Genomic DNA, 56,913 nt, shown 5'->3' on the forward strand with positions numbered 1-56,913 from the left:
ACCCCGAGGGCGGCTCCCAACTGCCCTTGCGACAGCCCGCGCGCCGACCGCAGTTCTCTGACCCTGTTTCTCACCTGTAAAGCATGCTTGTCACCTTCGGATATGTCAAGCTCGCTTTACAGACGCCGCTTCGGGGGGCAGCGCCCTGGCGCACTCGGGCGGCCCGCGGGGGTGCCGCGGGCCGCGTGTCGGGTGGGTGGTCAGGGTGTCAGAACGTTTCGGGGCAGAGCCTGCGGGTGTGGTGGTCGCCGTGGAGGGTGGCGTCGACGCAGCCCCCGGGGAGCGAACCGTAGGGCTTGCTGCCGAAGTTGGCGGTGACGCGCAGCGTTCCGTTGCCGAAGACCGACTGTTGCACCGAACCGTCGGAGGTGACCCGCCGGAACCCGGTCATCGGCTCCGTCGCGGCGGCCTCGTGCAGCGGCGCGAAGTACCTTTGGAGCGCGGCGAGTTCCTTGCCCTGCGAGGTGAGCGTCGGCCCGTCGAGCACCAGGTTGAGCGGCGTGTCGTAGAGCACCGCCAGCAGCGCGCGGGTCTTCTCCAGGGCCGGGAACTTGGTGTACGACAGCTCCCAGCGGTCGAGGTTGACCTGGGAGTCGTGCAACGCGGTCTCGTAGAGCGGGATCCGGTAGGCCGGGTCGAACATGGCCCTGGTCAGGTCGGCGGAGAGGGCGACAGGCTTGAAGTAGACGGCCGGCGCTCCCTGCGGCGCGTACCCGCCGAAGACGGACTTGTCCTTCTCCAGCGACCACAGGCCGTCCGCGACCGGCGTCTCGGAGCCGTGGCTGAAGTCGATGACCGGGCTCGCCCAGCTGCCGGCGCTCTCCGAGCCCAGGACGAGCTTGTCCTTGCCGGACAGGGTGCCCATCCGGGCAAGCCGGTTCGCCTCGTCCTGCCGCTGGTTCATGGGGTGCGCGGTGCTGTGGTCGTCGTACAGCTCGCCGGCCGCGTCCACGTCGAGGAAGTAGCTGTCGGCGCCGTTGGCGGTCATCTGCCGCGTGCGCTGCGCGAGGAAGTGGTCCTTGGACTCGCTCTGGGCGAACGCCTGGGAGCTGAGGTAGCAGCCCCGGTCGTGGAATCCGGCGAGCACCGAGCCGTCCGCCTGGCGCACGCAGTAGTCCGGGTAGACCGGAGACGGCCACGCGGAGGTGCTCGCGTCCGCCGACGTCGGGTCCTGCCCGTTGGCCCAGGAGTCGTACGGACCGACCAGGTAGCCCGCCTTCTTCGCCGCGGCCACCGCGTCAGCGGTCATCGGGTCGCCGTCCGCGTCGTAGCCCAGCCACATGCGGGTGAACCCGAGCGACTGCATCTGCCGCACGCCCTGCGCGGTGCGCGCGGCGCCCCAGGTGTAGGCGTGGAAGGCGCCCAGCAGCCGGGCGACGTCCGGGTTGGCGGCGATCTTCTGCTTGAGGGTGACCACGCCGCCGTGCGAGGCCAGCCAGGAGCGGTAGTCCTGCGCGGGCGCGACGGGTGACGGGGGGGTGAGGGCGAAGGTGACGGTGTAGTGGGATGTGTCGGCGCGTGCGGAGAACGTGTGCACGCCGGTCGCGCGCAGCCGCTTGTCCACCGAGGTGAACCCCAGTTTCGTGCCCACCGGCTGCGGCACCAGGTAACTGACGCCCCGGTGGCCGAGGGTGTATCCCCACAGCGGCATGCTCATGTCCGCGGTCATGTCGTAGGTGTGGCCGGCCAGGCCGTCGGACGCCGTGTTCCACCAGTGGTCGGCGACCGGCACACCGAGTCCGTCGCCGATCGGCATCTGCACCTGCGAGGCGGACGCGTCGGTGCCGGTGACCGGCCAGGACAGCGTGGAGCCGTCCTTCGTGCCGTGCACGTCGACCTTCAGCCTGCCCTGCTCGGCGCCGGCCGTGACGCTCAGGCCGACGGCGGGATACGTCCAGTGGGCGGAGCCGTCGTGCACCGACACCGGCCCCGGTGTGCCGAGCGACCCCGCCGCCGGGGCGGAGAGCGTGAGTCCGCCAGAGCCCGCGGTCCGCGCGCCCACGGCCAGCGAGTCCACCCGGACCTGCGCCGTGCCGCCGTCGACCGGCACGTCCACGGTGCCGTCGTGCACCCGTACCGAGGAGGCGGGTGAGCCGGAGGCGGTGGACCACAGCACTCCGGACAGCGTCACCGCTCCCACACCGACCAGTGCCACCGCCGCCGCGCGCCGACGACGCGAACGGACCGCGCGATGGGAACGCCTCGTGTTCATGGATGTCATGCCGGACGAGCCTGCCGACCCGTTCTAAGAGACATGTGAGAGGTCGGGCGTAACGCTGAGAAGTCGCGTGTAACGCCGAGAGGTCGCGCGTAGCGCTGACAGGTCGCGCGGACCGCTTCGCTCCGGCGTCGCCCTACGCGGTTCCTTCCGGGAAACCGGAGTCGTCCGCGTCCCCGGGGGCCGCGAAGGGGGACGTGGTCGTGGACAGCCGCAGCCGGAACAGCGCGCCCGCGCCCGCACCCGCCGGCCCGGCCTGGTCGCCGTCGGCTCCATCGCCACAGGCTCCGTCGTCGTGCGGTGGCGTCTCGGCGGTGAGTTCGGCGCCGTGCGCGAGGGCGATCTGGCGGGCCATGGCGAGGCCCAGGCCCGAGCCCGGCAGGGCGCGCGCGGCACTGGCCCGGTAGAAGCGGTCGAAGACATGGCGCAGGTCGGCGGGCGCGATCCCGGGTCCGTGGTCGCGCACCACCACGTCGAGGCTGTCGGGCGCCTGGGCGGGCACCCGCACCGCCACCTCCACACGGCCGCCCGGCGGGCTGAACTTGGCCGCGTTGTCGAGCAGGTTGCCCAGCAGCCGCGCCAGGCGCGCGGGCACACCGAGCACCGTCATGGCGGCCGCGTCGGCGGCGACCCCCAGCCGGAAGTCGACAGCGGGCCAGTGATCGCGTGCGGCGTCCACACACTGACGCGCCAACGCGGCCGGCGCGACCCGTTCCACCAACGGCCGCGGCTCCTCGTCCCGGGCCAACTCGACCAGGTCCGAGACCAGTTGCCCCACTTCCCGCACCTGCCGGTCCAGCGCGGCGGACGCCCGGTCCCGCTGGGCGGGGGTGAGCCGGTCGGCCCTGGCCAGCAGTTCGGCGTTGGTGCGCAACGCGGTCAGCGGGGTGCGCAGTTCGTGCGAGGCGTCGGCGACCAGGCGACGCTGGGCGGTCACGGAAGCGTCCAGCTCGGCCAGCATGGTGGTGAAGGCCCCGCCCAGCCGGGTCACCTCGTCCCGCCGTCCCGCGTTGCCCGGCGGCAGTTCGACCCGGTGGCGGGCGTCCCGGGTGGCGGCGATGCGCTCCACCACGCCGGTCAGCGCCGCCACCGGTGACAGTCCGGCACGCGCGGCACCGTATCCGAGCAGGCCCGCGAGCACCACGCCCACGCCGCCGACGGCGGCCATCAGCTCCCCGGCCTGCCGCGTCGCGTCATGCACACCGTCGGACCGTACGGCGACCTGGAGCGCGGTGCGGTGCCCCGCGGGGGTGGTGAGCATACGGGCGGGTCTGCCCCTCAACGTGATGTCCGTCCAGCCGGCCGGGGAACGGCCCGCCGCCACGGCGCGGGTCTCGCCGGTCACCGGCAGCAGGTACGGCTTCGACGGATCGCGCGCCGGGTCCGCCGGCACCACCTGGGCGCAGGCCGGAGCCGCGAGCCAGTCGCACTCCCCCTCCACCACCTGCGGGGCCGGATCGCCCTGCCGGACGATCTGGTGCGCCTGGCGAATCAGTTGCAGGTCGAGCTGCCGGGTGAGTTCGTAGCGCACGACGAAGAAAGCGGCCGCGCAGGCGCCCAGCAACACGACGGCCACGGTCGCCGACGTGATCCACGCCAGCCGGGTGCGCAGCGGCATGCGGGACCGAGCCCGTGTGGCGCGGTCCGCCCGTGCTGCGCGCGTGCGGCTCATCGGGGCAGGTCCAGACGGTAGCCGACGCCGTGCACGGTGTGCAGCAGGCGCGGTTCGCCATCGGACTCCAGCTTCCTGCGCAGGTAACCGACGTACACCGCCAGGGAGTTGGAGGACGTCCCGACGTCCGCGCCCCACACCCGGTCCACCATCACCTCGCGGGTCAGCACCCGTCCGGGGTGCCGCATCAGCAGCTCCAGCAGGGCCGATTCGGTACGCGTGAACTCCAGCGGACGCCCGCCCCGCTCGCCGGTGCGCGTCGACGGGTCCATCCGCAGGTCCGCGAAGACCAGTTCCTCCCGGGCCCCGTCCGGCCGGTCCGACGACCTGCGCAGCAGCGCCCGCACCCGGGCCAGCAGTTCGTCCAGCGCGAAGGGCTTGACCAGGTAGTCGTCCGCACCGGCGTCCAGCCCGTCCACCCGGTCCCGCACCGAGTCCAGCGCGGTGAGCACCAGCACCGGCGTGCGGTCACCCAGGGCGCGCAGCCTCCGGCAGACCGCCAGCCCGTCCAGGACCGGCATGAGCACGTCCAGGACGATGGCATCCGGCTGCCACGCGGCCAGCTCGGCGAGGGCGGCGTGCCCGTCGGCGGCGCCCCGGACCTCGTAGCCCTCGATGGTCAGTCCGTCCTCCACGGCCGCGCGGACGTCCGGGTCGTCGTCCACCACGAGGACGCGCGCGGGCCCGGGGTCGGCGGCGCGACCGGTGCGGCGGGCGGGCTCAGGCGCGGTTTGCGGAGCGTCTCGGTCCATCTCGTGCATCGCTCCACCGTCTCAGACGCGGGGCCGACGACGGCAATCCGGTGCGCCGTGGGTCGCCGGACCCAGGCCCCACGCCCGCGGTTGCGGGCTCCCGCGAGGGTGGGCGGGACGCCCGGAAGGGGCGAGCGGACCGCGAGAAACGAGCCGACCGGGAGGGAGCCGGCCGCGAGAGGCGGGCCGGCCGCCCTTGGTCAGGAACCCGCGCGCCGCAAGGCGTAGCGGACCGCGTCGGCGCGAGAGTGCAGGTCGGCCTTGGTGAACAGGTTGTTGATGTGGGTCTTCACCGTCGCCTCGCTGATCACCAGCCTCCGAGCGATCTCCGGATTGCGCAGCCCCTCGCCGATCAGGCCCAGGATCTCGCGTTCCCGCGCGGTCAGGGCGACGCGTTCCTCCTCGGGCGGCGCGGCCGGGGCGGGCCGGGTCGCCAGAGCGAGCAGGCGCCGCTGGACCTCCGGGGCCAGTACGGTCTGCCCCTCGGCGGCGGTGCGCACCGCCTGGAGGATCGTGCCCCGATCGGCATCCTTGGTCAGATAGCCGCTGGCGCCCGCGCGCAGCGCGGCGAGGATCGACTCGTCGTCGTCGAACGTCGTCAGCACGAGGACGGTGGTACCGGGCGCCGTGCGATGGATGCGTTCAGTCGCCTCCACTCCGCCCATGACCGGCATGTTGAGGTCCATGAGGATCACGTCGGGACGGTGGCGTTCCACGGCCTCCACCGCTTCGGCGCCGTCGCTCGCGGTGGCCACCACGGTGACGTCCTCGGCCAGTCCGAGCATGACCGCGAGCGCCTCGCGGACGGTCGCCTGGTCGTCGGCGACGGCGAGCGTGATCGTGCGGTCCTCGGTCATCGGGGCAGCTCCAGTTCCACGGTCCAGCCACCCTCCCGGGTCGGCTCGGCCCGGAGGGTGCCGCCCAGAAGGGCGGCGCGCTCGCGCAGGCCGACGAGCCCGACGCCGGTGCCGCCGGTCAGGTCGGCGCGCGGTTCCTCGGGCGGCGGGCCGTTGCGCACGGTCAGCGTAACGTGATCGGCGGTGAAGGCCAGCTGTATCTCGCGGGGTGCGCCCGGTGCGTACTTGGCGGCGTTGGTGAGCGCCTCCTGCGCCGTGCGGACCATCGTGTGGGTCAGGTCCGCGGCGACGGCGACGGGGTCACCGGTCAACGTGAACCCGACGGCGTTGTGCTCGGCGAGCCGCCGCAGGGTGTCGGGCAGCGGCAGCGTGTCCTCACGCAGGGCGTGCACGGCGCGCCGGGTCTCGTTGATGCTGTCGACGGCCAGCGCCCTGGCCCTGCGGACAGCCGCGACGGCGTCCTGTTCGCGCCCGCTGTCGCGCAGCGCGTCGGCCATGTCCAGTTGCAGCGCGATGCCGGACAGCGAGTGCCCGAGGACGTCGTGGATCTCCCGGGCGATACGGCCCCGTTCGATCAGCGCCGCCTCCCGCGCCTCTGAGGCGGTGGCGCGTTTGGCCTCCTCTGCGGCGAGTTGGGCGTTGCGCAGCGCGTCCCGGCGGTCCCGGTTGGACATCCCGACGTAGACGGGGAGTGCCACGGTCAGCGACACCCACCAGGCCCACTGCGGCGCGTCGGGAGCCAGCCTCAGGACGACCTGGGTGGCAGCGGTCGCGGCGAGCGCGCCCATGACCGCCACGCCGATGGCCGCCTTGCGCGAGGCGAGCAGCCCTCCGGCCGAGGCCGACGCCACGTACGGGAACAGCGCGGCCAGCGTGGTCTGGTGCGCGAGCGGCAGCAGCAGCGAGCCGCACAGCATGTAGACCGCCATCACCGCCACCCGCCGGCGCTCCGCCATCCGCGTCCACGGAACCACCGCGCCGAGCGCCGCGATCGAGGTGACGACGAAGAGCGGCAGCGCCACCGCCGGGTACAGGACGTGCCCGTGCGACCACTGCACGATGGTGACCGCGATCGCGACGGCCACCAGGAACGGCCGGATCAACTCGTCGTGGAAGCGGTGCGGGCCGGCATCCGGCCGCTGTTCCGTCGTGGCCATGGCGCTGGGTTCCGATCCTTATCGACGACGGTCGCGGCGAAGCGTACGGGACCGAGTGTTCCACTCGCCTGCCCAACGGCCTTCTTCCGGGCCGCCGGCGCGGCCGTTGATGTTGCGCTGCAGGGTGTCCAGGAACGGGGACATCCGGTGCGGCGCGCCGTCCTGGCCCTGGGTCCACATGACCCGGTGGTCGGCGCTCAGCGCACGGTAGAGCGCGACGGCGCCCTCGGCGAGTATGCCCAGCCCCAGAGTGAAGAGCAGGCTGTCGCCGACCGCGCCGGCGTCCTTGGAGTCGACCGCGCCGAGGATGAGGTTCGCGCCGAACTTGATCACCAGATTGAGCACCCACAGCGCGACCGTCGTCCCCGTGTAGCGGATGAAGGCGAGGCCGTCCCGCTGGGATATGCGCACGCTCCAGCCCCTCAACGCTCCGAGCGCGAGACTTGTCGCGGCGGTGGCGACGAGGAAGAGCAGTGAAATCGGTGACTTCACTTGTCCGCTCAGGTCGGAGAGCCCGATCACGGTCAGTACGGCCGGCAGTACCAGCATGCGTTTGGCCTGCGCGGGCTCCCCCATCAGTCGCCGCGCCAGCACATAGCCCACTCCTGCCACGACCAGTACGATTTCCACCGGCCCGCTCATCTCGGTTACCTCCGCTCGATGCGACATCTCGACACCATGGAAATTACGGGGAATTGGCGCCGGAGTCGTGCACCCAGCGCCGTATTCCGGGTGGAGATCGTTCTCCACCCGTGGGTGTAGCCCAGCCGCGCGACGACCGCTGCGACCTGCGGTGACACCCGGTTTCAGCCCAGGTGGAGCGAGTACGGGCAAGGTGGAGGGCCGAGTCGACGCAAGGGGCGGGGACCGGAGGAAGTTCAGGCCGGCATTCGGGGCACAGGTCGGGTGGAGACGCTTCTCCACCCGGATCTACGGCAGCCGCCGCATGACCGCATTCGGCGCCCGTCATAGCGTGAAGGGCGAATCACGGGGAAATCGACTCGGCCGGGCCGACCTGACGGCCGAGGAAGAGCGAACTCGCCTCTTCTGCCCCGGACATGGTTCACCTGCCGCGCACCTGCCATTCACTGATGGGGAGTCGCCACCATGCCATCGCATTCTCTTGGTTCCGGGAATTCCACCGGTTCGCAACCCGCGCCCGGAAAGCCGTCGGACGAAGAGCGGAAGACTCCGGTGCCGCGCGGCCTGATCACCATGTTCCTCTACGACATCGGTCTCCCGGTGGCCGCGTACTTCGTCGCCGAACTGCTCGGGGCGAGCAGCTACGCCGCCCTGCTCACCGGCACCGTCGCCTCCGGGCTGCGCATGATCTGGGTGGCGGTACGGCAGCGGAGGCTCGACCCGTTCGCCGTCTTCCTGCTCGTCGTCTTCGGCGCCGGGCTGGCGCTGAGCTTCATCACCGGGGACCCCCGGTTCGTCCTCGCCAAGGACTCCGCGATGTCGTGTGCCGCGGGCCTTGTCCTGGTGGGCAGTTGCGTCATCGGCCGTCCGCTCGCCTACTACGCCGCGCAGCGCGTCGCCCGTTCCGCGGGAGGGGCGCGCTTCGAGCAATTCCAGGCCGCCGCCAACACCGCCACGATGCGGGCTCGTTGGTACCGCACCTCGCTGGTGTGGGGCGTCGGCCTGCTGATCGACGCGGGTCTGCGCATCGCGGCCGTCTACCTGCTGCCGATCGGCGCCGCGGCCAACGTCTCCCAGATGCTCATGCTCGCCGTCTACGGCCTGCTGATGGGGTGGACCGTCCACTCGGCGAAGAAGGCGCGGCCCGCACGACACACGGAACCGGTCCGCGACGCCGACGCCGACGCCGACGCCGCGCGGTCCGTGGCCCATGGCCGCGTGCACGGCTGACGGCTGACGGCTCGGACGGCTCACGGCTCACGCCTGACTGGGCAGGACGGACAGAAAGCCGCCGGATGCCGCGTGGGGTGCGGCATCCGGCGGCGGTCACTTCACCGAGTCCGGGCGGCGTGGAGGGCCCGTGTCATCCGTTGACGTGGATGTGGCGGACGGAGACCCAGCCCTTCACGTAGGTGCGGTTGTCGGTGATCTGCGCCCACTGGTCGTTGCCGCACGCCGGGTTGTACTCGCCTTCGGTGGCCTGCCAGAAGGTGAGCCCGTCGCCCGGATTGCCCTCGCCGAGGGCCGGCGACCCGGTGTCCGAGTCGGTGTGGATGCGTACACCGGTGGCGGTGAAGTCACCACTCAGCGCCTGCGGCAGGGGCGCGCCAGCGGCCTGCGCGGAGGGGGCCGCGGCCACTCCGAGGCAGGCCACCAGGACAGTAGCGGCGAAGGCGGCGCCAAGAGGCTTCCTGGTCTTGGAGATCGTCACGGGCTGGCCTTTCTTCGAGCGCCGGCAGATGGGTATGTGGTCGAGCACGAAGACTGGATGCGGTCCGACCAGGTCCGGCGAGGCCCGTCCGGTCAACTCAGGTCCGGCGAAATCCAGTCCGGTCAGCTCAGGTCGGGACTGGTCTGGTCTGGTCAGGTGCACCGCGGCGAGCCGTCGATCGAGTTGGTGTGGTTCCTGACGTAGTAACTGGCCATCCAGCCCCACAGTTCGGCGCCGATCCTGACGCTGAGCCAGTACGGGTTGCCGCCGATCGTCTCGCCGGGCTGCTGGCAGGCGACGTAGACCGTGTCGGGTGTGCTTGTAGATGTTCGTCATCCACGAGCCGTTGGAGAGCTTGGACCACACGTCGTTCGTGTAGCCCTCGGCCGTGACCGTCTCAGCGTGCTCCTGGCAGACCACGCCGACCTGGGTGGGGCCGCTGAAGGTGTGCACCACGCTGGAGGTCGTCGACGGGGAGCTGTGGGTGCGCACGTCCGTTCCCCAGGTCTGGAAGACGCTGCCGCCGCCCGCCGGTGGCGGGGTCGGGTTGCCCGGGGTGGCGGCCAGCCGGATCGCTCCCGCGTAGTCCCCGCCGGTGCGGACCGCCGCCTGGCGGATGTGCGTACCGGACTCGTAGGCCTCGCCCATCTGTCCGGCGCCGATGTACATCGCGACGTGGCGGATGTAGCCGCTGCCCCAGAACATCAGGTCGCCGGGGAGCAGTGGCCCGTCCCCCTGGGCGGCGCTGAACCGCTGTACCGCCAGCGAGCTGTGGTACTGGTCACTGGCGGTGCCGTCCAGGATGTCGCGACCGGTGGCCTCGTAGTACGCGTAGCGGGTGAGCCCGGAGCAGTCGAAGCCGTAGCGGCTGCCGTCATCCTTGCTCGCCGGGTCGCTGCCGTCGTAGTAGCCGTATGTCGGACCGGGCGTGGCACCGTGCCCGCCGCCCCAGGTGTACCAGACGCCGATCTGCGAGCAGACGGCGCGTACGGCGGCCTGCGCGGCGGCCGACGCTCCGGGCGCCGGCACCCGCAGCCGCTGTCCGCGGGGCGCTCGGTTGCGGTGCCGCGCGGTGCGGCGTGTGCGGCGGACGGCACCGCCAGGGCCAGGGCGAACGCCGACAGCGCTGCCGCCGTCCCGGTCGCGAGCCGGCACGGGCTGACGAATCGGCGCGGGCTCACCAGCCGCCCCCGGCTCACACTCGGTCCCGGATTCGCGTGGCCCCGCAGGTTGTGGTGTCGCATGGACCCCCGTTGGTTGTGGTGGCGGCCACGACGTGCGACCGCCGAACGACGCGGTACGCGACCACGGAACGCGCCGCCCGAGACCGACCGGTTCCAACCGGCCCCCGACCGGTCGCGGCCGGGTCGCGGCCGAAACCAGGTTGTCGTGCGCCGCGCCGGACCCACAAGGAATTCGGCGATGACCGAAGGCCCCAGTTCGGCGCAGTGGTTGACGGCTGCCGGAGGGCGCGCCGGTCACAGCCGCGCGGGTCTGCCCTCCAGCAGGGCCCACCCCAGGCGGCTCAGGGAGTGGCGGACCGTGCCGCCGTCCCGGAAGCTGACCACGAGTTCGGCCTCGCGCAGGGTGCGCAGATGCTCGCTGACGTTGGGTTCCGAGGATCCGACCCGTCGCGCGACCTGGCCGGTCGTCAGCGTTCCGTCCGCGGTCGCCTCCAGGACCGCCGCGCGGGATCCCGTTCCCCCTCGGTCGCCGACCGGCGTGCCGTCACCCCCGCGGCAGGCCCCGTCCCGGTCTGTGCGTTTCCTATGAGGGTAAGGCAAACGTTGTCAAAGCCCGGCACACCAGCTCAGCCACCAGAGGGTGCGCCCGTCGCTTCCGGCCCTCCTGACCGCGCCTCGAAGGCCTTTGCCGCAGTCGGGCAATCATTCTCGAATTCACCCGATCGAGTTATGGATCGAACATGGCGGCGAGCGCATGGCCCGCGGCGTGCGGGGGAACGGAACCAACCGCTCACGCGAACCTCCGATGGATTGGACATCTCCACCCGTGCTGAAGAACACCACAGCCGTCGTCACCGGCGCCTCCAGCGGCATCGGTACCGCGGTCGCCGAGGCGCTCGCCGCGCAGGGCGCCACCGTCGCCCTCTTCGCCCGCCGCCGCGACCGGCTCACTGAACTGGCCGAGGCGATCAACGCCCGGGACGGCGGCCGCGCGTACCCGTACGAGGTGGACGTCACGGACGCCGACGCCGTGCGGGTCGCGATCGAGTCGGCGGCCGAGGCGCACGACGGCATCGGCATCCTGGTCAACAACGCGGGAAGCGGCACCTGGGCACCGGCCCTCGAAGCCGACCTCGCTGGCTGGCACAGCACGGTCGAGGTCAACCTGAACGGCGTCCTCAACACCACGCATGCCGCGCTGCCGCACCTGGACCGGGCCGCCTCCGGCGAACGCGGGGTGGCCGACGTCGTCACCATCAGTTCGGTGGCGGGACGCAGGGTCCCCACCCCGCAGAGCAACGTCTACGCGGCCACGAAGCACGCCGTGGGCGCGTTCACCGAAGCCCTGCGGCAGGAGCTCGCCGAACGCCACGTGCGCGCGGGGCTGGTGGAGCCCGGCATCGTGGTGACCGCGCTGACCACCAGCGGCCAGGAGTACGCACCCGACGCGCGCAACCCCACGGGGTACGGGCTGCTACGGCCCGAGGACGTGGCCACGGCCGTCGTCTTCATGGTGACCCGGCCCCGGCACGCGGCTGTCAACGAGATCCTGCTGCGCCCGACGGAGCAGGTCCGCTGAGGGCGTGGACCGCGGACCGGCCCTGGCCACAGGTGGCGCGACGCGGGTGCGAGGATGAGCCGTATGGGATCGCAGGACGGCTATCTGCTCGACAACCGGCAGCGTGAGGCGGGACGGCGTTTCGACGCGTTCGCCGAGCTGTTCGACCCGTGGACGTTCGCCCACCTCGACCGTCTCGGGCTCGGGGCCGGCTGGCGCTGCTGGGAGGTGGGCGCGGGCGGCTCGTCGGTGCCCGCCGGGCTCGCGGAACGGGTCGGGCCGACCGGGCGGGTCTGGGCGACGGACCTCGACACCTCGTGGCTGGCCGGTCTCGCGTCGGACATCACCGAGGTGCTGCGGCACGACGTGACCCGCGACGACCCTCCGGCCGCCGGCCTGGACCTGGTCCACGCCCGGCTCGTGCTGGTGCACCTGCCGGACCGGACGGAGGTGTTGCGACGGCTCGCCTCGGCGCTGCGGCCGGGCGGCTGGCTGGTCGTGGAGGACGCCGATCCCGCGCTGCAACCGCTGGCCTGCCCGGCGGGTGGCTCGGTCGCCGAGGAGCGGGCCGAGCGGATCCGCCGGGGCTTCCGGTCGCTGCTCGCGGAGCGGGGTGCGGACCTGGCGTTCGGCCGGTCCCTGCCGCGCCTGCTGCGTGGGGCGGGTCTGCGGGACGTCTCGGCCGAGGGCTACTTCCCGCTCACCTCGGCCGCCTGCCGGGAGCTGGAGGCGGCCACCGTACGGCAGGTGCGCGACCAGTTGACCGGCGCCGGGTCGGCCACGGACGCGGAGGTCGACGAGCATCTGGCGGCGCTGGCCGGAGAGGACCTCGACGTCACCACCGCGCCCCTGATCACCTGCTGGGGCCGCCGCGCCGAGGCGTGAGCCCAACGCCGTCGGCCCGCTCCCCCGCCATGGTGGGTGCGGGGAGAGCGGGCCGACGGTCGTCGTGCGGGTGTTGCGGGGACCGGACGACGTATCAGGCGACGTCGAACCGGTCGAGGTCCATGACCTTGGTCCAGGCGGCGACGAAGTCGCGCACGAACTTCTCCTTGGCGTCGTCGCTCGCGTACACCTCGGCGAGCGCCCGCAGTTCGGAGTTGGAGCCGAAGACCAGGTCGGCGCGGGTGCCGGTCCACACGACCGCGCCCGAGGAGTCGACGGCCTCGAAGGCGTTCGCGTCGCCCGCGACCGGACGCCACGTGGTGTCCAGGTCGAGGAGGTTGACGAAGAAGTCGTTCGTCAGGACCCCCGGCGTGGCGGTAAGGACGCCGGCCTTGGACTGCCCGGTGTTCGCGCCCAGCACGCGCAGGCCGCCGACCAGGACGGTCGTCTCCGGGGCGGACAGCGTGAGCAGGTTGGCACGGTCGATGAGCAGGTACTCGGCCGGCAGGCGGCTGCCCTTGCCCAGGTAGTTGCGGAAGCCGTCGGCGTTCGGCTCCAGCGCGGCGAACGACTCGGCGTCGGTGTGCTCCTCGGTCGCGTCGACGCGGCCCGGGGTGAACGGCACCTCGACGGCGTGCCCGGCGTCGCGGGCGGCCTTCTCGACCGCCGCGGTGCCGCCCAGCACGATCAGGTCGGCCAGCGAGACCTTGCGGGCACCGGTGTTGAACTCCCGCTGCACGCTCTCCAGCACGCTCAGGACCGAGGCGAGGCGCTCGGGGTCGTTCACCTCCCACGAGGACTGCGGTGCCAGGCGGATGCGGGCGCCGTTGGCGCCGCCGCGCTTGTCACTGCCGCGGAACGTGGAGGCGGAGGCCCAGGCGGTGAAGACCAGGTCGGAGACCGACAGCCCGGAGTCGAGCACCTTGGCCTTGAGGGCGGTGACGTCCTCGGCGGTCAGCGGCTCGCCCTCGGCCTGCGGCAGCGGGTCCTGCCACAGCAGGGTCTCGGCCGGCACCTCCGGGCCCAGGTACTGCGATTTGGGGCCCATGTCGCGGTGGGTCAGCTTGTACCAGGCGCGGGCGAAGGCGTCCGCGAACTCGTCGGGGTGCTCGTGGAAGCGGCGCGCGATCGGCTCGTAGACCGGGTCGAAGCGCAGGGCCAGGTCGGTGGTGAGCATCGACGGGGCGATCTTCTTGGTGGCGTCGTGGGCGTGCGGGACGGTGCCTTCGCCCGCGCCGTCCTTCGGCTTCCACTGGTGGGCGCCGGCCGGGCTCTTGGTCAGCTCCCACTCGTAGCCGAAGAGGTTGTCGAAGAAGCCGTTGCTCCACCGGGTCGGGGTGGAGGTCCAGGTCACCTCCAGGCCGGAGGTGATGGCGTCGGCGCCCTTGCCGGTGCCGAAGCTGCTGCGCCAGCCCAGGCCCTGCTCCTCCAGTCCGGCCGCCTCCGGGTCCGGGCCCACGTTGTCGGCGGGGCCGGCGCCGTGGGTCTTGCCGAAGGTGTGGCCACCGGCGATGAGGGCGACGGTCTCCTCGTCGTTCATCGCCATCCGGCGGAAGGTCTCGCGGATGTCGCGGGCGGCGGCGAGCGGGTCCGGGTTGCCGTTGGGGCCTTCGGGGTTGACGTAGATCAGGCCCATCTGCACGGCACCGAGCGGCTCTTCGAGCTCGCGGTCACCGGTGTAGCGCTCGTCGCCGAGCCAGGTGGTCTCCGGGCCCCAGTAGACGTCGTCCTCGGGCTCCCACACGTCCACGCGGCCGCCGCCGAAGCCGAACGTCTTCAGGCCCATCGTCTCCAGGGCGACGTTGCCCGCGAGGATCAGCAGGTCGGCCCAGGAGAGGTTCTGGCCGTACTTCTTCTTCACCGGCCACAGCAGGCGGCGGGCCTTGTCCAGGTTGACGTTGTCCGGCCAGCTGTTGAGCGGCGCGAAGCGCTGCTGACCGGCACCGGCGCCACCGCGGCCGTCGCTGATCCGGTACGTGCCGGCGCTGTGCCAGGCCATGCGGATGAGGAACGGGCCGTAGTTGCCGAAGTCGGCGGGCCACCAGTCCCGCGAGGTGGTGAGCGTCTCGGCGATGTCACGCTTGACGGCCGCGAGGTCGAGAGCGGCGAACGCCTCGGCGTAGTCGAAGTCCTCCCCGAGCGGGTTCGCCGCGGGCGGGTTCTTGGCGAGGATCTTCAGGTTCAGCCGCTCCGGCCACCACTGCCGGTTGCTGCCGCCCTGCGCCGGGTGCGGGGCTCGGGCGGTGTGCACGACCGGGCAACCGCCCTCGGTCTCCATCTTGGGGTCGGTGACGATGGCGTCGTGGTTTTCAGTCATGGGGAATCCTTCCGGACCGGGACGCGGATCGCCGGTGCCGATCGCGGGTGCTGGTGAAGGAGCTGAGTAGCGCGGACGGGCGCCGGACCCAGGCGGTGCGACCACGAGGTCTCCCGCGAGCGGCCGTACGGCCGCACTGAGCGTGGTGATCTCGTCACGTCATCACCTCCTGTCACAAGAAGGATCTCCCGTCCCTTGGCCCGTGCTGGAAACGATCCTACGATAGACACAGTCCAAGTCAAGAAGCGCATCAGACCTGCGACCGGCCGAGGCCGCTCCATCCGGCCACCGGGGCCCGCTCGCGCTACCCGAAGAGGTGAACCGGCATGAGCGACCTGCTGGAGCGACTGCGCGGCCGGGGATGGCGGATGACCGCGCAGCGCCGGGTCATCGCGCAGATCCTCGACGGCGACCACGTGCACCTGACCGCCGACGAGGTCCACACTCGCGCCGCCCGGCTGCTCCCCGAGATCTCCCGCGCGACGGTCTACAACACCCTGGGCGAACTGGTCGGCCTCGGCGAACTCGCGGAGGTCACCGTGGACGGCCGCGCGAAGCGCTACGACCCCAACGCCCGCCGCCCGCACCACCACCTGGTCTGCGCCCGCTGCGGAACCATCCGCGACGTCCACCCCACCGGCGACCCCCTCACCCGCCTCCCACCCGACCTGCGCTTCGGTTTCAGGGTCACCACGGCCGACATCGTCTACCGGGGCCTGTGCCCGGACTGCGCCGACGACACGCGGGCGTGAGCCGCCCCCGTCGCGAGGGGGCCGGCTCGCGCCCGCACGAGGTCACCTGCCCCAGGCGAACCGGTACGCGCGGTAGGTGTTCACCCCCGTCGGGAACTCCGCGTTGAACAGCAGCCTTCCGGTGCGGTCGAACTCCGAGACGTACGGCAGCGAGCCCCAGCCGACGACGAGGTCGCCGCTCGCCGTGGTCTGGGCGTTGCCCTGCGATGGGGCGCTGAGGCCTTCGGGCTGGTCCTCGCTGCGCACCAGGGTCGCCACATGGCGGCGGGTGTCGAGCCGCACGGTCACGACCCGGCTGTAGGGAAGCGACGCGACGGCACCGGAGCCGGTGTTGCCCGCCCCGGCCGACTCGTTGTCGAAGAAGGTGTACAGGCCGTTCCCGAGCGGCTGGGGGTCGTGCTGCCAAGCGAAGATGGTGCCGGAGTCGTTGAGCCGCTGGCCGGATGCCGCCCTCAGGGTGAACGAGCTTGCCTTGCCGCCGAGTTGCCACTCGACTCGGCCGGTACGCCGTGAGATCTCGTAGGTCGTCCAGGTGTTGCGGGCGTCGACGAGCAGGTCGCCGTCGGTGTCGACTTTGACGGCGTTGACGTGGAACCAGTCCCAGGCGCTGTCCGGGGAGGACGGCAGCGGCTGCTCGCTCTGCGCGTACGGCACGTGGTCGGCTGCGTCCCACTGGAAGAGCACCTTGCCGGTGCGGATGTCGACCTCCTGCACCACGCCGTCCAGCACCTTCTGGTGGGAGGAGCCGCCGATGGAGGTGAGGTCGGCGGTGCGCTGCTTGTAGGCGAGCAGGAGCGCGGTGTTCCACGGGGTGATCAGGAACTCGTGGCCGTCGGCGGTGTAGCCGTTGCCGGCGTGCACGGTGGCGATCTCGCGGTAGTGGTCGTCGTAGACATGGTCCACGCCCTGGGCGGCGCCGCCGAAGCCGGTCCCCTGCCACCAGGTCAGCACCGGCTTGCCGTGGTAGGTCTGCTCGCGGAAGTCGGATGCCTCCTGACCCGCGGGAACGGCGTGGGACCACACCACCTTTCGGCCGTCGGGGCTGAGGATCTCGACACCGGACGCGTAGCCGCCGGACGGCGTGTTCTCGTACGGCGCCACGAACAGGTCGCCCGCGCCGCGCGGAGCCGCGCCGCTCACGACGGACAGGGTCGGCACCCTTGGGCCGGTGGGTTCCGCGGCCGCCGCCAGGGCCGAGGGGAGGGTGAGGGCCATGGTGGCCGTCAGGGCCAGAATCCTGGCCGCTCGGGTCAGCGCGTAGCGCATGGGTGATCCGCCTTCGTGGGAAGTTCGTGGGAAGTTCACGGGAAGCGCGTGGGAACGGTCATCGCGCAGGGCACCGGCCGCGGGCCGACGCGCGGCGTCAACCGCCCACGCCGACAGCACACTTGGCCGTGGGCACGGCGAAGCGGCGGGCGATGGTGGAGGGAGAAGCGAGAGGAGACAGATCGTGCGGGCCGGCTCGGCCGGGGCGTGTCACGGCGTCATCGGACGCGGGTCACACGGGAGTACGGGCGCCGGTGCTCAGACGGCCCGACGACACAGGGCGCTGCTCACCCTCAGCAGATCCACGTGGCGTCGTGTGACACCCACGTGGGAGTGGCTTGCGGGGAGTGAGGCGACACGTTGCTGTGCGCGCATGCCCACTCCCTTCCCCGGCCGGTCCCGCGTACGCGCCGACGGGCGCGGTACGTGATCACCCTAGTGGGCCGCTTCGAGGGGGCACAAGGCTACTGATGGGTTCGCGCGCGCCGGGCCGCCGGGCGGCTCCGCGGGGTGGCGTCAGCGTGCGCCCTGCGGATGACACCGGGCGAACTCGTCGGCGAGGATGCCCATGATCACGACGTCGTGGTGGCGGCCGTCGACGAAGACCCGGTCTCGCAGGCGCCCTTCCTCGACGAAGCCCATCCGCCGCTGGAATGTCAACGACGCCTCGTTGTAGGCGAACACCCGCGCCTCGCACCTGTGGTAGCGGCGCTCGCCGAACATGTAGCGCAGCGACAGCACCACCGCCTCGGCCGCGTAGCCCTTGCGCCGGTGCTCGGCGTCGATCGTGACGCCGTACTCGAAGCAGCCCTCCCGCGGATCGGCGTGGTGGACGCCGACGGAGCCCACCGCCTCACGCGTGCCGATCTCCTCGATGACCAGCGGGAAGCAGTCGCCATCCGTCGTGGCCGCCGCCTGCTCCTTGGCCCGCTGGCGGTGGTCTTCGGCGGAGCGGGGCGGGTTCAGCACGTCGCCCAGGCGTTCCTCGTGCTCGGCGAAGCGCGCGAACGCCGCCCAGTCGTCCGGCTCGACGGCACGCAGCCGGACCCGTTCCCCCCCAGTAGGACACCATGCCTCATTCGATCAAGCCCGGCGTCGCGTGTCCACCCCGGGGTCGTCAACCCGCCCGCCTTCAGGGCGCCTTGGGCCGGCGGGGTCAGCTGCTGCGGGCGGCTCGGCGGCTTCGCAGGGCGTGTCGCAGGGCTTGCGGGACCGGGCCCGCGGCGTCGGTGAGTTCCTGAAGTCGCGCGCGGTGTTCGCGCCGGAGGCGGAAAGGCAGGACCGTGCGGAGCCTGCCGATGGCGGCCAGGACGACCAGTGCCGCCTCCTGCGGCTCGACCGTGCCGCCCGCTGCCTCCAGCGCCGCCAGCGCGCTCGCCCGCAAGGCGTCCGGCAGACCGGGGTCGGCGGGCATCGGGACGCGGACGGGGAAGAGCCCGAGCATGCGGCGTTCGGCCAGGTCGAGCACGCCGTCCTCGACGAGCCGGGCGCGCACCGTGCGGGCGAGGCCGTGGTGGCCGGTCTCCACCCAGCGGCGCCAAGGACGCGGCGCCGCCTTGGTGATCGCTTCCAGGGGATCCGCCAGCAGCGGGCTGAGGGACGCGGGGGCCGATCCGGTGGCGGCGGGGCGGCCACCTTCGTCCACGAGCAGGCGGCGCAGATGGAGATCGGCGAGCGCGGCGGCCCGCAGGATCACACCGAGGTCCGCCGCCTGCGCGGGGACCGCGTGGCCGGGGCGGATCGCGAGGAGGTAGAGGCGCTCGGGCAGGGTGTCGGGGAATCGCATGGTCTGGTCTCCTTGCCATCACACGCTGCGTATGTGTCCGCGGCTCGGCGGGATCGGGACCGCCGTCGGCGCCTCAGGGAATCCCGCGGCCGTCACGGGAGCCCGTCCGCTGGCGGGTCGTCTCCTGGTGGCGTGCCGTCCTCGGGTGCCGCGCGATCCTCGGGCGGCGCGGCCGTCTTCGTGGGGCGGCCGCGCCGGGGGATGCCGGCCGCGCCTGACGGCATCCGCCCGGCCTCCGCCAGGGCGCGGCGCAACAGGAACTCGATCTGGGCGTTGGTGCTGCGCAGTTCGTCACCCGCCCAACGCGCCAGCGCGTCGTGGACGGCCGGGTCGAGACGCAGCAGGATCTTCTTGCGTTCAGCGGGCAAGGGTCACCCTCACTGGTAGAGGGATCCGGAGTTGACGATGGGCTGGGCCCCCCGGTCCCCGCACAGCACCACCAGCAGGTTACTGACCATGGCCGCCTTGCGTTCCTCGTCCAGTTCGACCACGTCCTGCTCGGCGAGGCGGGCGAGCGCCAACTCGACCATGCCGACGGCCCCTTCGACGATCCGGCGCCGGGCCGCCACCACCGCCCCCGCCTGCTGGCGTTGCAGCATGACCTGCGCGATCTCGGGCGCGTACGACAGGCGTGTGATGCGGGACTCGACGATGCGCACGCCCGCGGCGGCGACCCGGGCGGAGATCTCCCGCGACAGCAGCCGGGTGATCTCCTCGCCGCTGTCGCGCAGCGAGGGGCGGTCCTCCTCGCGGGCGTCGTAGGGGAAGCTGTTGGCGATGTGCCGGACGGCGGTCTCCGACTGGATGGCGACGAACTTGCGGAAGTCGTCGACCTCGAAGACGGCCTGCGCCGTGTCCTCGACCTGCCAGACGACCACGGCGGCGATCTCGATCGGGTTGCCGTCGGCGTCGTTGACCTTGGCGGCCTCGGTCTCCAGGTTGCGGATCCGGGTGGAGACGGTGCGGCGGGTGGTGAACGGGTTGACCCAGGTCAGACCGGGCGTGCGCAGCGTGCCGCGGTAGCGGCCGAGCAGCTGCACGACGCGGGCCTCGCCGGGCGAGACGGCGGTCAGACCGCGGAAGGTGAGGAACGCGGCCACGATCAGCACCACGCCGAGCCAGACGAGCCCCGTGTCCACGACGGCGACCGCGATCCCGCCGGCGAGGAAGAGCAGGCCGACCGCCAGCATGAGCAGGCCGGGCGCGCCGGCGATGGGCCGCTCGGTGACGGAGGGCCCGGGCATGTCCGGCGCGGCGCCGGGGGCGGCGGCCGGGGACGGGGTGGGTTGGTGGGTCATGACGCTCTCCGCTCTGCTGTCGTGCCATGCGCTGTCCGCATGGCACGAATCTAGCAGAGTGATATCACTTTTTGCGAGAGCTCTTCGAGAGCTCTTTTCGGGAGCCCCGATGGCGCCGCCTTCCCGGCTGCCGCCCCGGCGGCGGTCAGCTGCCCGTGGCGGACTGCCAGGCGTCGACGTAGTCCGTCAGCTTGTCGTCGATGGCGTTCCAGTCCGGGCGGAAGACCTGGACACCGGACATGATCTTCGCCAGTGCCTGGGCGTTGGCGTCCGTGGCCCTGACGTCGGTACGGGACGCGAAGCCGCCGCCGAGCCGGGAGACCTCCTGCTGGACGGCCGGGGAGAGCAGGTAGTCCAGGAACTTCCGGGCGTTGGCCGCGTGCGGCGCGTTCTTCACCAGGCCGGCCGCGTACGGCAGGGAGAGCGTGGTCGGCGCGCCGCCGCCGTTCGGGGCGGGGAAGAAGATGCCCTGGTCCGGCATGGAGGCGGTATCGGCGTAGTTCATCTGCACGTCACCGTTGGCGACCAGCAGTTCGCCCTTGTCGACCTTGGCGGCGAGCGCGCCGGTGGAGCTGGACGGGCCGACGTTGACGGCCTGGAGCTTCTTGAGGAACGCCATGGCCCGGGACTCGCCGCCGAAGTCGTGCATCGCCTTGACCAGTACGGCCGTTCCGTCGCCCGCGACGCCGGGGGTGGAGTACTGGAGCTTGCCCTTGAACTTCGCCTCCAGCAGGTCGTTCCAGGTCTTCGGCGGCTGCGGGAGCTGCTTCTTGTCGTAGATGAAGCACAGGTAGTTGTCGACGACCGAGGTCCAGGTGCCGTCCGCCGCCTTGTCCGCGGCCGGGACCTGCGCCGAGCCCTGCGGCCGGTAGGCGGCGAGCAGCCCCTTGCTGTCCGCCTCCTGGATGAACGGGGGCAGGGTGACGACGACGTCGGCCTGGGTGTTGGACCGCTCGCGGGCCAGCCGCTGCACCATCTCGCCGGAGCCGCCCTCCACGTAGTCGACCCTGATGCCGGTGCGGGCCTGGAAGTCCTTGAAGACCTGGTTGTAGAAGCCGTCACCGGTCTCGGACTTCAGGCCGTCGGCGCTGTAGACGGTGATCTCCCTGGCGTTGGCGGACGGCTGTCCCGCACAGGCGGTGAGCGAGGCGCCGAGGACGAGGGCGGTGAGGACGGCGGTGACGGTGTGCCTGGGCATGGCGGAACGAACTCCTGGCGTGGTGAGGGGGTTGGACGGGGAGGGGTGTCGGTCAGCGGTACGAGGCGCGGTTGCGCACCCGGGAGACGGCGAGCAGCGCGAGCAGCGTGGTGGTCATCAGCACGACGGCCAGGGCGGCGCCGGTGAACAGCGACCCGCGGTCGGTGGCGCCGAAGATGCTGACCGGCAACGGCGTCCAGCTCGGCGGGTACAGCATCATCGTGGCGCTCAACTCGCCCATCGACAGGGCGAATCCGAGCCCGGCGGCACCGGTGAGCGACGGCAGGAGCAGTGGCAGCCGTATCCGCCACAGCACACGGGCGGGGCTCGCGCCGAGGCTCGCCGCGATCTGTTCGCAGGCGGGGTCGAGCCGGGCCAGCGCGGCGGCGACCGACTGGTGGGCGAACGCGGTGACCAGCACGGCGTGCGCGGTGATGACGATGCCGGGTGTGCCGTTGAGCAGCAGGGGCGGCCTGGAGAACGCGACCAGCAGGGACAGGCCGACCACCACGGAGGGCACGGCGACCGGCAGGGTGAACAGCGCGTCCATCGCCACGCGGCCCGCGCGCCGCAGCCGGTGCGCCGCGAGGGCGGCCCAGGCGCCGACGAGCAGGGCGACGAGGCTCGCGGCCACGGCGGTCAGCAGGCTGACGGTCAGCGCGTGCGCCGCGTCGCCGCCGAGCGCCTCGCGGTAGTGCGTCACCGTGAGGCCCGAGGGAAGCGCGCCGCTCCAGTCGGTGGCGAACGAGGCGACCACGATCACCAGGAACGGCAGCGCGAACAACGGAAGGAACAGGACGAGGAAGACGGCCCGGGCGATGAGCCTCGCGGCCTTACCGTGCAGCAGCACGTGTGCCTCCGGACGCGGGAAGGGTACGGGAGACGACGGCGCGGTAGAGGGTGTGCAGCGCCACCGAGACGACGACGCTGACCACCGCGACCACGCAGGCGCCCGGGTAGTCACCGTCGAGGATCGCCTTGCCGTACACCAGCATCGGCAGGGTGGTGACCCCCTTGGCCCCGGTGAACAGCACGATGCCGAACTCGTTCAGGCACATCACCAGCACCAGTGAGCCTCCGGCGGCCAGCGCGGGCAGCGCCTCGGGGAGGATGACGCGGCCGACGATGCGCGGCGCGCGGGCTCCCAGCGAGGAGGCGGCCTCGATCTGTGCGGTGTCGAGCCGTTCGAACGCGGCCAGCAGCGGGCGCATCACGAAGGGCGTGAAGTAGGTGATCTCGGCGAGCACGACGCCCGATGGAGTCTGGAGGAAGTGCAGCGGCCCGTTCGCGGCGCCGGTCGCCTCGGTCCACAGGCCGTTGACGATGCCGGTCGTCCCGTAGAGGAAGAGCAGGGCGAGGGTGATCAGGAACGAGGGGAAGGCGAGGAAGACGTCCACCACGCGGCTGAGCGCCTTGCCGCCGGGGAACGGCACGAACGCGATGACCAGCGCCAGGACGAAGCCCAGCACCAGGCACCCGGCGGTGGCCGAGGCGGCGATCACCACCGTGTTGACCAGCGCCTCGCGGAACACCGCCGAGCCGAGCACCTGCCCGTACGCGGACAGGCCGTGGCCGCCGGAGTCCGGGGAGAGCGACTGCCACACGACGAGGGCCAGCGGGTAGAGGAAGGCCAGTGCCAGCGCGGCGAGGGGCGGCAGGGTCCACGCCCAGCGCGGCGCCGCGAGTCGGCGGCCGGTGGGTACGGCCCCGGCGGTGGCGCTAGTCACGGGCCACCTCCCGCACCCGGCCGGACGTCAGCAGCACGGCGTCCCGCGGGGCGAAGTGCAGCGTCGTGGGGGCACCGGGAGCGGGCGGGTCGCGCAGCTCCGGGACGTCGGCGGCGACGCGGTGGCCCGCGACGTCCACGACCAGCCGGTGGGTCGCGCCGCGCCACTGGACCTCGGCGAGCGTGCCGCGCAGCGCGTTCGGGCCGTCGCCGAGGCCGACGCGGTGCGGCCGTACACACAAGGTCGCTGCGTCCGTATCGGTCAACGCGGGCGCGGCGACCTCCAGTTCGGTGCCGGCGAACCGGACGGTGCCGCCGCTCACGCTGACCGGCAGCAGGTTGGCGCCCCCGACGAACGAGGCGGTGAACTCGCTGCCCGGGCTGCGGTACAGGCCGCGTGGCGTGCCGCACTCCTTCAGCCGCGCGCAGTCCATGACCGCCACCCGGTCCGCGAGGGTGAGCGCCTCGATCTGGTCGTGCGTGACGTAGAGGATCGTCAGGTCCGGCAACTCCCGGTGCAGACGGCCGAGTTCGGCGAGCATGGCGGAGCGCAGGGCGGCGTCGAGCGCGGAGAGCGGCTCGTCGAGCAGCAGCACCTCGGGGCGGATGGCCAAGGCCCGTGCGATGGCGACGCGTTGCTGCTGGCCGCCGGACAGCTCGCGCGGATAGCGGCGGGCGTAGGCCGCCATGCCCGTCATCTCCAGCGCCCGCGCGACGCGTTCCGCGGTCTCCTGGCGTGGGGCGCGCCGGGCCTTCAGACCGAAGGCTACGTTGGCGTCGACCCGCAGGTGGGGGAAGAGCGCGTAGCTCTGCACCACCATGCCGATGCCGCGCTCGCGCGGGGGCAGGGCGGTGACGTCCCGGCCGCCGATGAGCACCCGTCCGCTCGCCGGGGTGACGAACCCGGCCACGGCCCGCAGCGCGGTGGTCTTGCCCGAGCCCGACGGCCCCAGCAGGGCCATGACCTCTCCGGGTTCGACGGCGAGGTCGAAGGCGTCCAGGACGGTCTGGCTTCCGTAGGTCACGGTGACGCGGTCGAAGCGGACGGACATCACGACCACTCCGCCGGGGTGAGGGGGCGCGCCGCCGGGATCCGGTCGGCCGTGTGGTTGACGACTGGCATGCCTGGAGCCTGTGGGCGGGGCGTTGACCGTTCACGGCCGAGGGGTGACGGGATGGTGAACAGCCCGAGACTGTTGGACTAGACCCGTTATCACTACGTGATATTCGGCGAGCGCGCCCGTGCCTGGCGGCCGGGGCGTGCCAGGAGGACGATCTCCCCATGGGAGCGCTGCACTCGGTGATGGTCGGTCTCACCGCGGTCTGCGTGGCCGTCTTCGCGGTGACGTGGATCGTCGGAGCGGTGTACTTCGGGGTGCGCAGCGGCTCCCGCGTCGCCGACTGGGCTCCGGGCACCCGGCAGACCCTGGTCTACCGCCTGGTGCTGGCGGTCGGCGTGATCGCGTTCGTCCAGCTGGTACGGCACACCCCCGGCACCTTCTGGCACCACTTCTTCTACTGGCAGCCCGTGATCGCGGTGGTGGGAGCCGTGGTGATGGTGCCGTCCACCGCGTTGCTGGTGTGGGCACGCTGGATGCTGGGCGCGATGTGGGCGCCGGTACCGGTGGTGCGGGAGAACCAGGAACTGCGCACCGGCGGCCCGTACGCCGTGGTGCGGCACCCGATCTACACCGGGCTGCTGGGGCTGGTCGGCGGGGCCACGCTGGCGTGCGGGTTCGGCGGCTGGATCGTGGTGTTCGCGCTCTCCGTACCCTGGTTGCTGCACCGGGTGCGCGTCGAGGACGGCCTGATGCGCCGGGAGTTCGGCGCGCGGTACGACGCGTACCGGGCGCGGGTGCCCGCGCTGCTCCCCCTCCCGCGCCCGCGCGGACGTTGAGGCTCTGTCCGCTGGGGCGCCGCGCACGTCCGCGCGTAACCTGGGAAGGTGCCCGCACCGAGGAAGAGCCGCCGCGCCCGGGTCGAGGACGTCCATGACCTGGCGCTGGCGATGCCGCACGTGACCGTGGAGTACGGACGGCAGGGCAACGCCGTCTACGCGGTGGGCGGGAGGTCCTTCGTGTTCTTCAGGACCGCCCGCCCGGACGCCTGCGATCCGGTGACCGGCGAGCGGTACACCGATGTCATCGTGTTGTGGGTGGCGTCGGAGGAGGACAAGAAGGCCCTGATCGCCGACGAGACCACGCCGTTCTTCACCACACCGCACTTCGACGGCCATCCGTCGGTCCTGCTGCGCGGTTCACGGTGCGGTGAGCTGTCGTACGGCGAACTGTCCGAGGTGGTGCAGGACGCGTGGCTCTCCCGGGCCTCGCCCACCCGGGCACGCGCCTGGCTCAAGGCGAATGGGCTTTCCTGACGCGGGCGTTGACCCGCGCTGCGGCGCCGCTCAGCCTGCGTACGCCGGGGCACCTCCCGGGGCCAGCCATTCGAAGAGCGAGGCGTACAGCGCCCGGACCTGAGCCGGTCGGTCGTCGCCGTACAGGTCGTCGCCGACCCCGTAGCCCCGCGCGGCCAGCAGGCAGGTGAGCATGCGGTAGGAGGGCCGGGCCGCGGCGAGCGCCTCCGGGTCGACGGCCGGCCGGGTGCCCGGGACCGCGGGCAGCAGGACGTCGTACTCGTAGACAGGGTCGAGCGAGACGAGCACCCAGCGGTCCGCCCGCCGTTGCGCGCGGTACAGCAGGCGTGCCCGGGAGGTGAGATCCACCTCGACGCCGTTCAGGTCGGCGCGCAGGTGGATGCCCGCGGGCGCCTCGATCACGGCGCGCGCACCGTGGACGTCCACGACCGGTGGGTGCAGGGTGTGCCGGGCGGTGTCGCCACGCGCGGCCATCTCCCGTGACGCCGCGACGAATTCGGCGCCCGTGCCGCGGAACCAGCTCAGCCGCACGGACGCGTTCGGCGCCAGGCACTCCCCCATCACCCGCCACCAGCCGCGATCACGCGCCCGGCGCTCGCGCAGGACCAGCTGGGTCAGCTCGCTGACGTGGTCGGTGGTGGAGCTCATGGCGAACCCTTCGGCGAACGGGATGCGGTGCCGCGGACGTCACTGCGCCCAGGGCGGCAGGAAGGTCGCGCCGTCGACGGTGGCCTTCATGCCGACGGAGGTCACCGCGGTGAGGGAGGCCGGGTCCTCGGCGGAGGCGTTGCGGATCCGCAGGACGGCGTTGGCCGGAACGATGACGGCGTCACCGGGCCCGGCGGTCACGTCCTGCCCGGCGACGGTGGCCGAGACGCTGCCGCTCACCACGACGAAGACCTCCTCCCGATCCATGTGGTGGGTCTCGCTGCACGCACCCGGGGACAGATCCAGTGCCCACAGGGCCAGTTCGGCGCTGCCCCGGGAGGGCACGGCGAGCGGCCGGAAGGTGAAGCCGTCGCGGTCGAAGACGGGCGCGCCGGCAAGGGTGGACAAAGGCATGGCGATTCCTCCGGGAGAACGAACGATATAGTCAAACTGGTTGACCACTTCACGCTACGCCCGTCACACCGAACCGGTCAACCATGTTGACCATCTCGCAGGCGCCCGACGCCTGACGGCATCCGACAGGAGAGGTCCGGGACATCCCATGGCCGCCGACCGGCACGACGCCGACCCGTCCCCGCAGGTCCCCCTGCTGCTGGCCATCGCGTACCGGGCGATGACCGACCACTTCCACGCCCGCCTGGCGCAACTCGGCCGCGAGCCGTTGCGGCCCGCGCACGGATTCACCTTCCGCTACCTCGCCGGCCACCCCCGGGCCACCACCGTGGACCTGGCCGCCCACCTCGGCGTCACGAAGCAGGCGGCGTCCAAGACGGTCGCCGAGCTCGCCGACTGGGGGTACCTGCGGCGCGGGCCGCATCCCACGGACCGGCGCGCCCAGGTGCTCGCGCTGACCGAACGCGGCCACGAGTACCTGCGCCTGGCCGACCGGCTGTGGTCCGAGGTGGAGCGGGACCTCGCAGACGTCGTCGGTGCCGACCACGTGGCCGCGCTCGGCCGGGACCTGCGGGCGTACATCCGGCACGTGTACGGCGACCAGCCGGTGCCGCTGCGTCCGGTGTGGTGATCCCGGCCGTCGCGGCGAGCACGGCCGGCGGCGCGGTCAGGCGGTGGTGAGCACCATGCGGAAGCGGCGGCGCCGGAGAGCATGCGGTCGAAGGCGTCGGCCGCGCGCTCCAGTGGCACCTCCTCGATCCACGGCCGCACGCCGTTGTGCGCGGCGAAGCGCATGGTGTCCGTCGCAGTGGCCGCACGAGCCGCCGTACCAGCCCACGGCCACCGGTCCCCGGTCGACCAGCCGGTGACGTGCTCACCCACCGCGTCGATCCGTCCCGCGATCTCGTGGCCGGGGACGACCGGGAAGGATGTGCCGGGCAGATGGCCGGTGGTGATGAGGGCGTCGGAGTGGCGCACCCCGCAGGCCTCGACGGCGATCCTGACCTCGTCGGGGCCCGGTGCGCGCGATTGCGCGGTGGTCAGCGACATCGCGCCGCCGGGCTCGGCGACCTGCACGCGGCGGCGAGTGGCTGCTGGGGAGCGACTCCCTTTCCGTGCCGTACGGCGTGCGCGTCCGGTGGGCGCCACGCCCCGGGTGAGCGGCCTTTGCGTTCCCCGTCCCAGCGTGGCCGCGTCATGCGTGGCCGTCCTGTCCAGCGAGCGCCGTCACCCTGTGCGGTCAGGAAGCCGCCCGGTGCCCCTACCGGGTGCCCGCCAGGACCTCCGCCGCGGCCACCCCGGACGCGGCCGTGGCGCCGTTGGTGAAGATCTGGGCCGCGGCCGCTCCTGTCGGCACCGGCAGGCCCATCTCGACCACGATCGCGTCGGGACGGGCCGCCACCAGGTCTGCCAGCGCCCTGCCCATCCAGGCGTGCCGGGAGGCGTCCCGCACCACGACGACCAGGGGGCGGTCCTTGGCGGGGAGCAGCGCGTACTCCTCCAACGCCTTGGCTCCGTCATCGAGTTGGGCCGCGTGGACGCGCACGAACGTCGTGCCGGGCAGCCTTTCACGCAACGGCACCGCGACACCCCACGGGGTCTCCTTGCCGATGGCGAGGTTCGTGGAGGGCACCAACTCCACGACGTGCGGCGGGTGGTCGAGCGGCAGGGCGCCGTCGACCGCGCCGCTGGTGCGGATGGCGCGGCGGGCGGCGACGAATCCGATGTCCCCGCTGACCGGGTCGACGGGGGCGGCCTGCCCCAGCCGGGTCGACCAGTCGGCGAACTCCGCCACCCGGCGGGCCGCGTCGCGCAGGCGCTCCTCCGGCAACGTGCCGTCGGCGACCGCGTCGAGCAGGGCGCCGGAGAGCAGGGCGACAGTGGACTCCTCGGCGGTCTCGCCGCCCACGCAGACGGCGTCCGCTCCGGCGGCTACGGCTCTGACCGTGGCGCCGCCGATGCCGTACAGGCCGGTCACCGCCCCCATCTCGATGGCGTCGGTGACGATCAGGCCGTCGAAGCCGAGTTCGCCGCGCAGCAGGTCGATCAGGATGCGGCGGCTGAGGGTGGCGGGCAGGTCGGGGTCGTAGGCCGGGACCAGCAGGTGGCCGCTCATCACCGCGCGCACGCCGGCCTCCAGGGCGGCGCGGAACGGCGGCAGCGCCTGCTCCTGGATCTGGTCGAGGCCGGCCTCGTAGTGCGGCAGCCCGTGGTGCGAGTCCACGGCGACGTCGCCGTGGCCGGGGAAGTGCTTGGCGCAGGCGGCGACTCCGGAGGCCTGGAGGCCCCGGATCCAGGCGGCGGCGTGCCGGGAGACCAGCTTGGGGTCGACGCCGAAGGAGCGCACGCCGATGATCGGGTTGTCGGGGTTGGAGTTGACGTCCACGCTCGGCGCGTAGTCCAGGCTGACTCCGGCGGCGCGCAGCTGGCGGCCGAGGTCCTGGGCGACCGACTCGGTCAGCTCCACGTCGTCGACGGCGCCGAGCGCGAAGTTGCCGGGGCGGGACGAGCCGGTCGACGACTCGATGCGCGTGACATCTCCGGCCTCCTCGTCGATCGCGATGATCAACCCGGGGTTCTCGGCCCGCAGTTGAGTGGTGAGTCGGCTGACTTGCTGGGGGGAGGCGATGTTGCGCGAGAAGAGCACCACGGACGACAGGCCGTCGGCGATGTCCCGCAGCACCCAGTCCGGCGCCTGCGTCCCGACGAAGCCCGGCTGAAGGACGGAGAGCGCGAGACGTCGCAACTCCTTGCTGTGTTTGCTGGAGGACATCAGCTGGGCCTTCCCGATAGTGCCGAGGCATCGATCACCGCGCCGCGCATTGGTACAGACCATCGGGATATTGGCCTAGTCCAATCTGGAGTGTCAAGAGGGCGAACGGCACCCCCGGACGGCCGCGCACCGGCTGTTCCGGACCCCGGGGGTGCACCCGGGGGCGCCACCGCCGGCGAGACACGGAACGAATCGCCACAGGAGACCCTTCTTCCTTCCGGAATCAGAACAGAGCACCCGCCCCGCAAACCCGGAAATGACCCAACGTCATCATCCGTCTACGCACCGGATTTACCGCGCCAATTGGACGGAGTCGAATTCACCGTGAGTCGATGCATGTTGCACCGGTAGTCACTCATGTCATGTCCGCCGCAAAGTCGTCGCCATAACCCATCAGTAACCAGGAATCGCACCGCACTCCCCAAACATCACTCGCCCAACCCGCCCGACCTGCACTTATGCACCCCGCCGCAGTCTCGAATCCGAACCGAACCGCCCACAACCCACCAACTCGACTGTTGACACGTGAAGTTGGTCTAGTCCATTTTAGTGAGACGCGAGTTCGGCAAAGGGGCGGTTGTGGTCAACCGCCGTCAGCATTCGGCGCGTTGCCTCGTCACACCCCTGCCGCACGCATCCGCATTCCGCGCGGGCACTGTCGCCGCGGCACCGGATCAACGGGGGAGATCCGGGCGGAAGGCCGCCGCCGTGCTCGCACGAGCCATTCCGACCCTGTCACGACTGTTCACGACGTCCACCGGTGGTGCGCGTCCACTCCCCCGCGCCAACAGGCCGTTGCCCGGCCTCGTGTGCCCGGCGCGGGAGGGGCGCGTCCCCCGGCCGGACATCTTTCGAGGAGCGATTGCATGCGGGCGCTTGACAGCAGCTACTTGTATCGGGCCGCCTCGGACGTCCCCTACTTCAGCTCGGACGGCGAAACCTACCTGGCGCAGACGCAGTTGCGTGACCTGCGCAAGCGGCGGGAACTGCGGGTGCTGTCCGAGGAGGACTTCGCCTTCTGGCAGACCTACGGCTACGTGGTCGTCAAACAGGCGATTCCCACCGCCGCCGCGCAACGCCTGCTGGAATTCGCGTGGGACTTCCAGGGCCTGGACCCTCGGCGCCCCGAGACCTGGTACGAGGAGCGCACCTTCCGTTCCGACCTCGACCGGGACCTGTACGTCTACGGCTTCGTCGAGGCGTACCACCACCAGCTGCTGTGGGACAGCCGCCAGACGCGCCGGGTGTACGACGCCTTCGTGGACGTGTGGGACTGCGAGGAGCTGTGGGTGACCCTCGACCGGCTCAACCTCAACCCGCCCAACGTCAAGAACCGCGACCGCGCGCTGATCGAGGCCACGGACAAGGGCTTCGACATCGAGCTGCACTGGGACGTCGACACCACCCTCGGTGTCCTGCCGCAGCGCGTGCAGGGCATCATCGCCCTGAGCGACACCGAGGAGGACCACGGCGGTTTCCAGTGCGCACCGGAGCTGTTCCGCAGGTTCGAGCGGTGGCGCGCGCTCCAGCCGGACGACCGCGACCCGATCCGGCCCGCGTTCGACCGTGACGAAATGCCCGTGGTCCGGCCGCAGTTGAAGGCGGGCGACCTGCTGATCTGGAACGGGCTGCTGGCCCACGGCGTGGCCCGCAACACCTCGCGCGACGGTGTGCGGGCCGTGCAGTACCTGTCCATGATGCCCGCGCTGGAATCCCACCGGACGCTGCGGGACTCCCGCGTCGACTCCTGGCGCCACCTGAGCACCCCGGACTGGAACCGGACGCTGCTGGGCGACGCCAGGAAGCACGAGTCCCTCAGGTACGGCACCGCCCGCCTGAACGACCTGGGCGCCCGGCTGCTCGGGCTGGAGTCCTGGGGGCAGGAGAGCGACGCGGTGAGCGGGGAGCGGGTATGCGCCGAATCTGTCTGACCCTGCCCACGAACAGGGCGTGCGCGCCAACCATCGCGGCGCTGGGCGAGGAGGCCGCGTACGCGGTGCGCCACTTCGACGTCGAGGTGCACTTGCTGGTACTGGACTCCAGTGAGGGGCAGGTGTTCGCCGAGCACGCCCGCGCGGTGCGTGACCTGCCCGCGGTGCCCGGCGTCGTCGCCCACCACTTCGGGGAGGCGGACCAGCGGGACTTCCTGCGCCGGGTGATCGACGAGGCGGGCGTGGCCAAGCCCGATCTGGTGCTCGACCTCATGCTGCCCGACCGGCTTTCCTACGGCGCCTGCACCAACCGGGCGTTCCTGCTGGCCGCCGCGCTGGGGTGCGAGTCGGTGCACCGCAGGGACTCCGACAGCCGCTACCAGGTCGCCGACGGCTCACCGGTGTTCCCCGTCCACCCGGAGCTGACGGCCCTGGGGCGCCGCGCGTCCGACGTGGCGCCGCTGGTCTCGGACAACGTGCTGGAGACGGCCCACGCCGGCAAGCCCGTCGCCATGGTGGGCGGCTCGTTCGTGGGCGAACTGTCCGTCGACATCGGGGAGATCCAGCGCCTCGACCCGGAGGTCTACCACGACGTGGTGAGCCTGTGGGCCCCGCTCGACTGGCCCGAACAGCGGAAGCGGGAGCTGGTCGAGGAGTCGTTCCGCGGTGCGGGCGACGTGGTGTTCACGGCGGACCACACGGTCCTCGGGCTGGTCGACCCGATGCGGGTCGACATGTGCAACATCGCCTTCCACCGCGTGCAGGAACGCATACCGCTGCCGCCGGCGACCGACACCATCGGCAGCGACTACTTCCTCATCCACGTCGTCCACGACGCCACGCTCCCCGGCGTCCTGCACAACCGCGACATCGTCAACTACTACACACCCGAGCGCAGGACCGGGGCGGGCTTCAGCGCGTACCAGACCCGGTACGTGAAGTTCCTGCTGTCGATGCTGTACCTCGACTTCGTCTACGACCGCATGGCCGAGGCCGGTTCCGCGCTGCTCGACGAGGGCGGCGAGGTGCGTGCGCAGGTCGTCGCCGGCTTCGTGCGGGAGAGCACCGGTCTCGACCAGGCCGGCAACACCCACCGGCTGGACGTGCTCGAAGCGGCGTACCGCAAACTCGGCGGCAAGTACGCGGCGTTCGCCGAACACGTCGCCGCCGACCGGGAACGGCTGCTGCGCGAGGCCCGTCAGGACACCGAGGACTTCGCCCTCCTGCTGGAGGCGTGGGCGTCGCTGGTGGACGCGAGCAGGAAGGTGGACCCGTGCGCACACCGCCGGTGACGAGCACCACGCCCCCTCACGGCACCCGGCTGCGCCGCGCGCTGGCGGACGCCCCCGCGGACCGCCTGGTCTACGACCTCGCGGGCATCGAGGCCGCCTACGCGAACCTGGTACGCGAACTGCCCGGTGTGTCGGTGCGGTTCGCGATGAAGGCGTGCCCCGTGGACGAGGTGCTCACCTGCCTGGCACGCCGGGGCTCGGGCGCCGACGCGGCCAGCCCGCAGGAGATCGCCCACGCGCTGCGCACCGGGGTGCCGGTCGAGCGCGTGCACTATGGCAACACCATCAAGTCCGACCGCGACATCGCGCACGCCTACCGGCTGGGCGTGCGCGACTTCGCCACCGACAGCATGGAGGACGTCGAGGCCATCGCGGCGCACGCCCCCGGCGCCCGGGTCTTCTGCCGGCTCGCCACGGACGGCAAGGGCGCCCTGTGGGGGCTGAGCCACAAGTTCGGCTGCTCCGCCGGCGACGCCGTGCGCGTCCTGGAGCGGGCCCGCGACCTGGGCCTGACGCCCGCCGGGCTCTCCGTCCACGTGGGATCGCAGCAGATGACCGCCGAGGCGTGGGACGATGCCTGCGACCGGCTCGCCGATGTCCTGACCGCCCTCGACCGGCGAGGCGTGTTCCTCGATCACATCAATCTCGGCGGCGGGCTGCCCGCCGCCGGCTACCTGGACGCGTGGGGAACCCCGCTGGAACCGCCGCTGGACGAGATCCTCGCCGCCGTCCGCCAGGGCATGCGGCGGCTGACGCGGGTGGCGGGCCGCCGCCTGGCGTTCCTCATCGAGCCCGGCCGCCACCTCGTCGCCGACCACGGCGCCATCAGGGCCCACGTCCTGCGCCTGACCTCACGCGAGCGGCAGGACGGGGGACGCGCGCACTGGCTCTACCTGAGCTGCGGCAAGTTCAACGGCCTGTATGAGATGGACCAACTCCAGTACCGTCTGGTGTTCCCCACGCACTCCGGCGCCGACCTCGTGCCCGCCGTGGTGGCCGGGCCGACCTGCGACAGCGACGACGCCTACGCGCACGACCACGGCCTGGTGCGGGTGCCCAGGGCGGTCGCCTCGGGAGATCCGGTGTGGATCCTCGCGAGCGGCGCCTACGCGACGAGCTACATGACCCGCGGGTTCAACGGCTTCAGCCCGCTCCCGCACGTCTGCCTGCCGCCCGACCGCGTGCCGCCGCCGCGCCTGCCGGAGCGCATCGACGACGTCACCGCCTGTGCGGGAGGACCGCGTTGACCACGCAGACACCACGGGTGAGGCACGTACGCGGCGACGACTGGGACGCCATCGTCGCCCTGGAGTCCGCCGCGTACACCCCGCTCGGCCTGTCGGAGGGCCGGGCCGCGCTGGAATCCAGGGTCCGTGCCTCGCCCGCCACCTGCTTCGTGCTGGACCTCGCAGAACGCCTCGCCGGATACCTGCTGGCGCTGCCGTACCCGATGTTCCGGTATCCCGACCTGACACGCGCCGAGAGCGTGGAGTTCCGCACCGGCAACCTCCATCTGCACGACCTCGTCGTCGCCGAGGACCTGCGCGGCTCGGGTCTGGCGAAGACGCTTTTGAGCGCTCTGTTCGCGAGCGCGCGATCACACGGGTTCGCCTCGGTCTCCCTCGTGGCCGTCGGCGGCAGCGCGCCCTTCTGGGCCTCCCAGGGCTTCACGGAGCACCCCGGCGTGGTGCCTCCGGACGGCTACGGGCCCGGGGCGCGGTACATGTCGCGGCCGGTGCGGGTCGAGGTCACGGCGGGAGCAGGAGGGTGAGCGGCACGGGAGGCGCCGGCACACGCGTCGTCGGCACAGGGGTCGGCGGCGCGAGCGGCGGCCCGACGAGAGAGGGGTTGACCCGCATGTGGCGCCCGCACGACCCGTTCCGCAAGGGGCAGTTGGCCATCGCCGCGTTGTTCTGCTCACTGGGCTTCCAGTACGCGACCTGGGCGTCGCGGCTGCCGTCCATCAAGGCGCACCTGGGCCTGACCACCGCCGAGGTGGGTCTGCTGCTGATGGCGACGGGCGTGGGCGCGGCGGCTTCGTTCCCGCTGGTCGCCGCGCTGATGAAGCGGCTGGGATCGCGGCGTCTCGCCCTGGGCTCGGCGGTGTGCCTGGCCCTGCTGCTGCTCGTACTGGCCGCCGCGCCCGACTACCCGGTCGCGCTGGTGGTGATGGCCTGCGACGGGGTGCTGGTGGGATGCCTGAACGTGGCCATGAACGCCCAGGGCGCGGCGCTGGAGGTCCGTCACGGCCGCAACGCGATGGCGAAGCTCCATGCCACGTTCAGCGGTGGGTCGCTGTTCGCCGCGCTGCTGGCCTCCGGCATGAACGCCGTGACGTCCACGGTCGCCGTGCACTTCGGGGTGGCCACCGTCCTGCTGCTGGCACTCGCCGGGTACGCCCGCTCCGGCCTGCTGACGCGGGACGAGGCGAAGCCCGGCAGCGCCGAGGAGTCCGAGGCGGCGCCCGCCGACGGAGCACGGCGGCGGGCCGGTTGGTCCCTGCCGTCGCGGATGACGCTGTGGATGTGCTGCGCGATGGCGTTCGGCACCGTCACCGAGGGCGCGATGAACGACTGGTCCGCGCTCTACATGAAGGACGTCGCGAAGGCGTCGGCGGAACTGGCGCCCATGGGCATCGCGGTCGTCTCCTGCATGATGGTCGTGGCCCGGCTCTTCGCGGACGGCTGGCGCGACCGCTGGGGCGACGGGCCGATCGTCCGCCTGGGCAGCGCGCTGGCGGGCGTGGGGCTGGCGCTCGCGCTGCTGAGCGGCGGCGTGGTGCCTGCGCTGGCCGGATTCGCCTGCGTGGGGCTCGGCATCGCCGCGGTCACCCCGTGCGTCTACGTCGCGGCGGCCGGACAGGGCTCCGGCGTGCTGACGCTGGTCGCGGCCATGGGGACGACGGGGCTGCTGGGCGGCCCTCCGGTCATCGGTTTCGTCGCGAACGCCTGCGGCCTGGTGTGGGGGCTGGGCGCGGTGGCGGTCTCGGCGGGCATCGTCTCGTTGTGCGCCACGCAGATCCGGTGGACCCGGTCGGCCGAACCCGTCAGTGGGGAGCCCGCGCCGGTCGACGTGTGAGCGACGGGCGGGCCCGGTCGTCGCGAAAGCGAACGGGGGACCCCGCCTGCCGTCGCCCCCTCACGCCTCCCTTCTCTTCGTAGGCGCTTGCCTAAAGCTCTTAGGCAGCTGCATAATCGGTGATGCCATCGAACGGGAGGAGGACCATGCCCCGCGCCGGACTCACCACCGAGCGCCTGACCCTCGCGGGAGCGGAGCTGGCCGACGAGGTCGGCTTCGACCAGGTGACCGTCTCCGCGCTGGCCAGGCGCTTCGACGTCAAGGTCGCGAGTCTGTACTCCCACCTGAGGAACTCGCAGGACCTCAGGACCAGGATCGCCCTGCTCGCCCTGGCGGAACTCGCCGACCGGGCGGCCGACGCGCTGGCCGGGCGAGCGGGCAAGGACGCGCTCGCCGCCTTCGCCGGCGTCTACCGCGACTACGCCCGCGAGCATCCCGGCCGCTACGCCGCGATGCGGATGCCGCTCGACCCCGAGACGGCGGCCGCCGGCGCGGGCGCGCGACACGCGCAGATGTCCCGCGCCATCCTGCGCGGCTACGACCTGGCCGAACCCGACCAGACCCACGCGGTCCGCCTGCTGGGCAGCGTCTTCCACGGCTACGTCAGCCTGGAGCTGTCCGGCAGCTTCAGCCACAGCGCGCCGGACCCGCGGGAGACCTGGCCGCGGATCATCGATGCCCTCGACGCCACGCTGCGCAACTGGCCCGCCCTCTGAGGCCGTTCGAGCCGCCGCCGTCACGACCGCGGACGCACACCGACGCCTCCCGCGCGCGCCTTCCGGCTTCTCGCTTCGCTCCTCCCGACCTTCTCGCTTCACTCCTCCCGACCGACCACCTGGGACTTCCCATGCACACCGCCGGGCACGCCCGCGTCACCACCCCCCTCACCGCCGCCATGGTGCGCGGCGCCCTCGACCTGGAACGCACCGAGCGCGGCGTGCTGCCGCACCGCCTGCCCGCCTGGGCCCGGGCGCAGTACACCGATCCGCAACTGGCCATGGCGGAGAGCCAGCCCTCAGGTGTCCGGCTCGTCTTCCGCACGTCGGCCACCACCGTCGAACTCGACGTCCTGGCCACCAAGCGCGCCTACGTGGGCGTGCCGCCTCGCCCCGACGGCCTCTACGAACTGCTGGTCGACGGCGAGCCGACCGCGCGGGCGAGCGTCGCCGACGGCAACGTGCTGACCATCGACATGGCCGCGGGCACCATGGACCAACGTCCCGGCCGCATCGGCACGTTGAGCTTCACCGGACTGCCGGACCGCGAGAAGGACGTGGAGATCTGGCTGCCGCACAACGAGACCGCCGAACTCGTCGCGTTGCGCACCGACGCCCCGGTGCGGCCCGCGCCCGACTCGGGCCGCCACGTCTGGCTGCACCACGGCAGTTCGATCAGCCACGGCTCGGACGCCGAGAGCCCCACCACCACCTGGCCCGCGCTCGCCGCGCGTCTCGGCGGCGTGGAGCTGATCAACCTGGGTCTGGGCGGCAGCGCCCTGCTCGACCCGTTCACCGCCCGCACTCTGCGCGACACTCCCGCCGACTTCATCAGCCTGAAGCTCGGCATCAACGTGGTCAACGCCGACCTGATGCGGCTGCGCGCCTTCACCCCTGCCGTCCACGGCTTCCTCGACACCATCCGCGAGGGGCATCCCACCACACCGCTGCTGGTCGTCTCCCCCATCCTGTGCCCCATCCACGAGGACACCCCGGGCCCCTCCGCCCCGGACCCGGAGACCTTCGGCACGAGCCGGCCGCGGTTCATGGCGATGGGCGATCCCGCCGAGCGCGCGGCAGGCAAGCTGACGCTCAACGTGATCCGCGACGAACTGGCGCGCATCGTGGCGCAGCGGTCGGCGGACGACCCCGCGCTCCATTACCTGGACGGCCGCGAGCTGTACGGAGCGGCCGACGCCGCCGAGTCGCCGCTGCCCGACGCGCTCCACCCGGACGCCGCGACCCACCGCCGCATGGGCGAGCGCTTCGCGGCACTCGCCTTCCACGGCGAGGGGCCCTTCGCCCCGACACGGTGAACTCCCGCCCCGCCTGCCAGGGTTCAGGCAATCCAACGAGCCTCCCCGGCGGGACTTCGGTCCGGCCGGGGAGGCTTTCGCCGTTTCCGGCGACCTCGGGCCCGAGCGACGCGCATCACCTGCGCGTCGCTCGGCGGCCCGGTCAGCGACCTCGAAGGAGGCTCCATGCCCGATGTCTGCGTGCGCCACGCGACAGCCGACGACCGCACCGTGGTCGAACGGCTGTGGCTGATGTTCCGGCACGACATGTCGGAGTTCGACGGCGCGCTACCCGGTGCCGACGGGCTCTTCCGGCAGGAGCGGCTCGACGCGGCCTTCACCGATCCGGGCTGGGCGCCGTACCTGCTGCTGAGCGACGACCGCCCGGCGGGCCTTGCGTTCGTACGGGCCCTGGACGGACCGACGAGGGTGCTCAACAGCTTCTTCGTCGTGCGCGGCGCCCGCAGGTCGGGCGTCGGACTGCGGGCGGTGCGGCAGGTGGTCACCCGGCATCCCGGTTCGTGGGAAGTGGCGTTCCAGGATGTCAACGCGGGCGCGGTGGCGTTCTGGCGCCGGGTCGCCACCGACCTGTGCGGCAGCGCGTGGAGCGAGGAGCGCAGGGCGGTGCCGGGCCGGCCCGGCCTCCCGCCCGACGTCTGGATCTCGTTCCACGTCGACGCGGACACCCCCGGACCGGTCACGGGCTCGCACCGCACCGCACCGCGCTCACGGCAGTCGTGATCACCTGCTCGGGAGCGCGACCGTCGCCGCCGGGACGAGGACGGTGCGTTCGAACGGGCCGCCGTGCGACGCGGCGTACGCCACGGCGTCGTTGACGGCGTCGAGACCGAAGGACCGGACGTGTTCGGGGGCGAGGTCCAGCGCGCCCGAGGTGATGAGCCGGATCATGCCGACGTTGGCGGCGCGCGGGAACATCCACTGGCCGCGCACGGTCACCGAGTTGCGCATGATCCACGGGTAGGGGAGCGCGAGGGCCTCGCCGCCGAGCATGCCGACGCCGCCCATGAGGACGACACGTCCGTACTCGCGCACGGTCATGGCCGCCACCCGCGCCACGGAGGCGGGCGCGCTCGGCGGAAGCAGATCGATCACCATGTCGATCGGCCCTTCGGCCGCCGCTGCCATCGCCGCCCGGTCCGCGTCCTCGTCCCCGCTCAGCGCCACCGGGCGCACCCGGGGACCGAACCGGTCGGCGAGAAGTCCGAGCGCCGCCCGGTTGCGGCCCGGCGCGACCACGCGGCCCGCCCCCATCGCGAGGGCCACAGCGACCGCGCTGCTGCCGAGGTTTCCGGTGGCGCCGCTGACCAGCAGCGTCTCTCCGGCCGCCAGCCCGCCCGCCAGCAGCCCGCCGTAAGGGATGGTGTGCACACCGAGCGCCGACCAGCGCGCCGGGTCGTCCTCCGCCGCGGCCGGCAGGGGATGGACGTTCTCCGTCGGGACCCGCATGAGTTCGGCGAACGGCCCGTCGTGCAGGTGCCGGGCCAGCCGTGCGCCGCCTTCCCCGCGGGAGCTCCAGCCCTGGAGTGTGATGTCCGGTGTGAGGGCGTCGTCCCGCGAACGCACCGTGCAGTCGCACCACACCAGGTCCCCTGCGCGCAGCCGGGTGGCATCGGGGCCGACGTGCACGATCCGCCCCACGCCGCCGACCCCGGGCACGACGGGAGGCACCAGGGGGTAGTCGCGTTCGCCGCTGAAGACCTCGGCCGCGTACGGAGGGACGCAGGTGGCCAGTACCTCGACGACCACCTCACCGCCCGCGGCCTCGGGGTCGGGTGTCTCCCGCACCGTGAGCGGGGCGCCGAACCGCGTCAGGACTGCTGCTCGCATGCGGTGACCTCCAGGGTCGTCCGTGTTCGTCGTCGGGTCCTTCGGCACCGACACTAGGAGCCCCGCCGCCATGCGGGAAGCGACGATCTGGCATCTGTGGTATGCGTATGACGCATGGACATCTCCAGTGCGGGTCTGCGGGTCCTCCAGCAGATCGCGGAATCCGGCAGCTTCACCGCGGCGGCCACCAGGCTCGGCTACACCCAGTCGGCGGTCTCCCGGCAGGCCGCCTCCCTCGAACGGAGCGCGGGCACCACCTTGTTCGACCGCCGCGCCGACGGGGTACGGCTCACCCCCGCGGGTCTGACCCTGCTGCGCCACGCCCGCACCATCCTGGACTGCCTTGCGGCGGCCGAGTCCGACCTCACCGGCACCGCGTCGGGGACCGTACCGGTGCGGCTGGGGCTGTTCCTGAGCGCGGGCGCCGTCATCCTGCCCGCCGCGCTCTCCCGTCTCGCGTCGACCGATCCGCGGATCGCGGTCACCACGACCGAGGGCACCACGCCCGCCCTGATCCGGGCGCTGCGGGCGGGGTCGATCGACCTCGCCGTGCTGACGTCCCGCCCACCCCACCGGCCCCTGGACGGCGAGTCGCCGCGTCTGCACGTCGAGACCGTCGTGGACACCGAACTGGTCCTGGCGACGCCGTCGACGGGCAGGTTCGCGGGCCGCACCACGGTGCACGTCGACGAGCTGGTCGACGCCGCGTGGATCGCCACCCCTTCATCGAGCGCCGAGCCCCTGCTCGGCGTGTGGCCCGGCCTGCCAGGACGCCCACGCGTCGTCCACCGCGCACGCGACTGGCTGACGAAGCTGCAACTGGTCGCGGGCGGCTTCGGGGTGACGACGGTGCCGTCCCGGCTCTCGCCGGTGCTGCCGCCCGGGGTGAGCCTGGTACACGTCGAAGGCGCGCCACCCGAGATCCGCCGCGTTCTCGTGGCGCGCCTGCCCGGTCGCCCGACGCCGGCGATCACGGCCGTCACCCGGGCGATCACCTCAGCCGTCTGACACGCGCCGCCGGAGCGGTCGGCCGACCCGGATCACCGTCCCCCTCGCATTCGTCGGCGCCCCGTCGGCTTGCCCGGCGCGTCGGCGACGGCCACACCTCTCGCTGATCTGTGCGGGTTTGTCCCGTCGCCTCCCCTCGTTCAGGTGAACGGCCCGCTTTTTCCCGCGCCGCACCCGAAGTCGCCTCGATAGTGGAGAAGCCGCCCGGGTCCGGGAATGCGGACCGGAAAGCGAGATCAGTCCACGTTCACCGGAAACTCCCCGCCCCTCCCTTCCCGCGAAATCCAGTGAGACCAGCGAATTCCAGATCGAGAGAACGGTGATGGGTTCATGCGCACTGAGGCGACCAAGCGGGTCAAGCTCGTCTTCGACCTCCTCGACGCCGACGGAAACGGAGTCCTGGAATCCGATGACTTCGACCTCATGGCGAGCCGGGTGATCGACGCCGCGCCCGATTCGGACGAGGCCGCGAAGGACGCGATGGTGGCGGCGTTCCGCCGGTACTGGGCGACCCTGTCCGCCGAACTGGACGTCGACAACGACGGCAGGCTCACCTTCGAGGAGTACTCCGCCTGCGTGCTGTCGCCTGAGCGCTTCGACCCGACGGTCGGCGACTTCGCCGAATCACTGGCCGCCCTCGGCGACCCGGACGGCGACGGGCTGATCGAACGGCCGGCGTTCATGGCGCTCATGGAGGCGATCGGCTTCGAACGCGCCAACGTCGACACCCTCTTCGACGCCTTCGAACCCACCGAGGACGACCGCGTCAAGGTGACGACCTGGGTGGTCGGGATCAAGGACTACTACAGCCCCGACAAATCCGGAATTCCCGGCGACCATCTCGTGGGGACGAAAGCGGCCTGACTCCGGAGACCGACGAGGAAGGAGAACGGTGAAGCCGGTCATCGGCCTTGCTGTCGGCCGGGGAACGGGATCGGAGGTCGCCGCCGTATTCGAGCGGGTACTGGGCGCCCTCGCCCGTGCCCATGCGACCGACATCGCCATCGAGCGTTCCCCGCGGACCTATCATTCGTACGTGTCGCTCAAATCCGTGGGGGGAATCGGCCGGATCCGCGAACTCACCCAGGAGGACGCGCGGCATTACGAGGAATTCTGCCGCACGCTGGCCCGCCGGGGCACCACGGCCGTCTTCCGCACCGCGATCAACGCCCAGTCGCTCTACCTGGTCCGCCAGCGCCTGCGCGCGGTGAAGGTCGATCCCATCATCGCGGGGGAGACCTCGCTCCTGCTGGTCCGGGACGAGGCACAGGGCTTCTACACCGGTGAGAACCAGCACTCCCCCGGCCTGGTCACCCGCACCATGGCCTTCAGCGAGGAGATCACCGACGAGGTGATCGCGTTCGCCCTGCGGCGGGCCCGGCAGCAGTGGCCGCGCGAGGGGATCGGCCAGGTCGTCATGGCCTACAAGTTCCACCTTCTGGACGGCGCCCTCGACGAGTGGGTGGCCAGGGCCAGCGCGCGGCACGGCGTCGACATCGCGCTCTTCCAGCCTGACACGGTCAACCGCAACCTCATCGCCTCCGGGCCGCGCCCGCGCACCGTCGTCATCGCCGGGAACGAGTGGGCCGACATCATGCACGTCGTGCTGTTGGACCGCTTCGGCTCGGAACGCCAGGAGAACCGCTACACGGAGAACGTGCATCTCCACCCGGACGTCGCCGGACTGGTCGAGTACCAGACGGTGCACGGTTCGGCGGACGACATCGAGGGCAGGGACACGGTCAACCCGCTGGCGACCGTGCGGGCCGCGGCGGCGATCGCGGAGCGGCACGCGGGGTGCGCGGGCGCGGTGGCCGCGACGGAACGCGCGATCCGGCGCACCGCCGAGCGGGGCGTCCTCACACCGGACCTCGGCGGGGACCACTCCACCACCGCCGTGGTCGACGCGCTCCTCGACGTGCTGGAGCCCTGTGACGACGCCTCGGCCGCGCCGTACGGCGGTCGCCCGGCCGAGGGCCCGGGAGCCGCCCTGGTCGCCGGATCATGAGGGCGGCGACCGGGACCGCGCTGGTCGTCGTCGATGTGCAGAACGACTTCTGCGTGGGCCCGGTCGCCGGTTCCCGCTACCGCGGTGACCCGGCGCGCCTCGCCACCGTGACGGCGAACGTCGTGCGTGCGGTCGACGTGGCACGGCGCCACGGCACCGAGGTCGTCTTCGTGCGGTTCCTGGGCGACGTGGCGTACCAGGGCGCGAGTTGGCGGCAGCGGGACCGCGCGCTGGGCAAGCGGCCCAAGTGCCTCGACGGCTCCTGGGGCGCCGAGTTCCACCAGGTGGCGCCCGCGCCCGGCGAGCGGGTCTTCACCAAGCGCGCCTGCTTCGACGCGTTCCTGGGCGACGGCTTCGAGTCGTATCTCGCCCGACTCGGCGCCGAACGGCTGGTGTTCGCCGGCCTCTACACCGACGTCTGCGTGGACTCCACCGCGCGCACGGCGTTCCAGAAGGGCTACCACGTCACGGTGCTGACGGACTGCACCGCGAGCCTGCACCTGCCGGACGAGGAGATCCTGCGCTTCGTGCGCCTCGTCTACGGCGCCCACGTCACGACGCACGACCGGCCGGAATCGTGGTCGGGACCCGCACCCGGGGAGGACATGTGGTCGGCACGGCACACCGCGACGCCGGAGAGCACCGCGAGCACACGACGGCGCCGGAGCACGGGGACCGGCGAGACGGGGGCGTCGAGAAGGGCGTCGGACTGACCGCCCTGATGGTGGCGGCCGCCCGGGCCATCGAGACCCACCGCCACGACGCCCTGGCGCGGGACGAGTTCGCGGAGCACTTCGTACGCGCCGCCCGCGCCTCCACGCACTGGCCGGTCAGGCCCGAGCAAGTGGCGGACGGGGAGGCCGATCCGTTGTGGGGCCGGCTCGGACGCTATTTCGCCCTGCGCACCCGGGCGCTGGACGACTTCCTCCTGGCGACGGCGCATGACGGCGTTCAACAGGTGGTCCTGCTCGGGGCGGGGCTCGACGCGCGGGCGTTCCGGCTCGACTGGCCTGACGGGTGCGCGGTCTTCGAGATCGACACACCGGAGGTGCTGGCCTTCAAGCACGGTGTCCTCGACGGCCTGGGCGCCACGGCGAAGGCGGTGCGCACACCGATCGGGGCCGATCTGCGGGCCGACTGGGCCTCGGCGCTGGCGCACGCCGGATTCGACGCGTCGGCACCCACCGCATGGCTGGCGGAGGGCCTGCTGCTCTACCTGCCAAGCGCATCGGAGCGCCAACTCATGGCCTGTGTGGACGACTTGAGCGCTCCGGGCAGTTCGCTGGCGTTCGAGGTGAAACTCGGCGTCGAACGGCCGCAGGTCCGCGAGAGCCCGGTCTACACGGAGACCAGGCGGCAGATCGGGGTGGATCTCCTCGCGCTCTTCGACGGCGAGCCCCGTCCGGACTCCGCCGCCGACCTGGCGGCCCGGGGGTGGATCACCGCGGTCTGCACGCCCTACGACTTCACCCGCCGCCACGGCCGCGGCCCCCGCCCCCAACGCGACGACGCCCTGGCCGCCAACCGCTGGGTGTTCGCCCGCAAACCGTGAGGGGGGACGCGGGCGCGGTGTGGTGGCGGCGGGGTGTCACGGCGTACCGTCCCGGCAGGGGCCGCTGGGACCGGCCGCCGGACACGTGGGGGGCACGATGGGCACGAGCACGCCGCCGCGCCGTGTACGTGCCTATCTGACGGGCGCCCTCGAACTGGTCCGGGAATCAGCGCTGTTCAGTGACGCGGTGGACTGGGCGGCCGTGCGGCGGGACGCCGAGGCCGTCCTGTCCCGGGCACGAAACTACGCGGACACGCACGCGTTCCTCGCGGAAGTCCTGTCGCGTGCGGGCGGACGGCACAGCCGGCTGACGCCTCCCCGCGGCACGCGGTCCGGCCCGGGAGGCGGCGGCGGCCGAACAGGCCGCGCCGGAGGCGAGGGCGTCCGAGGGACGGGGGCCGCCGCCCAGCCGATGCTGCCCACCGGGCGCGTCGTGCGGTCGGTGGGCTACGTCCGGCTCCCAGGGCTGCCGGGCGGGCGGCGCCTGGCGCGGCGTTACACGGCCACGGGTGGCGAACTCCTCGACGGCTTGGCGTCGGCCCGTCCCGTGGGATGGATCCTCGACCTGCGGTCCAACGGGGGCGGGAACATGTGGCCCATGCTGGCAGTGGTCGCGCCCCTGCTTGACGAAGGGCCGGTGGGCCGCTTCGTCCGTGCCGACGGCGGCAGCGAAGTGTGGGCGCTGGAGCACGGCAGGGTCCTCCTTGACAGCACACGCATGGCCCGCTCCCTCAGCAGCACGGGCGGCCCCCGCGACGTGCCGCTCGCGGTGCTCACGTCGAAGGGTACGGCGAGCGCCGGGGAGGCGGTGGCTGTGGCCTGCCGAGGGGAGCCCGTCGTCCGCTTCCTCGGCACGCCGACAGCGGACTTCACCACGGGCAACCTCACTCGCGTCCTGCGCGACGGCACCCGCCTGCACATCACCTCGGCCCACTACGCCGACCGCACCGGCCGTTTGATCGTCGGACCACTCGCCGTCGATGAAACGGTCGGCGACAGCGATCCGCGCGCGGCTGTCAGAGCGGCGCTGACCTGGATACACCGCCGGTGTGACGGCTGACCGCGTTCTCTGGCATGGTCGGAGGCGATCAGTGGGCGCGCTGACGCCCGTTCACCGAGCCATGGAGGACCGCCCATGCCGGACCGCCCCAGCCGCCGCACCCTGCTCGCCCTCGGGGCGGGCGCCGCCCTGGCCACGTGGCCGGGCGCCTCGGCGCACGCCGCCGACGCCCGGCGCCGCAACGCCGCTTCCCATGGAGGCGTTCGCCGTTCCGACAACGCTGTCGAGGCGCGGCTGCTCGACCTCGAAGCGCGACACTCCGCCCGCCTAGGCGTGTTCGCGCGCAACACGGCCACGGGCAGGACCGTGGCATACCGCGCCCGCGAGTTGTTCCCCATCTGCTCGGCGCACAAGGTGATCTCGGTCGCCGCCCTGCTCAAGGACCTGGACGTGCACGGCGACTTCCTGGCCGAGCGCATCACCTACACGGTGAAGGACACCACGGATTCGGGATACGCGCCCGTGACCGGAACCCCGGATCACCTCGCACACGGCATGACGGTCGCGCAGTTGTGCGCCGCCGCGATCGAGTACAGCGACAACGCCGCGTCCAACCTGATCGTGCGTCAACTCGGTTCGCCACAGGCCGTGACGCGCTTCTGCCGCTCGATCGGGGACCGTACGACGCGGCTGGACCGATGGGAGCCCGCGCTCAACTCGGCCGAGCCGTGGCGCGTCACGGACACCACCAGCCCGGTGGCCGTCGCGCGGACCTACGCCCGACTCGTGCTGGGCGGCGTGCTCTCCCGTGCGCACCGGAATCTGCTGACCGGATGGATGCTCGCCGACACCACGAGCGGACAGCGCTTCCGGGCGGGGCTGCCCCGCGACTGGCGTCTCGCCGACAAGACCGGCACCGGTGACTACGGCACGGCCAACGACGTCGGCATCGCCTGGACTCCGGACGGGACACCGGTGGTCCTCTCCGTGCTGTCCACGAAGCACGACCCCAAGGCCCAGGCCGACGAACCGCTGATCGCCGAGGTGGCGGCGGTACTGGCGGGGGCGATCGGCTGAGTCGTGGCGGTGGCCGGCGGCCGCCTCCGCCTCCGCCTCCGCCGTCGAGCGCGGCGTTACGACCTGCGGCGGGGCTTGCCCCGCCGACCGCTCTGGGTGCCGCCCTTCGTCCCTCCGGTGCGGCTCCGGCCGGTCTTGCCGTGGGAGGCGCCCGACGCCCCGGAGGCCCGCCCGCGCCGCGCGTCGCCGGACCTCCTCGCGGCGCCCGTCTTGTTTCCGTCGCCGGACTTCTTCGCGGTCCCGCCCGCGGTGCCGGTGCCCTTGGTCTCCGGCTGGGCGGCGGCGCGGCGGCCGCGCGTGCTGTTCGCCGTCCTGCCGCGCACGATGCCGATGAAGTCGTCCACCATGTCCGTGGTCTCGGCCTCCGGCCAGGACAGGCCGACGCGGGACTGCGGCGCGTCCGTCACCGTGCGGAAGGTGAGGTCGCGGCGGTGGTGCAGGCGGGCGAGGGACTGCGGGGCGACGAGGACGCCCACGCCCGCCGCGACGAGTTCGATGGCGTCCGCCGTGGTGGCGGGGCGCTCGACGGCGGGGCGGCCGGGGCGGCGGTCCCACTCCAGCGTCTCGTCGAGCGGATGGAAGACCACCTCGTCGGCCAGGTCCTCGGCGGTCACCTCGTCGGCCGCGGCCACGAGGTGGTCCTTCGGGACCACGACGACGGTGGTCTCGGTGTAGAGGGGGATCACACTCAGCCCCGACCGGTCGGACGGCACCCGCAGCAGGGCCGCGTCGACCTCACCGCGCCGCACCGCGTCGGGGGCCTCGACGGCGGTCACCGCCACCAGCTCCAGAGGGGTGTCGGGCAGCCGCTCCTGCCAGATCCGCACCCACTTGCCGGGCGTGACACCCGGCACGTAGCCGAGCCGGAACGAAGGGGCTGTCTCGGAGTCCGTCACCAGGACAGGTTACCGGGCGTGGTCGAAGGGGCCGTACGCAGTCGATATCCTTGACACCATGACGTCGCACAAGACCCCCCAGACCATGAAGCCCGCGACCGCGGCGAAGAAGCTGGGGGTGTACCTGGAGGCCACTCCCGCCGCGTTCCGCGAGGGCGTGGTCTCGCGCGACGAGCTGAACGCGCTCCAGGCCGATCCGCCGGAGTGGCTGCGCGAGCTGCGGCGCAACGGCCCGCACCCCCGCCCGGTGGTCGCCGCCAAGCTGGGGATCTCCATCTCCGGGCTCGCCCGCGGCGGGGTGACCGAGCCGCTCACCACGGACCAGATCGAGGCGCTGAAGGACGAGCAGCCCGAGTGGCTGAAGCGCGAGCGCGCCACCCAGGAGGAGGTCCGCAAGGAAGCGGTCCGCCTGAAGGAGAAGCAGGCCACCCGGCGCGACGGCGGCACCGGCCAGTCCTGACGTTCGTTCCCACGGTGCTCGGCCGTTCGCACGGCGGCCGGGGCTTGTGGGTGACCCCCTGGGCCCCGCGGCTCGACGGGCACGTGGTCACCCATCACGCCGGAACAGACCCGCCCACAGGGCCGGACCAGCGCTGGAGTCGGTCGCCTCGCCAGGCACGCGGCGCAGCTCGATCTCCGTGAGGTCGTGGAGGATCAGCCGCAGCGTTGCCGCCGTGCAGGCCGCAGGCGCGTCCGGAGCGCCCCTGCCATCGGCTTCCACGACGCCCCCGCCATCGGCCTCCGGTGCCATCCCACCAGCGCTGTCCGCGGCCCACAGTGCCATCGCGTCCGCCGCCGGGCAGGTGAGGAAGAGGTGTCCGCCCGGCGCCAGTACGCGCTCGCGCAGGGCGCGATAGGCGATGCGCCGCTGCGGCGGCAGCCGGCCGAAGCAGCCCGCGTCGTGGACCAGGTTGTACGGCCCCGCCAGGACGTCCGTGGTGAGCGCGAAGGCATCGCCGTGGTGGAATCGCACCGCGGCGCCCGCCTCACGTGCGCGCGCCACCGCCGATGCCACGGCCGTCGCCGACGGGTCGACCGCGTCCACCTCGAAACCGTGGGATGCCAGGCGGAGGGCGTCGCGACCCGTGCCGCAGCCCAGCACCAGTGCCCGGCAGGGGGTGACCAGACCCCGGCCGACGTATGACACGAGGCCCTCGTGCGAGTCGAGGCCCTCGTGCGAGTCGGGGCCCTCGTCCGAGTCGGGCCTTCTGTCCGACACCAGGTCCTGGTCCGACACCAGGTCCTGGTCCGGCACCGAGCCCTGGTCCGGCACAACGCTCTCGTCCGCCCCGCGGTCCATGTCGTGGTCCCTTCCCTTCCCCCTCGCGATGCCATCGCACACGGCGTCGGTATGATCGCGTCCGCCTCCCGGGACTCAACACCCCCGTCAGAATCCTGCCATTCGGCACCCTGACAGGCGAACACCCATGCGGCCAACGGCACGATCAGGGGAACGGACTTCACCGTCATCAGCCGACGGTCCCGCAGTGGAATCCATGGCGGCGGCAGGCCAACTCCCCATCAGCGTAAGGCCGGAGAGCAACAGACGCCCCCGCGGCAACCGCCACCGACGTGGGTGGCGGGGCCGCCGATCAGGTCCGGGCAGGCATGAGAATCCGCTTGCCGACCACACGACCGAGCGATGCCACCTGGTATTCCACGTCCTGTGCCCCTTACAGTTGCACCCCACTTACCAGTGGCAAGAGAAAGACAGGGAAAGACATCATGGCAACGACCCACCCCACCAAGGAACTCGACACCACCATCGGGGGACTGCGCGCCGAGGTCCCCGAACTGGAACGCCAGAAGGACCGGTTGGAGGCGGAGTTGCAGGCCGTCACCACCCGTCTGCGTGCCATCGAGTCCGCTCTGCGGGCGTTGGAGACGCTGGCCGACGCCCCCGCCGCCCCGGCGCGTACCGAGGCCGCCGGGACCCCCGCCGAGGCTCCGGCCGCCACGCTGCCCGAGGCGGCCATTCCGGCGCCGCGTCCGCAGGAGGAGTCCACTCCTGAGCCGAAGAGGACCACCCCGCGCAAGAGCACGGCGAAGAAGACCACCGGCAAGGCCGCCAAGTCCACCGCCGCCAAGGCGAAGAAGGACACGAAGGCCGCCAAGGCCCCCGCGTCCAGCACCTCCCGCAAGAAGGCGGCGGCCGCCCCCAAGGCCGACGCGGCGCGGACCAACGGCGGTCTCGCCGACCGCATCATCGAGGTGCTGCGCGAGGCGGGCGAGCCGATCCGGGCGCGTCAGGTCAACGACGCGCTCAACCGGGAGGCCACCCCCGGCGCCGTCAACTCGGTGCGCAACATCCTGGAGCGCCTCACCTCCGACCAGCGCCTGCGCCGGCCGGCCCGTGGTCTGTACGAGCTCGCCGAGTCGTAACCGGCTCGTGGTGTGACGGACGGCGGCCCGAGCCCTTGGGGCCGCCAAGTCCACGGCCGAGTCTCCCGCCGCGTCCACCACCGCAGTCCACCGCTGCGCGACCCGGCGGGGCGACCCAGGCGATGACGTTCAGCCCGCGGGACGTGTCAAGCGGTCGCCGTGGCCCGGCCGTTCGCGGCCACCGAGTCCCACGACGGCCCGGCACGGGGCCACGCGGCTCACAGCACCCCGGCGCGGAGCGCGTACACCACCGCGTGCGTGCGGTTGCGCAGGTTCAACCGGGTCACGACGCTGTGCACGATGCTCTTGACGGTGCGTTCCGAGTAGCTGAGACGGGCGGCGATGTGGCGGGTACTCCATCCGTCGGCGAGCAGGCGCAGCACCTTGATCTCCCGGGGTGAGAGCCCCGCGACGTTGATGCCGTGCGGCAGCAGCACACTGTCCCTGACGGTCTTGATCTGGTTGATCAGCGCCTGCTGGAAACGCCGGCCCGGCTCAGGGCCCTCGGCGGCCTCCGCGACAGCCCTCCTGACCTCGTCGAAACCGCTGTCCTGCCGGTAGAGGAAGCTCACCAGACCGAGGTCGATCGCCCGCAGCAGATGGTGTTCGGGTAATTCGTTGGCGATCATGACCACCGGCAGCGGGCAGCCCGGCTGGTCGCGCTGTACGCGCTCGACCCGGGTCAGGGTGTCCCCGGTGACCTCGGTGGCGAACACGGCCAGGACGTCGGCCGGCTGACGGTGCGCCCAGTGGACGGCGGTCAGCTCCTGGCACGCCGACAGCCAGGAGACGGCGCCTTCGGCGGTGACCGGGTCGTTGGCCAGCACGGCCACCGCGAGGGTCGCGGACTTCGCCGACACATCCTGGACGAACTCTCGTATCAAGATGGTTCCTTAAGAGGGTAATTCCGTTGAGTGACAATGGCCACACCCATTCACTCAAGCCCGCGGCGACGTCATCGCGTTGAAGGGTCACTTCATTGCGAACGGCCCGGAAGAGCGCTGTCGGCTCCCGCCGGGAAGGCTAGGATGATCTTGAAGAACGCGCAAGTTCTGCCATTCTCCGGGCGCTTCGCCGACACTTCCCCGCCAGTTACCCGGACCTTCCCGGTACTTCCCCGACAGCCACTCCCGCTCCCGTTCCGTAACCCGCGCGGCGGTTGCGATTCAGCTGACATACATCCCCTGCATGGGCATTGACCTGCGTGAACCTTGTCCGGTTCCACGGCTGCCCCATCGTGCAGTCTGCTTCTCCCCAATGGGCAGGACGCCTTGCAAAGCCGACCGGTTGGGCCGTACACCTTTGGTAACGGCACGGAAGCCCGAGGGCGATTTCCGTCGCCCCCCACGCATTGACCACGCGCCACCGAAATGAGAGCACCACGTGCCCGAGCGCCTTGGCCTTCCGCCGAATGATTCCGCGGAGGGCCCCGCGTCGAATGGACCGGCGAACCGTCGCCGCCCGGGCCGCCCGTCGTACCGGACGTCCTCCGGAACCTGACGAGTCGCCGACCATCTCCTTCGCAATCGATCCCGGCCCCCGACCCCCTCGCCTCTGTGTGACGCGCGTAGCGGCACGCACCGGGCGGAGCGATGCCCCGGGGAGACCCGCCGGGGTTCCGGCGAGGACCGGGCAGAGAGGAAGCCTGCACCCATGAGGTCCAACGGGCAGACCGCGCACGGCGATGCCGCCGGCCGCGCACCGCTCCGCGAGCCGGACAGCCGCCGCGGCGGCGCACCGGACAGCGGCGCAACCCACTCCTCCCTCGCGGCCCCGCACGCCGCGCCGTCCGGCCGGCCCACCCTCGCCGGAACGCAGGCCGGCCCGGGCCCGGGACGGCTCTCGTACGACGCGGTGCGGCCCGTGGTCACCCGGATCTGGGAGCAGGTCCTGCGCGTCGACGATCTGCGTCCCGACGACGACTTCTTCGAGCTGGGCGGTCACTCGCTCGCCGCCTCCCAGGTGATCTCCCGGATGCGCGAGGCGCTGCGGGTCGAGGTGCCGCTCGCCGCGTTCTTCGAGTGCCCGACCATCGCCGAGTTGTCGGCCTACGCGGTGACCGCCGCCATGGCCCCGGCGCGGGCCGGTGGTGACCGTGCCGAGCGGGACGGGCGCTGAGGTGGGCGGCGAGCGGGTGTCACCGCTGGCCTCGGCGCAGCAGCGGCTGTGGTTCTTCTGGCAACTGCGGCCCCAGGGCAGCGAGTACAACGTCCCCAGGGCCACTCGGCTGCGCGGCACGCTGGACGTCGCCGCGCTGGAGTGGGCGATCGGGCGGCTGGTCGAGCGCCATGACGCGCTGCGAGCCACTTATCCCGTCGTGGACGGTCGCCCGGTGATGCGGATCGCGGCGCGGGCCGAGGTGCCGCTGGCCCGCACCGATCTCACGGACCTGCCCGCGACGGCCCGCCCGGCGGCGGCCGACGAGGAGGTGAACCGGGCCGCGCTGGAGCCGTTCGACCTGGCCGGTGGGCCGGTGTTCAGGGCGCGGCTGATCCGGCTCGCCGAGGAGGACCACATCCTGCTGCTCGCCTTCCACCACATCGTGGTCGACGGCTGGTCGCTCGGCATCGTGGAGCGCGAGATCGCGACACTGTACGCGGCGCGGCGCGACGGGGCGCCCGATCCGCTGCCGGACCCGCCGCACGCGTACGAGGACTACGTGGCGGCCGAGCGGCGGATGCTCGACGGCCCGCGCAGGGCCGAAGCCCTGGCCTACTGGCGTCGGCAGCTGGCCGACGCGCCGTCCCAGCTGACGATGCCCACCGATCGGCCGCACCCGGCTGTCGCCGATCACACCGGTGACAGCGCGCCGTTCCTGGTCTCGCCCCAACTCGGACAGGAGATCCAGGCGTTGGCGAAGCGGCTTCGCGTGACGCGCTTCGTGGTCCTGCTCGGCTGCTACGCGGCACTGCTGTCGCGGCTGTCCTCGTCCGAGGAGGTCGTGGTGGGCGTGCCGGTAAGCGGGCGCACGACGCTGGAGGTCGAGGACGTCGTCGGGCTCTTCGTCAACATGCTGCCGGTGCGGGTGCGCGTGGCCCCCGGCATGACGTTCGGGGCGCTGCTGCACCACGTCCGCGACACCTTCCTCGCCGGGCACGAGTACCAGGACCTGCCGTTCCAGCAGGTGGTCGAGGAATTGCAGCCCGAGCGCCTGACGTCGCGCCACCCGGTGTTCCAGGCCGCGTTCACCTACGAGGACACCTTGGATGAGGGGTCGGCGCTGCCGGGTCTGGCGTCCTCCCCGGTGCCGTTGCGCACCGAGACCGCGAAGTTCGAACTCACCCTGCACATGGCCTGGGGAGCCGGGCGGATCGAGGGCTTCACCGGCTACCGCGCCGACCTGTTCGACGCCCGCACCGCCGCTCTCCTGGGCGAGCGCTACCTGCGTCTGCTGTCGGCCGCCGTCGCCGCGCCCGACACCCCCGTCTCGGCGCTACCGGTCCTCGGGCGCCGCGAGGAACGCGTGCTGCTGTCCGGCGGAACGCGCCCGCCCGCTCCCGGCGCGGAACGCGTCGACCGGACGGTGCGGCGCCGCGCGGCCGACAGGCCCGAGGCGATCGCCGTACGGCAGGCGGGAGTCGAGCTGTCGTACGGTGAACTCGACGTCAGGGCGGAGGCGTTGGCGGCGGCGTTGCGCGCGCGGGGGGCGGGGCCGGAGCGGCTGGTCGCCGTGTGTCTGCCGCGCGGCGCGGACCTGGCCGTGGCCGTCCTCGGAGTACTGCGCAGCGGAGCCGCGTACGTGCCGCTCGACCCGGGCCATCCCCCGTCCCGCCTGCACGCGATCCTGGACGAGGCCCAGCCGCTGTGCACGGTGACCGGCAGCGCGCACGCCCACCTCGTCAGCGGCGCGATGGTGAACGTCGATCAGACCTCAACCGGCCTGAGAATGACCGGTCATGACGTGGCATCAGCGAACACTCTGTCCGATCTCGCCTACGTCATCTACACCTCCGGGTCGACCGGGCGCCCCAAGGGCGTGATGGTCGAGCACCGCGCGCTCGCCAACCTGGTGGCCTGGCACCACGACGAGTTCGGCCTCGGGCCCGACGACCGTGCGACCATGATCGCGGCGCCCGGCTTCGACGCGTCGGCGTGGGAGATCTGGTCGGCGCTGACCGCGGGCGCCACGCTGGAGGTGCCCGACGCTCAGACCGTGCTGTCCCCCGGCGATCTGACGCGCTGGCTGGTCGAGCGCCGGGTGACCAGCTGCTTCGTGCCGACACCGCTCATCGAGGGGATGGCGCGGGCGCCCTGGCCGGACGGCGCGCCGCGTACCGTGCTCACCGGCGGCGACCGGCTGCGTGCCCCTGAGCGGCGGTCCTGGCCGTTCCGCCTGGTCAACAACTACGGGCCGACCGAAGGCACGGTGGTCGCCACCTCGGGCACGGTATCCGGTGACGCCCAGCCCTCGGCAGGCCTGCCGGACATCGGGCGTCCGTTGCCCGGTGTGGAGGTCTACGTACTCGACGCCGACCTGCGCCCCGTACCCATCGGCGTACCCGGCGAGCTCTACCTCGGCGGCACCCAACTCGCCCGCGGCTACCTCACCCGACCCGACCTCACCGCCGACCGCTTCATCCCCCACCCCCACACCACCACACCAGGACAACGCCTCTACCGCACCGGCGACCTCGTCCGCTGGAACACCAACACCACCCTCGACTACCTCGGACGCAACGACCACCAACTCAAAATCCGCGGCTTCCGCCTCGAACCCGGAGAAATAGAAAACACCCTCCGCGACCACCCCACCATCCACGACGCCATCACCACCACAACCACCACACCCCACAACGAACCCACCCTCACCGCATACGTCACCCTCGCCGACGGCGCGGGCGACCACGACGCTGTGGTCGAGGCGATCCGCGACCACCTGCGTGACCAGTTGCCCCGCTACATGGTTCCGAGCCATGTGATCGTGTTGCCCGCGTTCCCCCTGGGCGCCAGCGGCAAGGTGGACCGTGCGGCGCTGCCGGCACCCGAGGCGCACTGCGCCGCGGACCGGGGCGGCGCCCCGCGCGACGAGGTGGAACGCGAACTCGCCGCCATCTGGGCGCAGGTGCTGGGGCGGCCGGAGCCGGGAGTGGAGGAGGACTTCTTCGAGGCGGGCGGCGACTCGTTGCGCAGCATTCAGGTGGTGCACCGGGCGCGCGAGGCCGGGTGGACGCTCACCGTCAGCGATGTCTTCCACCACCCGACCATCGCCGAACTCGCCGCGTTGTTGCGCCCGCAGGCCCGCACGGCGGCGGCCCCGGGAGGGTCGCGGTGAGGAACCCGTGGCTGCTGCGCTTCCCGCCGCGCCCCGGCGCGCGGCTGCGGTTGCTGTGCCTGCCCGGCGCGGGTTCGGCGGCGGCGATGTACCGTTCGTGGGCCGGTGAGTTGCCGGACGACGTCGAGGTCTGCGCCGTGCAGTTGCCGGGACGAGCCGGACGGCTGCGGGAGACGCCGTTCACCGCGATGGACCCGCTGGCCGACGCGCTGGCGGAGGCGGTCGTCGCCGAACTCGATCGCCCGACCGTGGTGTTCGGGCACAGCCTCGGGTCGCTGGTCGGCTACGAGATGGCATGCCGCCTGCGGGACGCCGGTGCCGACGGGCAGCTGCGCGAGCTGATGGTGGCCGCGCACCGGCCGCCACGGCTGGGCAGCGCCGGTCTGGCCTACCATCGTCTGCCCACCGAGCAGTTGATGACGGTGATGGCGGGGCTCGGCGGCACGCCCGCCGGTGTGCTGGCCCGGCCCGACCTCGTACGCCTCGCGGAACCGGCGATGCGTGCGGACTTCGAGGTGGACTACACCTACCGCCACCGGGAACGGGAGCCCCTCTCCCTCCCCGTCAGTGTGTTCGGCGGTACCGGGGACGCCACCGTCTGCGAGGCGGAGCTTGCACAGTGGCGCACGCACACCACCGCGGAGTTCACGCTGCGCATGCTGCCCGGAGACCACTTCTTCCACGAGGGGCCGAGTCGCGCGGAACTGCTGTCGCTGATCGGCGCGCGCCTCCTGCGACACGTCTGACACCGGGGCCCCGGAGCCCCGAAGCGCCCGCCCCATCCCGCATTCCCCATCCCACATTCCGCATTCCGCATTCCGCATTCCGCATTCCGCAACCCAGCGAACGACCGTGTTGAGAAAGGACGTTGGTGTCATGTTCGAGGACGGCGACGACCGCCGCTACGCCGTGGTGCGCAACCACGAGCACCAGTACTCCATCTGGCCCGAGGACCGGCCGGCGCCCGTCGGCTGGGAGCCGGTGGGGGTGACCGGGGTCAAGCAGGAGTGCCTCGACCACATCGGCCGGGTGTGGACCGACATGCGTCCGCTGAGCCTGCGGCCGCAGGACCCCTCGGCCGCGTGAGGGAAGGGACCGGCACCGTGTTGTCACAGCTGAGCCTCTACGAGGTGTTCGCGCGTCAGGCCGAGCTGCGCCCGGACGCACCCGCGGTCACCGACGGCCGGGAAGAGCTGACCTACCGTCAACTCGCCGACCGGGCCGACCGCCTGGCCGCCGCGATCCTGCGCGAGGTCCCAGGGCCGGGCGCCCGCGTCGGCCTGTGTCTGCGACGCGGCAACGACGTCGTGGTCTGCGTCCTGGCGGTGCTGCGCGCCGGGTGCGCCTACGTGCCGCTCGACCCGTCCTACCCGGCCGACCGGGTGCGGTACATGGCCCGGGACGCTGCGGTGGACCTGGTGCTGACGGACCACGACGCCGATCCGGCCGTACTGCCGGACGCCGGGCGGGTGCTGCCGCTGGGCCCGGCCCTGTGGCGGGACGATGCACCGGGCGCCGGGGAGGTGGCCGTGACCCCGGACGAGCCCGCCTACGTCATCTACACCTCCGGTTCGAGCGGCCGGCCCAAGGGCGTCGTGGTCTCGCACCGCAACGTCACCGCGCTGCTGGAGTCCTGCGAGAAGGTCCTCGACACCGGCGAGGACGACGTGTGGACGCTCTTCCATTCGTACTGCTTCGACTTCTCCGTGTGGGAGATGTGGGGCGCGCTCTCGCACGGCGCCACGCTGGTCGTGGTCCCCGCCGACGTGGCCCGCTCCCCCGAGGCGACGCTCGCCCTGCTGCGCGAGCGGCGGGTGACCGTCCTCAACCAGGTGCCGTCGGTGTTCCGCTACCTGTCGCGGGCGAGCGCGGACGAGGCGCTCGCGGTGCGGTACGTCGTCTTCGGCGGCGAGACGGTCGATGTGGAGGCGGTCCGGGCGTGGCGCCGGACGCACGGGCCCGCCGCGGAGTTCGTCAACATGTACGGGATCACCGAGACCACGGTCTTCTCCACCTTCCGCCGGCTCCTCGCGCACGAGATCGACGGCACTCCCGCCCCCGAGGCGCAGAGCGAGTCGCCCGACCCGGCGCCGGACCCTGCGCTCAACATCGGAGTGCCGCTCGACGGCTTCGAGCTGGTGCTGCTGACCGACGAGGGCAAGGTCGCGGAGCCGGGGCAGATGGGCGAGATCCACCTCGCGGGCCCGCAGTTGGCCCTCGGCTACCTGGACCGGCCCGAGCTGACCGCCGAGCGCTATCCCACGCTCACCCTGCCCGGCCGCGAACCGCGCCGCTACTACCGCACCGGCGACCTGGCGACCGCGCGCCACGACGGCACCCTGGAGTACGCGGGCCGCGCCGACGACCAGG

Annotated in this window: 55 protein-coding genes and 1 pseudogene (2 of these 56 cut by a window edge); 29 read left to right on the forward strand and 27 right to left on the reverse strand. The window is 72.3% G+C overall.

The window, feature by feature from the left end; genetic code table 11:
* The 7 genes from CK485_RS06655 to CK485_RS06685 all read right to left on the reverse strand — a co-directional run.
* On the reverse strand, positions 1–74 hold the start of the coding sequence (locus CK485_RS06655) for a helix-turn-helix transcriptional regulator (protein WP_109447982.1). Its footprint begins 136 nt before the window's first position; only the first 74 of its 210 coding nucleotides appear in the window; it begins with the start codon at positions 72–74; the stop codon falls past the left edge of the window.
* A gap of 134 nt (positions 75–208) precedes the next feature.
* On the reverse strand, positions 209–2,131 hold the full coding sequence (locus CK485_RS06660) for a glycoside hydrolase (RefSeq protein ID WP_342673463.1): 1,923 nt from the start codon (positions 2,129–2,131) through the stop codon (positions 209–211).
* A 223-nt stretch (positions 2,132–2,354) separates the two neighbouring features.
* Positions 2,355–3,836 (reverse strand): HAMP domain-containing sensor histidine kinase, encoded by a 1,482-nt coding sequence (locus CK485_RS06665; protein WP_241968180.1) that lies wholly within the window; start codon positions 3,834–3,836, stop codon positions 2,355–2,357.
* A gap of 50 nt (positions 3,837–3,886) precedes the next feature.
* Entirely contained in the window at positions 3,887–4,642 is a 756-nt protein-coding gene (locus tag CK485_RS06670) for a response regulator transcription factor (RefSeq protein ID WP_109448502.1), read from the reverse strand.
* 200 nt (positions 4,643–4,842) lie between these two features.
* On the reverse strand, positions 4,843–5,499 hold the full coding sequence (locus CK485_RS06675) for a response regulator transcription factor (RefSeq protein ID WP_109447986.1): 657 nt from the start codon (positions 5,497–5,499) through the stop codon (positions 4,843–4,845).
* Entirely contained in the window at positions 5,496–6,656 is a 1,161-nt protein-coding gene (locus CK485_RS06680) for a histidine kinase (protein ID WP_109447988.1), read from the reverse strand. Before CK485_RS06680 ends, CK485_RS06675 begins: the two co-directional genes overlap by 4 nt.
* A gap of 18 nt (positions 6,657–6,674) precedes the next feature.
* Positions 6,675–7,406 carry a DUF1453 domain-containing protein gene (locus CK485_RS06685; RefSeq protein WP_199239263.1) on the reverse strand — a complete coding sequence of 244 codons (732 nt, stop codon included), beginning with the start codon at positions 7,404–7,406 and terminating at the stop codon, positions 6,675–6,677.
* A gap of 444 nt (positions 7,407–7,850) precedes the next feature.
* On the opposite strand from CK485_RS06685, the gene CK485_RS06690 reads away from it, so the two are divergent.
* Positions 7,851–8,528, forward strand: a complete 678-nt coding sequence (locus tag CK485_RS06690; protein ID WP_199239264.1) for a VC0807 family protein — start codon at positions 7,851–7,853, stop codon at positions 8,526–8,528.
* Positions 8,529–8,661: 133 nt separating this feature from the next.
* On the opposite strand, the gene CK485_RS30145 is transcribed toward CK485_RS06690, so the two are convergent.
* A complete protein-coding gene (locus tag CK485_RS30145) occupies positions 8,662–10,038 on the reverse strand; it encodes an NlpC/P60 family protein (RefSeq protein WP_342673464.1) in 1,377 nt (458 codons plus the stop codon).
* A gap of 449 nt (positions 10,039–10,487) precedes the next feature.
* Entirely contained in the window at positions 10,488–10,793 is a 306-nt protein-coding gene (locus tag CK485_RS06700; RefSeq protein WP_109447992.1) for a helix-turn-helix domain-containing protein, read from the reverse strand.
* 226 nt (positions 10,794–11,019) lie between these two features.
* Between CK485_RS06700 and CK485_RS06705 the strand changes: the two genes are divergently transcribed.
* Positions 11,020–11,772 (forward strand): SDR family oxidoreductase, encoded by a 753-nt coding sequence (locus CK485_RS06705; RefSeq protein WP_241968181.1) that lies wholly within the window; start codon positions 11,020–11,022, stop codon positions 11,770–11,772.
* 63 nt (positions 11,773–11,835) lie between these two features.
* Complete coding sequence (locus CK485_RS06710) at positions 11,836–12,636, forward strand: methyltransferase domain-containing protein (RefSeq protein ID WP_199239277.1); 801 nt, start codon at positions 11,836–11,838, stop codon at positions 12,634–12,636.
* Positions 12,637–12,730: 94 nt separating this feature from the next.
* On the opposite strand, the gene katG is transcribed toward CK485_RS06710, so the two are convergent.
* Positions 12,731–14,953 carry a catalase/peroxidase HPI gene (gene katG / locus CK485_RS06715; protein WP_109448005.1) on the reverse strand — a complete coding sequence of 741 codons (2,223 nt, stop codon included), beginning with the start codon at positions 14,951–14,953 and terminating at the stop codon, positions 12,731–12,733.
* A gap of 326 nt (positions 14,954–15,279) precedes the next feature.
* Here katG and CK485_RS06720 point away from each other — a divergent pair, with 326 nt between their 5' ends.
* Entirely contained in the window at positions 15,280–15,705 is a 426-nt protein-coding gene (locus tag CK485_RS06720; RefSeq protein WP_109448007.1) for a transcriptional repressor, read from the forward strand.
* A 42-nt stretch (positions 15,706–15,747) separates the two neighbouring features.
* On the opposite strand, the gene CK485_RS06725 is transcribed toward CK485_RS06720, so the two are convergent.
* The 9 genes from CK485_RS06725 to CK485_RS06765 form a co-directional block, all read right to left on the reverse strand.
* A complete protein-coding gene (locus CK485_RS06725; RefSeq protein ID WP_109448009.1) occupies positions 15,748–16,971 on the reverse strand; it encodes an arylsulfotransferase family protein in 1,224 nt (407 codons plus the stop codon).
* A 516-nt stretch (positions 16,972–17,487) separates the two neighbouring features.
* Positions 17,488–18,012 carry a GNAT family protein gene (locus CK485_RS06730; protein ID WP_109448011.1) on the reverse strand — a complete coding sequence of 175 codons (525 nt, stop codon included), beginning with the start codon at positions 18,010–18,012 and terminating at the stop codon, positions 17,488–17,490.
* 115 nt (positions 18,013–18,127) lie between these two features.
* Positions 18,128–18,757: a GPP34 family phosphoprotein gene (locus tag CK485_RS06735; protein ID WP_109448019.1), complete on the reverse strand. Its 630-nt coding sequence runs from the start codon at positions 18,755–18,757 to the stop codon at positions 18,128–18,130.
* A gap of 92 nt (positions 18,758–18,849) precedes the next feature.
* On the reverse strand, positions 18,850–19,125 hold the full coding sequence (locus CK485_RS06740) for a hypothetical protein (protein WP_109448021.1): 276 nt from the start codon (positions 19,123–19,125) through the stop codon (positions 18,850–18,852).
* Between the two features lie 9 nt (positions 19,126–19,134).
* Complete coding sequence (locus tag CK485_RS06745; protein ID WP_109448023.1) at positions 19,135–20,055, reverse strand: SPFH domain-containing protein; 921 nt, start codon at positions 20,053–20,055, stop codon at positions 19,135–19,137.
* A 145-nt stretch (positions 20,056–20,200) separates the two neighbouring features.
* Positions 20,201–21,253: a 2-aminoethylphosphonate ABC transporter substrate-binding protein gene (locus tag CK485_RS06750; RefSeq protein WP_109448025.1), complete on the reverse strand. Its 1,053-nt coding sequence runs from the start codon at positions 21,251–21,253 to the stop codon at positions 20,201–20,203.
* Positions 21,254–21,305: 52 nt separating this feature from the next.
* Complete coding sequence (locus CK485_RS06755; RefSeq protein WP_109448027.1) at positions 21,306–22,103, reverse strand: ABC transporter permease subunit; 798 nt, start codon at positions 22,101–22,103, stop codon at positions 21,306–21,308.
* Positions 22,087–22,980: a 2-aminoethylphosphonate ABC transporter permease subunit gene (locus tag CK485_RS06760; protein WP_109448029.1), complete on the reverse strand. Its 894-nt coding sequence runs from the start codon at positions 22,978–22,980 to the stop codon at positions 22,087–22,089. Before CK485_RS06760 ends, CK485_RS06755 begins: the two co-directional genes overlap by 17 nt.
* Complete coding sequence (locus CK485_RS06765; protein ID WP_109448031.1) at positions 22,973–24,031, reverse strand: ABC transporter ATP-binding protein; 1,059 nt, start codon at positions 24,029–24,031, stop codon at positions 22,973–22,975. Before CK485_RS06765 ends, CK485_RS06760 begins: the two co-directional genes overlap by 8 nt.
* Before the next feature lie 230 nt (positions 24,032–24,261).
* On the opposite strand from CK485_RS06765, the gene CK485_RS06770 reads away from it, so the two are divergent.
* Both CK485_RS06770 and CK485_RS06775 read left to right on the forward strand, forming a co-directional pair.
* Positions 24,262–24,876 (forward strand): isoprenylcysteine carboxylmethyltransferase family protein, encoded by a 615-nt coding sequence (locus CK485_RS06770; protein WP_109448033.1) that lies wholly within the window; start codon positions 24,262–24,264, stop codon positions 24,874–24,876.
* A gap of 48 nt (positions 24,877–24,924) precedes the next feature.
* The gene (locus CK485_RS06775; protein ID WP_241968182.1) at positions 24,925–25,353 is read left to right on the forward strand and encodes an MmcQ/YjbR family DNA-binding protein; all 429 of its coding nucleotides are present in this window, start codon (positions 24,925–24,927) and stop codon (positions 25,351–25,353) included.
* 30 nt (positions 25,354–25,383) lie between these two features.
* Here CK485_RS06775 and CK485_RS06780 read toward each other — a convergent pair whose 3' ends face one another.
* A complete protein-coding gene (locus CK485_RS06780) occupies positions 25,384–26,001 on the reverse strand; it encodes a nuclear transport factor 2 family protein (RefSeq protein WP_109448037.1) in 618 nt (205 codons plus the stop codon).
* A gap of 39 nt (positions 26,002–26,040) precedes the next feature.
* Positions 26,041–26,415: a cupin domain-containing protein gene (locus tag CK485_RS06785; RefSeq protein WP_109448039.1), complete on the reverse strand. Its 375-nt coding sequence runs from the start codon at positions 26,413–26,415 to the stop codon at positions 26,041–26,043.
* 148 nt (positions 26,416–26,563) lie between these two features.
* Here CK485_RS06785 and CK485_RS06790 point away from each other — a divergent pair, with 148 nt between their 5' ends.
* Positions 26,564–27,046 (forward strand): MarR family winged helix-turn-helix transcriptional regulator, encoded by a 483-nt coding sequence (locus CK485_RS06790; protein ID WP_109448041.1) that lies wholly within the window; start codon positions 26,564–26,566, stop codon positions 27,044–27,046.
* A 174-nt stretch (positions 27,047–27,220) separates the two neighbouring features.
* Here the strand turns inward: CK485_RS06790 and CK485_RS29430 are convergent.
* Positions 27,221–27,465, reverse strand: a pseudogene (locus CK485_RS29430) (alcohol dehydrogenase catalytic domain-containing protein); the annotation flags it as partial.
* 211 nt (positions 27,466–27,676) lie between these two features.
* A complete protein-coding gene (locus CK485_RS06800; protein WP_109448043.1) occupies positions 27,677–29,188 on the reverse strand; it encodes a glycoside hydrolase family 3 protein in 1,512 nt (503 codons plus the stop codon).
* Positions 29,189–30,054: 866 nt separating this feature from the next.
* On the opposite strand from CK485_RS06800, the gene CK485_RS06805 reads away from it, so the two are divergent.
* From CK485_RS06805 to CK485_RS06840, 8 genes are all read left to right on the forward strand, one after another.
* Positions 30,055–31,119, forward strand: coding sequence for a phytanoyl-CoA dioxygenase family protein (locus CK485_RS06805; RefSeq protein WP_109448045.1), 1,065 nt, complete (start codon positions 30,055–30,057; stop codon positions 31,117–31,119).
* The gene (locus CK485_RS06810) at positions 31,101–32,411 is read left to right on the forward strand and encodes a DUF6271 family protein (protein ID WP_109448047.1); all 1,311 of its coding nucleotides are present in this window, start codon (positions 31,101–31,103) and stop codon (positions 32,409–32,411) included. Before CK485_RS06805 ends, CK485_RS06810 begins: the two co-directional genes overlap by 19 nt.
* Positions 32,393–33,658, forward strand: a complete 1,266-nt coding sequence (locus tag CK485_RS06815) for a type III PLP-dependent enzyme (RefSeq protein WP_241968183.1) — start codon at positions 32,393–32,395, stop codon at positions 33,656–33,658. Before CK485_RS06810 ends, CK485_RS06815 begins: the two co-directional genes overlap by 19 nt.
* Positions 33,659–33,675: 17 nt before the next feature.
* A complete protein-coding gene (locus CK485_RS06820; protein WP_109448049.1) occupies positions 33,676–34,182 on the forward strand; it encodes a GNAT family N-acetyltransferase in 507 nt (168 codons plus the stop codon).
* Between the two features lie 86 nt (positions 34,183–34,268).
* A complete protein-coding gene (locus CK485_RS06825) occupies positions 34,269–35,489 on the forward strand; it encodes an MFS transporter (protein WP_109448051.1) in 1,221 nt (406 codons plus the stop codon).
* 146 nt (positions 35,490–35,635) lie between these two features.
* Positions 35,636–36,205 carry a TetR/AcrR family transcriptional regulator gene (locus tag CK485_RS06830; RefSeq protein ID WP_109448053.1) on the forward strand — a complete coding sequence of 190 codons (570 nt, stop codon included), beginning with the start codon at positions 35,636–35,638 and terminating at the stop codon, positions 36,203–36,205.
* A gap of 131 nt (positions 36,206–36,336) precedes the next feature.
* Positions 36,337–37,521, forward strand: coding sequence for a GDSL-type esterase/lipase family protein (locus CK485_RS06835; RefSeq protein WP_109448055.1), 1,185 nt, complete (start codon positions 36,337–36,339; stop codon positions 37,519–37,521).
* A gap of 165 nt (positions 37,522–37,686) precedes the next feature.
* The gene (locus CK485_RS06840; protein ID WP_109448057.1) at positions 37,687–38,241 is read left to right on the forward strand and encodes a GNAT family N-acetyltransferase; all 555 of its coding nucleotides are present in this window, start codon (positions 37,687–37,689) and stop codon (positions 38,239–38,241) included.
* Here the strand turns inward: CK485_RS06840 and CK485_RS06845 are convergent, their stop codons facing one another.
* Positions 38,242–39,348 (reverse strand): alcohol dehydrogenase catalytic domain-containing protein, encoded by a 1,107-nt coding sequence (locus tag CK485_RS06845; RefSeq protein ID WP_199239265.1) that lies wholly within the window; start codon positions 39,346–39,348, stop codon positions 38,242–38,244.
* A 114-nt stretch (positions 39,349–39,462) separates the two neighbouring features.
* Here CK485_RS06845 and CK485_RS06850 point away from each other — a divergent pair, with 114 nt between their 5' ends.
* The 7 genes from CK485_RS06850 (at position 39,463) to bla (ending at position 45,993) form a co-directional block, all read left to right on the forward strand.
* Positions 39,463–40,356, forward strand: a complete 894-nt coding sequence (locus CK485_RS06850; protein ID WP_109448059.1) for a LysR family transcriptional regulator — start codon at positions 39,463–39,465, stop codon at positions 40,354–40,356.
* Positions 40,357–40,686: 330 nt separating this feature from the next.
* On the forward strand, positions 40,687–41,220 hold the full coding sequence (locus tag CK485_RS06855; RefSeq protein ID WP_109448061.1) for an EF-hand domain-containing protein: 534 nt from the start codon (positions 40,687–40,689) through the stop codon (positions 41,218–41,220).
* A 28-nt stretch (positions 41,221–41,248) separates the two neighbouring features.
* Entirely contained in the window at positions 41,249–42,364 is a 1,116-nt protein-coding gene (locus CK485_RS06860) for an isocitrate/isopropylmalate family dehydrogenase (RefSeq protein ID WP_109448063.1), read from the forward strand.
* A complete protein-coding gene (locus tag CK485_RS06865) occupies positions 42,361–43,077 on the forward strand; it encodes a cysteine hydrolase (protein ID WP_109448065.1) in 717 nt (238 codons plus the stop codon). The genes CK485_RS06860 and CK485_RS06865 overlap by 4 nt, the downstream gene beginning before the upstream one ends.
* Before the next feature lie 8 nt (positions 43,078–43,085).
* Entirely contained in the window at positions 43,086–43,916 is an 831-nt protein-coding gene (locus tag CK485_RS06870; RefSeq protein ID WP_109448508.1) for an SAM-dependent methyltransferase, read from the forward strand.
* A gap of 412 nt (positions 43,917–44,328) precedes the next feature.
* Entirely contained in the window at positions 44,329–44,976 is a 648-nt protein-coding gene (locus tag CK485_RS06875) for a S41 family peptidase (protein ID WP_241968214.1), read from the forward strand.
* A 75-nt stretch (positions 44,977–45,051) separates the two neighbouring features.
* A complete protein-coding gene (gene bla, locus CK485_RS06880) occupies positions 45,052–45,993 on the forward strand; it encodes a class A beta-lactamase (protein ID WP_109448069.1) in 942 nt (313 codons plus the stop codon).
* Positions 45,994–46,049: 56 nt separating this feature from the next.
* On the opposite strand, the gene CK485_RS06885 is transcribed toward bla, so the two are convergent.
* The gene (locus CK485_RS06885; RefSeq protein ID WP_109448071.1) at positions 46,050–46,889 is read right to left on the reverse strand and encodes a LysR family substrate-binding domain-containing protein; all 840 of its coding nucleotides are present in this window, start codon (positions 46,887–46,889) and stop codon (positions 46,050–46,052) included.
* Between the two features lie 58 nt (positions 46,890–46,947).
* On the opposite strand from CK485_RS06885, the gene CK485_RS06890 reads away from it, so the two are divergent.
* On the forward strand, positions 46,948–47,349 hold the full coding sequence (locus CK485_RS06890) for a DUF5997 family protein (protein ID WP_109448073.1): 402 nt from the start codon (positions 46,948–46,950) through the stop codon (positions 47,347–47,349).
* Between the two features lie 87 nt (positions 47,350–47,436).
* On the opposite strand, the gene CK485_RS06895 is transcribed toward CK485_RS06890, so the two are convergent.
* Complete coding sequence (locus CK485_RS06895; RefSeq protein WP_109448510.1) at positions 47,437–48,189, reverse strand: class I SAM-dependent methyltransferase; 753 nt, start codon at positions 48,187–48,189, stop codon at positions 47,437–47,439.
* Positions 48,190–48,614: 425 nt separating this feature from the next.
* Between CK485_RS06895 and CK485_RS06900 the strand changes: the two genes are divergently transcribed.
* Positions 48,615–49,271 (forward strand): hypothetical protein, encoded by a 657-nt coding sequence (locus CK485_RS06900; protein WP_109448075.1) that lies wholly within the window; start codon positions 48,615–48,617, stop codon positions 49,269–49,271.
* Positions 49,272–49,489: 218 nt separating this feature from the next.
* Here CK485_RS06900 and CK485_RS06905 read toward each other — a convergent pair whose 3' ends face one another.
* The gene (locus CK485_RS06905; RefSeq protein WP_241968185.1) at positions 49,490–50,155 is read right to left on the reverse strand and encodes a response regulator transcription factor; all 666 of its coding nucleotides are present in this window, start codon (positions 50,153–50,155) and stop codon (positions 49,490–49,492) included.
* 769 nt (positions 50,156–50,924) lie between these two features.
* Between CK485_RS06905 and CK485_RS06910 the strand changes: the two genes are divergently transcribed.
* The 5 genes from CK485_RS06910 to CK485_RS06930 form a co-directional block, all read left to right on the forward strand.
* Positions 50,925–51,389, forward strand: coding sequence for an acyl carrier protein (locus CK485_RS06910; RefSeq protein ID WP_109448512.1), 465 nt, complete (start codon positions 50,925–50,927; stop codon positions 51,387–51,389).
* A complete protein-coding gene (locus tag CK485_RS06915) occupies positions 51,367–54,543 on the forward strand; it encodes a non-ribosomal peptide synthetase (RefSeq protein ID WP_158288175.1) in 3,177 nt (1,058 codons plus the stop codon). Before CK485_RS06910 ends, CK485_RS06915 begins: the two co-directional genes overlap by 23 nt.
* On the forward strand, positions 54,540–55,289 hold the full coding sequence (locus CK485_RS06920; protein ID WP_109448081.1) for an alpha/beta fold hydrolase: 750 nt from the start codon (positions 54,540–54,542) through the stop codon (positions 55,287–55,289). Before CK485_RS06915 ends, CK485_RS06920 begins: the two co-directional genes overlap by 4 nt.
* A gap of 130 nt (positions 55,290–55,419) precedes the next feature.
* On the forward strand, positions 55,420–55,629 hold the full coding sequence (locus CK485_RS06925) for an MbtH family NRPS accessory protein (protein WP_109448083.1): 210 nt from the start codon (positions 55,420–55,422) through the stop codon (positions 55,627–55,629).
* Between the two features lie 17 nt (positions 55,630–55,646).
* Positions 55,647–56,913, forward strand: partial view of an amino acid adenylation domain-containing protein gene (locus CK485_RS06930; RefSeq protein ID WP_158288176.1) — the 5' portion only. It continues 338 nt past the right edge of the window; the window shows 1,267 of its 1,605 coding nt (coding positions 1–1,267); it begins with the start codon at positions 55,647–55,649; its stop codon lies beyond the right edge, outside the window.

It is taken from the genome of Streptomyces sp. ICBB 8177 (assembly GCF_003144095.1).
GTDB lineage: Bacteria > Actinomycetota > Actinomycetes > Streptomycetales > Streptomycetaceae > Streptantibioticus_D.

Coding starts and splice junctions, on each gene's coding strand:
- CK485_RS06665 (WP_241968180.1), bottom strand. CDS start 3,836: ATGCCGCTGCGCACCCGGCTGGCGTGGATCACGTCGGCGACCGTGGCC.
- CK485_RS06670 (WP_109448502.1), bottom strand. CDS start 4,642: ATGGACCGAGACGCTCCGCAAACCGCGCCTGAGCCCGCCCGCCGCACC.
- CK485_RS06675 (WP_109447986.1), bottom strand. CDS start 5,499: ATGACCGAGGACCGCACGATCACGCTCGCCGTCGCCGACGACCAGGCG.
- CK485_RS06680 (WP_109447988.1), bottom strand. CDS start 6,656: ATGGCCACGACGGAACAGCGGCCGGATGCCGGCCCGCACCGCTTCCAC.
- CK485_RS06710 (WP_199239277.1), top strand. CDS start 11,836: ATGGGATCGCAGGACGGCTATCTGCTCGACAACCGGCAGCGTGAGGCG.
- katG (WP_109448005.1), bottom strand. CDS start 14,953: ATGACTGAAAACCACGACGCCATCGTCACCGACCCCAAGATGGAGACC.
- CK485_RS06720 (WP_109448007.1), top strand. CDS start 15,280: ATGAGCGACCTGCTGGAGCGACTGCGCGGCCGGGGATGGCGGATGACC.
- CK485_RS06725 (WP_109448009.1), bottom strand. CDS start 16,971: ATGCGCTACGCGCTGACCCGAGCGGCCAGGATTCTGGCCCTGACGGCC.
- CK485_RS06735 (WP_109448019.1), bottom strand. CDS start 18,757: ATGCGATTCCCCGACACCCTGCCCGAGCGCCTCTACCTCCTCGCGATC.
- CK485_RS06745 (WP_109448023.1), bottom strand. CDS start 20,055: ATGACCCACCAACCCACCCCGTCCCCGGCCGCCGCCCCCGGCGCCGCG.
- CK485_RS06750 (WP_109448025.1), bottom strand. CDS start 21,253: ATGCCCAGGCACACCGTCACCGCCGTCCTCACCGCCCTCGTCCTCGGC.
- CK485_RS06765 (WP_109448031.1), bottom strand. CDS start 24,031: ATGTCCGTCCGCTTCGACCGCGTCACCGTGACCTACGGAAGCCAGACC.
- CK485_RS06770 (WP_109448033.1), top strand. CDS start 24,262: ATGGGAGCGCTGCACTCGGTGATGGTCGGTCTCACCGCGGTCTGCGTG.
- CK485_RS06780 (WP_109448037.1), bottom strand. CDS start 26,001: ATGAGCTCCACCACCGACCACGTCAGCGAGCTGACCCAGCTGGTCCTG.
- CK485_RS06785 (WP_109448039.1), bottom strand. CDS start 26,415: ATGCCTTTGTCCACCCTTGCCGGCGCGCCCGTCTTCGACCGCGACGGC.
- CK485_RS06790 (WP_109448041.1), top strand. CDS start 26,564: ATGGCCGCCGACCGGCACGACGCCGACCCGTCCCCGCAGGTCCCCCTG.
- CK485_RS06800 (WP_109448043.1), bottom strand. CDS start 29,188: ATGTCCTCCAGCAAACACAGCAAGGAGTTGCGACGTCTCGCGCTCTCC.
- CK485_RS06805 (WP_109448045.1), top strand. CDS start 30,055: ATGCGGGCGCTTGACAGCAGCTACTTGTATCGGGCCGCCTCGGACGTC.
- CK485_RS06810 (WP_109448047.1), top strand. CDS start 31,101: ATGCGCCGAATCTGTCTGACCCTGCCCACGAACAGGGCGTGCGCGCCA.
- CK485_RS06825 (WP_109448051.1), top strand. CDS start 34,269: ATGTGGCGCCCGCACGACCCGTTCCGCAAGGGGCAGTTGGCCATCGCC.
- CK485_RS06830 (WP_109448053.1), top strand. CDS start 35,636: ATGCCCCGCGCCGGACTCACCACCGAGCGCCTGACCCTCGCGGGAGCG.
- CK485_RS06835 (WP_109448055.1), top strand. CDS start 36,337: ATGCACACCGCCGGGCACGCCCGCGTCACCACCCCCCTCACCGCCGCC.
- CK485_RS06840 (WP_109448057.1), top strand. CDS start 37,687: ATGCCCGATGTCTGCGTGCGCCACGCGACAGCCGACGACCGCACCGTG.
- CK485_RS06845 (WP_199239265.1), bottom strand. CDS start 39,348: ATGCGAGCAGCAGTCCTGACGCGGTTCGGCGCCCCGCTCACGGTGCGG.
- CK485_RS06850 (WP_109448059.1), top strand. CDS start 39,463: ATGGACATCTCCAGTGCGGGTCTGCGGGTCCTCCAGCAGATCGCGGAA.
- CK485_RS06855 (WP_109448061.1), top strand. CDS start 40,687: ATGCGCACTGAGGCGACCAAGCGGGTCAAGCTCGTCTTCGACCTCCTC.
- CK485_RS06865 (WP_109448065.1), top strand. CDS start 42,361: ATGAGGGCGGCGACCGGGACCGCGCTGGTCGTCGTCGATGTGCAGAAC.
- CK485_RS06870 (WP_109448508.1), top strand. CDS start 43,086: ATGGTGGCGGCCGCCCGGGCCATCGAGACCCACCGCCACGACGCCCTG.
- CK485_RS06875 (WP_241968214.1), top strand. CDS start 44,329: ATGCTGCCCACCGGGCGCGTCGTGCGGTCGGTGGGCTACGTCCGGCTC.
- bla (WP_109448069.1), top strand. CDS start 45,052: ATGCCGGACCGCCCCAGCCGCCGCACCCTGCTCGCCCTCGGGGCGGGC.
- CK485_RS06890 (WP_109448073.1), top strand. CDS start 46,948: ATGACGTCGCACAAGACCCCCCAGACCATGAAGCCCGCGACCGCGGCG.
- CK485_RS06895 (WP_109448510.1), bottom strand. CDS start 48,189: ATGGACCGCGGGGCGGACGAGAGCGTTGTGCCGGACCAGGGCTCGGTG.
- CK485_RS06900 (WP_109448075.1), top strand. CDS start 48,615: ATGGCAACGACCCACCCCACCAAGGAACTCGACACCACCATCGGGGGA.
- CK485_RS06910 (WP_109448512.1), top strand. CDS start 50,925: ATGAGGTCCAACGGGCAGACCGCGCACGGCGATGCCGCCGGCCGCGCA.
- CK485_RS06925 (WP_109448083.1), top strand. CDS start 55,420: ATGTTCGAGGACGGCGACGACCGCCGCTACGCCGTGGTGCGCAACCAC.